This is a genomic window from Nostoc sp., from assembly GCF_041747015.1.
GTDB lineage: Bacteria > Cyanobacteriota > Cyanobacteriia > Cyanobacteriales > Nostocaceae > Nostoc.
In genome coordinates this window covers 1-47,794 of sequence record NZ_JBGTFY010000162.1, presented here as the reverse complement: position 1 = coordinate 47,794, position 47,794 = coordinate 1, and the positions used below count along the sequence as shown (strand labels likewise).

40 protein-coding genes and 2 pseudogenes are annotated in these 47,794 nt (G+C 42.7%); 17 read left to right on the top strand and 25 right to left on the bottom strand.

The window, feature by feature from the left end:
* The first annotated feature begins 132 nt into the window (after positions 1 to 132).
* Positions 133 to 597: a hypothetical protein gene (locus ACEW80_RS13065; protein WP_373526986.1), complete on the top strand. Its 465-nt coding sequence runs from the start codon at positions 133 to 135 to the stop codon at positions 595 to 597.
* A gap of 235 nt (positions 598 to 832) precedes the next feature.
* Here ACEW80_RS13065 and ACEW80_RS13060 read toward each other — a convergent pair whose 3' ends face one another.
* Positions 833 to 3,400, bottom strand: a complete 2,568-nt coding sequence (locus ACEW80_RS13060) for a DHH family phosphoesterase (protein WP_373526985.1) — start codon at positions 3,398 to 3,400, stop codon at positions 833 to 835.
* A gap of 109 nt (positions 3,401 to 3,509) precedes the next feature.
* Here ACEW80_RS13060 and ACEW80_RS13055 point away from each other — a divergent pair, with 109 nt between their 5' ends.
* Positions 3,510 to 3,983, top strand: coding sequence for a TspO/MBR family protein (locus ACEW80_RS13055; RefSeq protein WP_373526984.1), 474 nt, complete (start codon positions 3,510 to 3,512; stop codon positions 3,981 to 3,983).
* Positions 3,984 to 4,252: 269 nt separating this feature from the next.
* Positions 4,253 to 4,555 carry a hypothetical protein gene (locus tag ACEW80_RS13050; RefSeq protein WP_373526983.1) on the top strand — a complete coding sequence of 101 codons (303 nt, stop codon included), beginning with the start codon at positions 4,253 to 4,255 and terminating at the stop codon, positions 4,553 to 4,555.
* A 620-nt stretch (positions 4,556 to 5,175) separates the two neighbouring features.
* Here ACEW80_RS13050 and ACEW80_RS13045 read toward each other — a convergent pair.
* Together ACEW80_RS13045 and ACEW80_RS13040 are read right to left on the bottom strand one after the other, a co-directional pair.
* The gene (locus ACEW80_RS13045) at positions 5,176 to 6,486 is read right to left on the bottom strand and encodes a hypothetical protein (protein WP_373526982.1); all 1,311 of its coding nucleotides are present in this window, start codon (positions 6,484 to 6,486) and stop codon (positions 5,176 to 5,178) included.
* Positions 6,487 to 6,555: 69 nt separating this feature from the next.
* Positions 6,556 to 7,185, bottom strand: a complete 630-nt coding sequence (locus ACEW80_RS13040; RefSeq protein ID WP_373526981.1) for a hypothetical protein — start codon at positions 7,183 to 7,185, stop codon at positions 6,556 to 6,558.
* Between the two features lie 1,113 nt (positions 7,186 to 8,298).
* Here ACEW80_RS13040 and ACEW80_RS13035 point away from each other — a divergent pair.
* Positions 8,299 to 8,727 (top strand): hypothetical protein, encoded by a 429-nt coding sequence (locus ACEW80_RS13035; RefSeq protein WP_373526980.1) that lies wholly within the window; start codon positions 8,299 to 8,301, stop codon positions 8,725 to 8,727.
* Between the two features lie 357 nt (positions 8,728 to 9,084).
* Here the strand turns inward: ACEW80_RS13035 and ACEW80_RS13030 are convergent, their stop codons facing one another.
* Both ACEW80_RS13030 and ACEW80_RS13025 read right to left on the bottom strand, forming a co-directional pair.
* Positions 9,085 to 9,618, bottom strand: a complete 534-nt coding sequence (locus tag ACEW80_RS13030) for a calcium-binding protein (RefSeq protein WP_373526979.1) — start codon at positions 9,616 to 9,618, stop codon at positions 9,085 to 9,087.
* A 38-nt stretch (positions 9,619 to 9,656) separates the two neighbouring features.
* Entirely contained in the window at positions 9,657 to 9,824 is a 168-nt protein-coding gene (locus ACEW80_RS13025; RefSeq protein WP_373526978.1) for a hypothetical protein, read from the bottom strand.
* A 221-nt stretch (positions 9,825 to 10,045) separates the two neighbouring features.
* Between ACEW80_RS13025 and ACEW80_RS13020 the strand changes: the two genes are divergently transcribed.
* The 6 genes from ACEW80_RS13020 to ACEW80_RS12995 all read left to right on the top strand — a co-directional run bounded on the left by ACEW80_RS13020 (position 10,046) and on the right by ACEW80_RS12995 (position 15,842).
* A complete protein-coding gene (locus ACEW80_RS13020) occupies positions 10,046 to 11,404 on the top strand; it encodes an APC family permease (RefSeq protein ID WP_373526977.1) in 1,359 nt (452 codons plus the stop codon).
* Positions 11,405 to 11,471: 67 nt separating this feature from the next.
* Positions 11,472 to 12,128, top strand: coding sequence for a class I SAM-dependent methyltransferase (locus ACEW80_RS13015; RefSeq protein ID WP_373526976.1), 657 nt, complete (start codon positions 11,472 to 11,474; stop codon positions 12,126 to 12,128).
* 242 nt (positions 12,129 to 12,370) lie between these two features.
* Positions 12,371 to 13,180 (top strand): SDR family oxidoreductase, encoded by an 810-nt coding sequence (locus ACEW80_RS13010; protein WP_373526975.1) that lies wholly within the window; start codon positions 12,371 to 12,373, stop codon positions 13,178 to 13,180.
* A gap of 62 nt (positions 13,181 to 13,242) precedes the next feature.
* Entirely contained in the window at positions 13,243 to 14,643 is a 1,401-nt protein-coding gene (locus ACEW80_RS13005; protein WP_373526974.1) for a glycoside hydrolase 100 family protein, read from the top strand.
* Between the two features lie 323 nt (positions 14,644 to 14,966).
* Positions 14,967 to 15,269 (top strand): hypothetical protein, encoded by a 303-nt coding sequence (locus ACEW80_RS13000; protein WP_373526973.1) that lies wholly within the window; start codon positions 14,967 to 14,969, stop codon positions 15,267 to 15,269.
* Between the two features lie 105 nt (positions 15,270 to 15,374).
* Positions 15,375 to 15,842 carry a hypothetical protein gene (locus tag ACEW80_RS12995; protein WP_373526972.1) on the top strand — a complete coding sequence of 156 codons (468 nt, stop codon included), beginning with the start codon at positions 15,375 to 15,377 and terminating at the stop codon, positions 15,840 to 15,842.
* Between the two features lie 57 nt (positions 15,843 to 15,899).
* Here ACEW80_RS12995 and ACEW80_RS12990 read toward each other — a convergent pair whose 3' ends face one another.
* Both ACEW80_RS12990 and ACEW80_RS12985 read right to left on the bottom strand, forming a co-directional pair.
* Positions 15,900 to 16,082: a hypothetical protein gene (locus tag ACEW80_RS12990; protein WP_373526971.1), complete on the bottom strand. Its 183-nt coding sequence runs from the start codon at positions 16,080 to 16,082 to the stop codon at positions 15,900 to 15,902.
* A 172-nt stretch (positions 16,083 to 16,254) separates the two neighbouring features.
* Positions 16,255 to 19,290, bottom strand: coding sequence for a UPF0182 family protein (locus tag ACEW80_RS12985; RefSeq protein ID WP_373526970.1), 3,036 nt, complete (start codon positions 19,288 to 19,290; stop codon positions 16,255 to 16,257).
* A gap of 214 nt (positions 19,291 to 19,504) precedes the next feature.
* On the opposite strand from ACEW80_RS12985, the gene ACEW80_RS12980 reads away from it, so the two are divergent.
* Positions 19,505 to 19,948, top strand: coding sequence for a cyclic nucleotide-binding domain-containing protein (locus ACEW80_RS12980; protein ID WP_373526969.1), 444 nt, complete (start codon positions 19,505 to 19,507; stop codon positions 19,946 to 19,948).
* A gap of 264 nt (positions 19,949 to 20,212) precedes the next feature.
* Positions 20,213 to 20,731, top strand: coding sequence for a GNAT family N-acetyltransferase (locus tag ACEW80_RS12975; RefSeq protein WP_373526968.1), 519 nt, complete (start codon positions 20,213 to 20,215; stop codon positions 20,729 to 20,731).
* Between the two features lie 38 nt (positions 20,732 to 20,769).
* On the opposite strand, the gene ACEW80_RS12970 is transcribed toward ACEW80_RS12975, so the two are convergent.
* Positions 20,770 to 22,182, bottom strand: a complete 1,413-nt coding sequence (locus tag ACEW80_RS12970) for a cobyrinate a,c-diamide synthase (protein WP_373526967.1) — start codon at positions 22,180 to 22,182, stop codon at positions 20,770 to 20,772.
* Positions 22,183 to 22,289: 107 nt separating this feature from the next.
* On the opposite strand from ACEW80_RS12970, the gene ACEW80_RS12965 reads away from it, so the two are divergent.
* Entirely contained in the window at positions 22,290 to 22,925 is a 636-nt protein-coding gene (locus ACEW80_RS12965) for a glutathione S-transferase family protein (protein ID WP_373526966.1), read from the top strand.
* A gap of 642 nt (positions 22,926 to 23,567) precedes the next feature.
* Here ACEW80_RS12965 and opcA read toward each other — a convergent pair.
* From opcA to fbp, 4 genes and pseudogenes are all read right to left on the bottom strand, one after another.
* Positions 23,568 to 24,944 carry a glucose-6-phosphate dehydrogenase assembly protein OpcA gene (opcA, locus tag ACEW80_RS12960; protein WP_373526965.1) on the bottom strand — a complete coding sequence of 459 codons (1,377 nt, stop codon included), beginning with the start codon at positions 24,942 to 24,944 and terminating at the stop codon, positions 23,568 to 23,570.
* 114 nt (positions 24,945 to 25,058) lie between these two features.
* Positions 25,059 to 26,588 (bottom strand): glucose-6-phosphate dehydrogenase, encoded by a 1,530-nt coding sequence (gene zwf, locus ACEW80_RS12955; protein ID WP_373526964.1) that lies wholly within the window; start codon positions 26,586 to 26,588, stop codon positions 25,059 to 25,061.
* 187 nt (positions 26,589 to 26,775) lie between these two features.
* Positions 26,776 to 27,076, bottom strand: a pseudogene (locus ACEW80_RS12950) (transaldolase family protein); the annotation flags it as partial.
* A 372-nt stretch (positions 27,077 to 27,448) separates the two neighbouring features.
* Entirely contained in the window at positions 27,449 to 28,504 is a 1,056-nt protein-coding gene (gene fbp, locus ACEW80_RS12945; protein WP_373526963.1) for a class 1 fructose-bisphosphatase, read from the bottom strand.
* Between the two features lie 284 nt (positions 28,505 to 28,788).
* Here fbp and ACEW80_RS12940 point away from each other — a divergent pair.
* A pseudogene (locus tag ACEW80_RS12940) lies at positions 28,789 to 28,941 on the top strand (Uma2 family endonuclease); the annotation flags it as partial.
* Positions 28,942 to 29,531: 590 nt separating this feature from the next.
* Here the strand turns inward: ACEW80_RS12940 and ACEW80_RS12935 are convergent.
* The 4 genes from ACEW80_RS12935 to ACEW80_RS12920 all read right to left on the bottom strand — a co-directional run bounded on the left by ACEW80_RS12935 (position 29,532) and on the right by ACEW80_RS12920 (position 34,203).
* Positions 29,532 to 31,022, bottom strand: coding sequence for a nickel/cobalt transporter (locus ACEW80_RS12935; protein ID WP_373526962.1), 1,491 nt, complete (start codon positions 31,020 to 31,022; stop codon positions 29,532 to 29,534).
* A complete protein-coding gene (locus ACEW80_RS12930) occupies positions 31,019 to 32,431 on the bottom strand; it encodes a tetratricopeptide repeat protein (RefSeq protein ID WP_373526961.1) in 1,413 nt (470 codons plus the stop codon). The genes ACEW80_RS12935 and ACEW80_RS12930 overlap by 4 nt, the downstream gene beginning before the upstream one ends.
* Before the next feature lie 5 nt (positions 32,432 to 32,436).
* Positions 32,437 to 33,630: a DUF4331 domain-containing protein gene (locus ACEW80_RS12925; RefSeq protein ID WP_373526960.1), complete on the bottom strand. Its 1,194-nt coding sequence runs from the start codon at positions 33,628 to 33,630 to the stop codon at positions 32,437 to 32,439.
* 255 nt (positions 33,631 to 33,885) lie between these two features.
* The gene (locus ACEW80_RS12920; RefSeq protein ID WP_373526959.1) at positions 33,886 to 34,203 is read right to left on the bottom strand and encodes a DUF4126 domain-containing protein; all 318 of its coding nucleotides are present in this window, start codon (positions 34,201 to 34,203) and stop codon (positions 33,886 to 33,888) included.
* Between the two features lie 375 nt (positions 34,204 to 34,578).
* Between ACEW80_RS12920 and ACEW80_RS12915 the strand changes: the two genes are divergently transcribed.
* Entirely contained in the window at positions 34,579 to 35,691 is a 1,113-nt protein-coding gene (locus ACEW80_RS12915; RefSeq protein ID WP_373526958.1) for a hypothetical protein, read from the top strand.
* A 126-nt stretch (positions 35,692 to 35,817) separates the two neighbouring features.
* Here the strand turns inward: ACEW80_RS12915 and ACEW80_RS12910 are convergent, their stop codons facing one another.
* The 8 genes from ACEW80_RS12910 to ACEW80_RS12875 all read right to left on the bottom strand — a co-directional run bounded on the left by ACEW80_RS12910 (position 35,818) and on the right by ACEW80_RS12875 (position 43,842).
* Positions 35,818 to 36,900: a site-specific DNA-methyltransferase gene (locus tag ACEW80_RS12910; protein WP_373526957.1), complete on the bottom strand. Its 1,083-nt coding sequence runs from the start codon at positions 36,898 to 36,900 to the stop codon at positions 35,818 to 35,820.
* Between the two features lie 151 nt (positions 36,901 to 37,051).
* The gene (locus ACEW80_RS12905) at positions 37,052 to 37,270 is read right to left on the bottom strand and encodes a type II toxin-antitoxin system HicB family antitoxin (protein ID WP_373526988.1); all 219 of its coding nucleotides are present in this window, start codon (positions 37,268 to 37,270) and stop codon (positions 37,052 to 37,054) included.
* Between the two features lie 212 nt (positions 37,271 to 37,482).
* A complete protein-coding gene (locus ACEW80_RS12900) occupies positions 37,483 to 39,336 on the bottom strand; it encodes a tetratricopeptide repeat protein (RefSeq protein ID WP_373526956.1) in 1,854 nt (617 codons plus the stop codon).
* Positions 39,337 to 39,411: 75 nt separating this feature from the next.
* Positions 39,412 to 39,843, bottom strand: a complete 432-nt coding sequence (locus ACEW80_RS12895; RefSeq protein ID WP_373526955.1) for a hypothetical protein — start codon at positions 39,841 to 39,843, stop codon at positions 39,412 to 39,414.
* Between the two features lie 764 nt (positions 39,844 to 40,607).
* Positions 40,608 to 40,805 carry a hypothetical protein gene (locus ACEW80_RS12890; protein ID WP_373526954.1) on the bottom strand — a complete coding sequence of 66 codons (198 nt, stop codon included), beginning with the start codon at positions 40,803 to 40,805 and terminating at the stop codon, positions 40,608 to 40,610.
* A 54-nt stretch (positions 40,806 to 40,859) separates the two neighbouring features.
* Positions 40,860 to 41,102 (bottom strand): hypothetical protein, encoded by a 243-nt coding sequence (locus ACEW80_RS12885; protein WP_373526953.1) that lies wholly within the window; start codon positions 41,100 to 41,102, stop codon positions 40,860 to 40,862.
* A gap of 15 nt (positions 41,103 to 41,117) precedes the next feature.
* Entirely contained in the window at positions 41,118 to 42,332 is a 1,215-nt protein-coding gene (locus tag ACEW80_RS12880; protein ID WP_373526952.1) for a DUF790 family protein, read from the bottom strand.
* Positions 42,262 to 43,842, bottom strand: a complete 1,581-nt coding sequence (locus ACEW80_RS12875; RefSeq protein WP_373526987.1) for a DEAD/DEAH box helicase family protein — start codon at positions 43,840 to 43,842, stop codon at positions 42,262 to 42,264. Before ACEW80_RS12875 ends, ACEW80_RS12880 begins: the two co-directional genes overlap by 71 nt.
* Before the next feature lie 145 nt (positions 43,843 to 43,987).
* On the opposite strand from ACEW80_RS12875, the gene ACEW80_RS12870 reads away from it, so the two are divergent.
* Positions 43,988 to 45,283, top strand: coding sequence for an adenylate/guanylate cyclase domain-containing protein (locus ACEW80_RS12870; RefSeq protein ID WP_373526951.1), 1,296 nt, complete (start codon positions 43,988 to 43,990; stop codon positions 45,281 to 45,283).
* Here ACEW80_RS12870 and ACEW80_RS12865 read toward each other — a convergent pair.
* Positions 45,276 to 45,683, bottom strand: coding sequence for a zeta toxin family protein (locus tag ACEW80_RS12865; RefSeq protein ID WP_373526950.1), 408 nt, complete (start codon positions 45,681 to 45,683; stop codon positions 45,276 to 45,278). The genes ACEW80_RS12870 and ACEW80_RS12865 overlap by 8 nt on opposite strands.
* A 129-nt stretch (positions 45,684 to 45,812) precedes the next feature.
* Here ACEW80_RS12865 and ACEW80_RS12860 point away from each other — a divergent pair, with 129 nt between their 5' ends.
* Positions 45,813 to 47,657, top strand: a complete 1,845-nt coding sequence (locus ACEW80_RS12860) for a tetratricopeptide repeat protein (RefSeq protein ID WP_373526949.1) — start codon at positions 45,813 to 45,815, stop codon at positions 47,655 to 47,657.
* Positions 47,658 to 47,794: the final 137 nt, after the last annotated feature.

Below are 47,794 nucleotides of genomic sequence, written 5' to 3'. Positions count from 1 at the left end.
TTACGCAGTTTTGCTCCAACTACAACAGAAATGGTTGATCAACTAATCTCAGTTGCACTCGAATTAATAAATCCTCAACATTTAAGAAACTGGTTTGCTAGTTGTTGCTACTGTACCTCATAATAGCCGGAAGTGCTGTATCTATCTGCTACTGGCTCTAACTTCTACGCCGAGAGCAGCATTCATATTCTGAATGGCGGTGCAGGTAACGATACCTTAAATGCTGGTGGTGAACGTGGTAAGAATACCCTCATCGGTGGCACAGGTGATGATGTCTTGATTGGTGGTCAAAATCAAGATACCTTTGTTTTCAATAGTTATAATGAAGGGCTTGATAGTATCTACGACTTCGACAATAATGAACTCATTCAAATATCTGCTACTGGTTTTGGTGGCGGGTTAACATTAGGTTCACTATCTGCTAGTCAGTTTACCCTGGGCATAGCTGCAACGACGAGTGATCAACGATTTATTTACAACAACACAGGAGCGCTTTATTTTGACCAAGATGGCAACGGTAGTGGATTTACTCAGGTACAATTTGCACAGCTATATGATGTATCTTCACTAAGTGTTACCAATTTTGTAGTGGTTTAATCATCGTATAAATTGCGAATTGGGCATAGGTAATACCATTTCACTTTAATAATGTTACAAATGCGTGGTTAGGGGTTTAGCAATGCTAAACCCCTACGAAAAATCTATATGTATCAAGATTTTCGTGAATTGGTATCACCTATATTAAAGAATTGATATGAGCGATCGCTCCTTTTGTGTTAAGCTGACTTGCTTATCCGTCTTTGAACTGGATGCATCCACCTTTGATACTCGTTTACCAGTTTTTTGGACTTGTAGCTTGGTTGTCGTAGTTTTGTTGGGTTTCACTACGTTCAACTGCCATGCTACTGACTTCTAACTTTTGACTTCTGACGATCGCCATAATTGTAGATAGAGGCACTTCGGCAAAGTATTGTCGCTGAAATTGTTCTTCTTGGATAGCAGCTAAAAATTGGGAAATAGCTGCATCGGCATGGTTTTCTGAGTTATTAGTTGCATCCCAACTAATTTGTAAATAACTGTCTTGTAGTTTAACTTTGAATCCCAAATATTTTAAAGCTTTGAGTCCCAAAAATAAGGTTTGGTCACGAATGCCGAGTTTTTCTAAAAGTTGGACGCGGGTAACTAGCTGATTTGTCCGACTGAGATATTTAGCTATTCCGACAAGAGTTAGCCAAATTTGATTAGGTGGTTGCTGGTTGGGCTTAGACCAAGCGATCGCTAGTTGTTGATTATTGTAAAGCGTAGACGCGGAGCGGCTTGTCGTTATACATCGTCTTAACCATACACGTAAATCATCCCAGTTTGTGGGACAATCTTCGAGAATCAGTGCTGAGTCATGACTCTTGAATTCTGAAGATTTCGGATTATTAAGATGACGCCAGTCTAGAATAAAATCTAGATTATTTGTGCTGGTAGACTCAGCAGTATTTGCATAGGGACGCAGTGCTAATAACCTTACCTCATAATGAGGTTTTATCCCTTTATTTGTATCTACATAAGAATTGTAATCAAGTTCCACAATCACATCACAACGGCTTTGCGGAAGTTCGTCCCGGTAGTGTCCCCACCAAATACCTGGAAAGCCGACTGTTGAAGAGTCATCCCGAATTTTGAACTCGGTTTTGATATATTTAACTTCTTTCCCTCTAGAATCTCGAATATTGCGATTCCAAGTATTTTCAAACCAGCAGTTTTGAATCAGCAATTTCGGCACAGGATTACCCATTCCACAAGGTTCTAACAATTTCAGTTCTAAAAATAATTCTTTCCCTAAGTCTGCGACTGTTACTGCTAAGTCTGCTTGCAGAGTTGGCGTTAGGGTTGTACCACCTAAAGATTGCCGTAATTGCTGATTAATTGCCGCTGTAAATAAAGGAATATTCTCAATCGGCAAACTCAAACCCGCTGCAAAGGGATGTCCGCCAAACCGATGCAACAAATGTGCTTGGTCTTTTACCAGTTGGTATAAATCGACAGAATTTACAGAACGGGCAGAACCACGAGCTAACAAGAGTGCTGAGTGCTGAGTGCTGAGTGCTGAGTGAGGAGTGCTGAGTGCTGAGTTAGGAGTGAGGAATTCTCCCCCTGCTCCCCTGCTCCCCTGCTCCCCTGCTTCCCCTGCTTCCCCTGCTACTTCTGTACTTAATAAAATCGTTGGGCGACCTGTTTCTTGTGCTATTTGTCCAGCGACTAAGCCCAACACGCCTGCTGACCATTGGGCATCTTCTAAGACAATGACGCTAGTAGTTGATAAGTCTAATTGAGCGAGTTTTTGTGTTACTTGCGCTTGCACATCTTTCTGTAAAGACTTGCGGCGAGTGTTGGCAAGTTCTGTAACTTCGGCTAATTCATTACAACGTTTGGCATCCCGACTAGTTAATAATTCGACGCAGAAACTAGCATCACCTTGGATGCGGCTGACGGCGTTAATTCTTGGGCCTAAACCAAAGGAAATATCTGTGGGGCGATCGCCACTTTTCTGACACAATTCTAATAATCGCCCGACTCCCGGACGCCGACGTGCTGCGGCTGGCTGTTTAAAATCTTCTTGCAGTCGTTGAATTCCCATCTGCGCCAAATAGCGACAATCTCCACTTAGCTGCACCAAGTCGGCAATTAATCCTACCGCCACTAAGTCTAATAAATCTTCTAAGGGATGTTTTGCAATATTAGGCAGGGTTTGATAAATTGCTTCCACTAACTTATAAGCTACCGCCACTCCAGAAAGATGAAACAGCTGATGTTCCTTGGGCAAATAGCGGGGGTTAATAATTGCTGCCACAGGTGGGCGTTCTGCGGGTAATGTGTGATGGTCTGTAACTATTACATCTATACCTAGTTGTTTTGCATAAACAATTTCATCAATGTTTGTACTACCCGTGTCACAAGTAACTATTAATTTACAACCTTGTTTTGCTAAATTATCAATTCCTTGATTATTAAGTCCGTGGGATTCTTTAAGACGATTAGGAATGTAGTAAATTAACTGGGTATTTTGGGTAAAAAATTCTCCTAAGCCATCCCAAAGTACAGAGGTGGCGGTAATACCATCGGCATCGAAATCTCCCCAAATAGCAATTTTTTCTTTAGTATTATATACCTGTTGCAACCGGGCGATCGCTAGGTGCATTTCTTGGCCAAACTCAAACGGACTCGCTGGTTGATAAGCTTTATAATTAATAAAAGCTGCTAATTGTTGATTATCTTTAATTCCTCGTTGCCATAACAATTGCGCTGCATACAGTCCATTTGATGCAGGTGTATACTGTTTCACCGCTTGGATGAACTGCTCAGGGGGTTGTTCAGTTGCTGCTATAGTCCACTGCTGTTGTTCTGGCATACAAAGAAAGTTAAGAGTTAGGAGTGAGATGAAAGTCCTAAAGATAGACGCGGCGATCGCAGCCCCGAACTAAACTACAAGTGTAATCCTACTATGGCAGGAAAACTTTGTGAGAGCTAGATGGATTATCACAGCAGTTTCGGCAGCACTGTTTTTTGGCGGTAGCCTGCTGACATCATTGCGCGACCCTTGGTTTCAGAACTTGCAGCGTCCTGACTGGTTGACCTTTGAATTTCTCATCCCATTTGTCTGGACGTTCATTTGGATCTGTCTGACAATCTCAGCAATTATCGTGTGGGAAAGAAGCTCAAAACAGTCTCGTCCTTGGCTGTTGCTGGGTATGTACGCAGCAACAGCCTTGCTGACCTCCGTTTATAGTCCCATTGTGGTAGAATTTCGCAGCTTGACAGGTGGAATGATTGTAGGTGGCTTGGCAACCCTTATCGTCTACATTCTGGCATTTTTGGTTAAACCAATTTCCCAAAAAGCCTCCTGGCTGTTTCTACCCTATGCTCTCTGGGGGCCTTTTGGTACTTATCTCACTTGGTTATTAATTCAACTAAATCAAGATATAGGCAGATAAACGTCAATCATAACGAGAATAGATAATATATGGCAAAGGTCAGACTCCCGACAGATGTCTTGGCGGATTTTGTGTGAATATGCCTCTGAATATAGTCATAGAGAAATATGCTTTACCGCTCTTACGTATGTAATTAGATGGTTGAAAAGAGATTTACCTAAATGGTTTAATTATATTAACTAATTTACAATTAAATGTCAGTCTATTTTCTATAGACCATCATTAATCTTTGTAAGTTAATAATTTCTAAATAAGTGAAAAGTTGAAATATGGAAAATACAGGAAATACATTTGTTGATAAAACTTTCCGTGACAGCGATGGCAATATTGTTTTAGCTCAGATGCCAAACCTACCGCTTATTGTTTGGATAGTAACCAGTTTACTTGCTCTAGTTTTTACAACTGGTAAAATCAATACAGTGTTAGATGTACTGGCAAATGGCTCCTTGTTTACTTGGGCGTGGCTGGAACTATTTCAAGGCGTTAATTATTTTCGCAGAGCGCTAGGTCTTGCCGTGTTTATTGGTATTATCGCATCAAAAATTATTAGTTATAACGGACTGAGTAGTTAACCAAATAGACCGCGATTTTATCCGATGATCAACTTACCTCGTAAATTGGCGATCGCGTAGCGTGTCCTTTAGGACAAAGTATTGATAAAACAAAGCCGCTAAAGCAATACTCTGTCCATACAACAAATGTAATTTAAATCAATGAAAACTGCTGCAATAATTACGAATTACGGCGTTGCTAAATCAAGGGATGAAATCTCATGTATTGAAATCTAAAACTCCTTATACTCTCTGCGTCTGTGCGCGACGCCAGGTGCTTCAAGTCGGGGAACCCGCCCAACGCACTGGCTCCTCTGCGTGAGATAAATCATCCCGCAAATATGCAACGCCCGAATTACGTTAGCGAGTCTTCTCCTAAGGGGATGTTTGAAACGTATTTAGCTGTTATTTTAGGCACTTATCGATCCCCCCTAACCCACGCCAGTCACTCATGGGGGAAACCCCCTTGGCGCTAGCCTCTCCCTTTGAGAGAAGACCGCGCTGGCTCCCCTTAAAAAAGGGGGGAACCAGAATCAAAGTCCCCCAATTTATCGGGGGATTTAGGGGGATCTAGAACGTTTTGCTACCTACAATAGGACTTTTCAAACAACCTCTAAGGGGAGACGTTTCACGAACGAGCGTCATGACGAATTACGAATTTTTAAAGACCGCTGTTTATAACGGACTAGGCATAGTAAAACAATTAGCAATAGAAGCGCTTTAATGATTGATGGCTCCACCACCTTCTTCATTTCCATAGTGGTTTTAGGAGTAACAGTAACGTTACACGGAATCTCGATAATCTGGCTGTGATCAGAACCGTTACCACGAGGAGTCAGATCGCATTCGCCTTGACTGTTGAGAGACAAAGGTGTGTCAGGTGTATCCCCCGAAGAAACAGATGGCTCCCCTGAAGAACTATCGCCATCCAGTAATAGAAGCAGCATTAAACCAAGAACCCCAACTCCGATTATTGGCCAGAGTGGAAAGGAATCAGTATTGTCTTGTACTAAGACATCTCCTACAGAGCCAGGGAAAGTATCGAAGCCGATTGCTTCTCCCTCCAACCCTACTGGATTGTCACTCAGCAAAATATCTCCTGCGATATCTTCTCCTAAGATCTGATTCAATTCCTGTGGAATCCCATTATTAGGGCGTCCGAGTTCTCCACCATCTTCAGAGTATGGAAAGGATAGTACTTCAAAAATCCTCTTTTGGAGTTGGTTGTGATCTCCAGAACTCAACGCATCCAAGCCTTTAGAGATATTACCTAAATAAAAATTTGTCATCTCTGGCGGCAAACCTAGAGACTTAATCTGTTGCTCAATGTTGGAAATTTTTGAAGCTTCTTCAAAGAGCAGTCGTCCGTATGACAATTTCAAATCTAGTAATCCATTACGGAGACTGAGAGAGTTATTGGCTTCTGAGTGTGGTGCCCAATGGAACTGCTTGGTTACAAGTCCGAGTCCTTCTACTGGGTTACGACCAAAATGTTGTCCAAGAAGGTATTGAGAACTATCCATGATTGTGGGGGATTCGTTTCTCCAAAAGGAGGCGAAAGGCACCGCAGAGAGATTGGGATTATTCCCGTAAAAGCTAGCGAAATTCTGGAAGTTTTTTTCTCCACCAGCTGCTCGTATCAGCAGGTTTTGATAGTTAGTCCCACCGTTTAACTCGATTAATCGCTGGATTACCGTTCCAGTTTTATTGCAGCTCAGACCAAATCCGACATTACATCCAGGAATGACTCGCATCTGACTGAGATTCTGGTTATTGATTTGGTACTGAAGATACTCATACTCCAGTCCTTGTTGGACACCATAGCGTCCAATATTGAGCTGTGCAGAAGCAGATTGAAATGTAGTAAGTACTACTGCAACAGATGAGAAGGCGATGGTCGCAAAGCGAACCACCTTTGGCATCACAATTCTTTGAACAGTTGATTTAGGCAAGATGCATCTCCAGTAAACGACAGCAATTTAATTGGGCATTGGTTGTTTCCCTTGTCCCCACTCCCCAATTCAACTCTTAGATAAATAAATGTTGACCGTGATTCCTGTACCTTTAAGCTCTCCTGATGAGAGTTTGTGATATAAGACCAATGCCCGGTTTGGTTGATCAAAAAGAAACCCACGACGTGTGGGTTTGATTTTGCCTTGCTTTACTAAGGAAACGAAGGCTTCTAAATACTTACGTATACCTTGACGGTTCTCTTGATTAGTATTCATATGACGCTCAACCAGCATCATAAAGAAGTCCAAGCTACGGGTTTCCTGCCCCTCAATCAGACTGCCCTCATCTAAGAAAGAACTTGCTATAAGCCTGCCATCAATTTGTTTAACCTTAAATAGAGTAAAATAACGCCCTTCTTTCTTAGGATCGTTCGCATAACAGACCCAGGAACCTTCCTGATTCTGTGTAAAACCCTGTTCGGCAAGGTAAGAAAACAAAGAATTACTTGGCTTGCTTGGTGGTGGAGGTAATAAATCTTCAATGGGATCTAAGGAGCAAATCCTCTGCGTTGCTCTCAGTTGAGGAATAGCAGAAGTTTCCTGGAAGGGCTTGTCATCAGACATTGCAATACTAGACATCGCAGCCAACGCAGATACTTGGAAAGCGATCGCTCCAAACAAACGAACAATGATATTCATGTTTTTCCTGTTACTCTTACTTAAGTTGTTAATAATCGAGTCATTACTAAATCAGGATTGATCTAGCAGTCCTAAATCATTTGTTAAATTTAAGTGTTTGCCTTATTTGGTCAAGGGTAGGCTAACTTTTCACCAATCAAATAGGACTCTTATATAGGTAAATAACTACAAAGAGAAATCAATATCTAAATAAAACACACAATACTCATGTCTGATTGACAACATAAATCTGGCTTTTTGATATTTTTATATATACAAAAAACAATTGACATCGCGTCAAATTTTTCTATTTACTCTTGTCTAATTTTTTGCCATTTTAAGAGGGTTTCATGCTTTCTTATCTGGCTGTTATGATTCCTAAAAAAGAGCTTTTTTAGCTATTTAGTAGCTTATATAATCAGACTTTCAAAAGCTCTGTGCTTTACACGTTGCCGCTTTTGTTCATTTCCTTGGGGAGTTGAAGAAGTTTTTGTTTTTTGGAGGTAGCACACCTAACTAGCTGTTTCAGCATGGTTACAATTTGATGTATAAAATAGTATTTCCATAACAGTAAAATAATATTACCATGAGCTTGAGACATACAACAGTCTTATGGACAGTTGTCAAAGTTGTACACGGTGAATTGTAGCCATCTATTCATTAAATTTCATGGAAAGTAGCTGAGATTCCAATACGGTTCGGTTAAGGTGCATAGTTTTTCAAGATCCCCCTTAGTCCACGCCACTTGCTCCATTTGGGGAGACCCCAAGACCGCAGTGGCTCCCCTTAAAAAGGGGGAAATAGAACCGTTTTTAGCCCCCCTTTTTAAGGGGGGTTGGGGGGATCAAGTCTTAACCGAACTGTATTGGCTGAGATTCAACTCTTCTGCTGCAAAAAACCTACGCAAACATTGTCTGAGGCTTAGATGCTTAAAGCTCAGATTTCCGACTTCTCTAATAAGTCGGGAATCTTCTTGTTCACGAATGATTTAGGATTGTTATAAGTATGTCCTAAAATTTACTCTGTAGATAGAAGAATATCCTGAGTAAAGTTGGTAAGTATAGAAGTTAGATTAATAAGCATTTTTTACTACAATTAAGATACTAACTTGGCAGTTGTAAAAGCCTTGATACGATGAATGTGGAATTTTTTAACAGTATTCCTTTGAAGCCTTTAGTATTACTCTGGCTGGCTTACACTCTGCTAGGATGGTATCTTGCTGCTAATCATATTATTTGGTTGGTTGGAGCTTTTATAGCTGCTATAGTTATAGCTGTAGTGCGGAAGAGTATTTCTTGGTTAGAGTGTTTAGTTGAATTTGGTTCTAAAACCTTAGTTGTCATGTTATTTTTAAGTATATCAATTGCTTTCGTAGCAACTTGGTCAATATTATTCCAGCTATTTCTTATCCCCTTAGCAACTACGCTCTTAGCTGATTTGGAAATGCGCTTTTCTGGTTACAACAAAGTAGATTCATTTTGGGTTTTAACAGTCGTAGCGATATTGGGTTTGATAGTGGGTGAAGTAATAGATATTCTACTTTTTCGGAGTAGTAGATACTAATAGTGATTACCTGTGAGGTTGTATAGAACAAGGGGCTTAGAGGATGTTTGAAAAGCCCTCTTATCGGTAGCAAAAGTACATTATGACGTTCGGCGAAGCTTGGTCGAGCAGTATTTCTACGTGACAGGGCAACTTTGAAGTTGCGATCGCAATGGGATTTTTGGATTTGGCAATCTCAAAGAGAAAGAGGGAGCGGTAAACATTAGTTTGCATCTCCCTCGGCTGTTGAATGATCCTTAATGAAAAGATCATGTTAAATTTTAGTTTCTGTTAGAAAATTAAGCCTCAAACCTGGATTAAATCAAAGTCTCTGAATTTGGCTTCGATTATTGTTTTACGAGAATGAAAAAACAGGGATTATACGAACACAAACTGAGTTGCGTTATTTAGATTTAATTGCCCAAAAACACTGCCTGTAGTAACTCCTTGGACAAGACCAATCAGATCGTCATCAAACGCAGCGATGGTTGAGTTTCTGTCAAAAATACCCACTCCTACAAATCCTCCTGCAACAACACCATTTGCTAACCGATAGTCAGCTGCTGCCCCTCTAAGTTGGATTCGATCTACCTGATTTGCTGGTTCCCCTACAAAATCAATGAGGTCAAAATCAGTAATTCGAGCGAAATCAGCATTGCCTACAGAGTCATAGAGAATCGAGCCAAATATACCTCCCGTGCCCAGTACAAAAGTATCTTGATCGAACAAACTACCGCTCGTTAACACATCAATTTGACCGTCTCCACCGCCGATGAGCAAGTCGTTGCCCGTGCCGCCGATGAGCAAGTCGTTGCCAGCACCGCCGTTGAGGATATCGTTGCCTGCGCCGCCATTGAGCAAGTCGTTGCCAGCACCGCCGTTGATCACGTTGGCTGAGGCGTTCCCCGTCACGTTCTTATTTAATTTTTATAGATACTGAAGCGATCGCTTTATACCAAGTATGGATTTGTATTAATTTGTAGCGAATTGATACTAAGACAAGCTAAAAATGCAAATACTTCTAAATTTTGTCTAGCGAGAGAATTTGGGGCGATCGCTGTAGTAAAGTTAACGAGATGAATATTACGGTTTGAAGATATACCACTGGTGACTGTCACTTTCCTGTCACATTTATTTTTAACTATAGAGATATAGGTAAAACAGTGATTCAAATTGGCCTTTCAGAAAGGCCACCTAATTGGGCTGATGATCCCCAAATCCAAAAGGTCGTGTTGACTCCTGAGTTCCAAAATCCTGAGTAAATACAAGATTCCTCTGTTGAAGCAAAGACTATGAAACAAAGTGAACAGTCCCCACTCAACACTAATAAGGAACTAAAGTGAGTAGACCTAAAGATTACCGTTTATTTGAGCAGACAGCATCAACTGAAGTAGCAGCACCCAAAGCATCGCTGACATTACCAGACGCAGTGGCTTTGATTGTCGGTATTGTCATCGGCGCAGGGATTTTTCAAACCCCGGCTCTAGTGGCAGCTCAAGCCGGTAGTGATATTGCTGTATTGCTTTTTTGGTTAGTTGGTGGTGTAGTATCTCTGGTAGGAGCGCTGTGCTATGCAGAGTTGGCGACTGTCTATCCCGATGTTGGTGGTGTCTACTATTATTTGAAACGTGCATTCGGGCGGGGAGTCGCCTTTTTATTTGCCTGGGCGCGGATGACAGTAATTCAAACTGGTTCTATTGCTATTTTGGCATTTGTCTTTGGCGATTATGTTTCTCAGATATGGCGGTTAGGAACGTTTTCGTCTTCTGTCTACGCAGCCGTAGCGATCGCACTTTTAACCGCTTTGAACATCATCGGTTTGCAACAGGGTAAGTGGACGCAAAACTTGCTGAGTGCTGCGAAAGTTCTGGGTTTGTTGCTGGTAGTAATTATTGGGCTTACTGCCATTCCTAATTCTGCCGCGCCTGTAGAATCTGCATCATCAGGAACATGGGGACTGGCGATGGTGTTTGTGCTGCTGTCTTACGGCGGTTGGAATGAAGCGGCTTATATCTCCGCAGAAATTCAAGATGGCCGACGTAATATTGTCCGATCGCTAATTTGGAGTATTGGCATCATCACCGCCATTTATCTGCTGATCAATTTGGCTTATCTACGGGGACTGGGATTAGCAAACATGGCACAATCGGAAGCGGTAGCCGCAGATTTAATGCGCTCTCTTTGGGGCGCACCAGGAGCCTTGTTTATTAGTGTACTGATTGCGATCGCTACCTTGGGAGCAACCAACGCCACAATCTTTACCGGAGCGCGGACTAATTACGCTCTAGGACAAGATTTTTCGCTATTTGGTTTTATGGGACGCTGGCAGCAACGTCCTGGTAGTCCTACCCATGCTTTATTATTGCAAGCAGCGATCGCCTTAGCACTGGTTTTTTTAGGCACGTTCACCCGCAAAGGCTTTCAAACAATGGTGGATTACACTGCCCCTGTTTTTTGGTTCTTCTTTTTGCTTTCAGGCATATCACTGCTGGTATTGCGAATCCGCGAACCCAACATAGTGCGCCCATTCCGAGTGCCATTTTATCCTTTCACACCATTACTTTTTTGTGCCGTCTGCGGTTACTTGCTCTACTCCAGCTTGGTTTATACAGGTGTGGGAGCAGTTGCAGGTGTCTTAGTTGTGGCAGCAGGTATCCCCCTGTTGTTCTGGAATAACTACCGCCAACGTAGGACGTGAGACGAGGGAGACAAGGGGAAATAACCAATGCCCAATGCCTAATAACTATTGACAAAGGAGAAAATTCATGCAATTCAAAAAAACTCTGTTTTTACTGGTTACAGGAATTAGTATTACCAGCTTGGGAATTGCTGGGTGTACGGCGCAACAGCAAGACTTGGAAGCCGGGACACAACCTTCTACTCTGACGGCTCAGACTGAAACCGCAACTCCTACAACTACACCTACAACTCAACCCCAAGAACGTCCTGGCGATGTTCCTTATGTGCCAACACCACAGCCAGTGGTGGATGCAATGTTAAAAGTGGCAAAAGTGGGTAAGAATGATGTGCTTTACGACCTTGGCAGCGGTGACGGGAGAATTGTGAATACTGCGGCACAAAAGTTTGGTACGCGCGGTGTCGGTATAGATATTAACCCCGAACGCATAGAAGAAGCTAATGAGAATGCCAAGAAGGCAGGAGTAACTGATCGCGTGCGGTTTGTGCAGCAAGATTTGTTCAAGACTGATTTTAGTGAAGCAACAGTAGTTACACTTTACCTTCTACCCGAAATCAACCTCCAACTCCGTCCCAAGTTATTGAAAGAACTCAAGCCTGGTACTCGCATTGTCTCCCACGCATTCGATATGGGCGATTGGAAACCACAGCAAACGTTAACCGTAGAGGGCAAAACTATTTACTACTGGGTGGTTCCTGAACAAGTGCCAGCGAATTTACGCTAGGACTAATACCAATTCGTAATTCGGAATTAAGAGGCATCAGATTCAAGTTGAGTTTCCATCTCTTGGATCTGTAGCCTGATTTTTGAGAATTAGTTTAAGAACTTCAAAATAATCAAATACCTATTTTTGAATTCCCTCCATTGGGGGTTGACAATGCTAATTTTAGACTTTGAATTTAAGGAATAATCTCAAATTGTTTGAAAGAAGTATAAATTAAAGCAAAGGCAGCTTAGAGAGGAAATATGATAGGCTTAAAAGGTAAGAACGCCTTAATTACAGGTGCAACGTCAGGTATTGGTCAGGCGATCGCCATTAGACTTGCTCAAGAAGGGTGCAACATCGCCATCAATTACCGCAAAGACCCGGAAGCTGGGGCAGAGACGGAAGAGATGGCATTGCAAAAAGCCTGCGGAAATATCGAAAATTGTGGTGTGAAGTCGCTGCTCGTTCAAGGAGATGTTTCCCAAGAATCAGACATTGTTGAGATGGTCAACACCGTGGTTAAGGAATTTGGCAGTGTAGATATTCTAGTCAACAATGCCGGCATTCAAATAGATAGTCCATCCCACGAAGTTACCACAGCAGACTTTGACCAGGTGATTGCCGTGAATCTCCGGGGTGCGTATCTCTGCGCCCGTGAAACTATTAAACACCTCCTGTCTCTGAATCGTCCCGGAGTGATAATTAATATTTCCAGCGTTCACGAAATTATTCCTCGACCGATGTATATCAGCTATTCCATTAGTAAAGGCGGTATGGAAAACCTGACTAAAACCTTAGCATTGGAATATGCCAGCCGAGGCATTCGTGTAAACGCTATTGGACCCGGAGCAACGATCACACCAATAAATCAAGACTGGATAGATGACCCTGAAAAAAAGGCGATGGTGGAAAGTCATATCCCAATGGGGCGTGCTGGCTCCTCTGAGGAGATGGCAGCCGCAGTTGCTTTTTTAGCTTCGGATGAAGCCGCCTACATCACCGGACAAACACTGTTTATAGATGGTGGATTGACTCTGTATGCTGACTTCCGGGAAACCTGGTCAGCTTGAGGTAAGGCTGGCGTACTTTCCACAATTGAGCCGATACATACCATTAGTGGAATTAAACGCCCATGACTAGCGCGATCGATAATGAGAGTCTGCTGGAAGCAGAAGCCTGGCAACTGTTGGAAAAGTCCATAATTTATTACCAGGGAAAACCCATTGGTACTGTCGCTGCCCACGATCCGGAGTCAGATGCGCTCAATTATGACCAGTGCTTCCTCCGCGATTTTGTCGCTTCTGCCTTAGTGTTTCTCATGCACGGCAAAGCAGAAATTGTCCGCAATTTTTTAATAGAAACGCTTAAATTACAAAGTCACGACAAGCAGATGGACTGCTTTGAACCGGGAGCGGGATTAATGCCTGCAAGTTTCAAAGTACATTTTAATGGGAATGAAGAATTTTTGGTTGCTGATTTTGGTGAGCAAGCGATCGCTCGCGTTCCCCCAGTTGATTCTTGTATGTGGTGGATTATCCTGCTACGGGCTTATGAAAAAGCTACAGGCGATTTGTCCCTAGCACGTCAGCCAGATTTTCAAGCCGGAATTAAGCTAATTTTGGATCTTTGCCTAGTACATCGGTTTTCCCTGTACCCAACAATGTTAGTTCCTGATGGCGCGTTTATGATTGACCGTCGCATGGGAGTCTACGAACATCCTCTAGAAATTCAAGTATTATTCTATGCGTCCCTCAGGGCTGCTAGTGAATTGCTTTTACCAGATGGAGATGATAGCTACTTTGGCAAAGTCAATAGGCGATTGGGATCTTTAAAATATCATATCAGTAACTATTACTGGCTAGACCTGAAGCGAGTTGGGGATATCTATCGTTACAAGGGTAACGAATTTGGTAAAGAAATTGCGAATAAATTCAATATCCAATCAGAATCAATCCCTAATTGGTTGACCGAGTGGTTGCCCGAATCTGGAGGATATTTAGCAGGAAATCTGGGGCCGGGACGGATGGATTTTCGCTTTTTTACTCTGGGAAATCTCATGTCAATCTTAGCTTCCTTAGCAAGTGAAGCCGAATCTCAAAGAATTATGAATCTGTTTGCCCAACGCTGGCAAGACTTAATTGGCTCTATGCCTGTTAAAATCTGCTTTCCAGCTTTGGAAGGTTTAGAGTGGAAAATTGTTACAGGATGTGACTCTAAGAACAGCCCTTGGTCTTACCACAACGGCGGTAACTGGCCTGTTTTACTGTGGTTCTTTACTGCTGCGGCGCTAAAAACAGATCGAACAGAACTTGCCCAAGCAGCTATAGCCATTGCCGAAAGGCGTTTATTTAAAGATAAATTCCCAGAATACTACGATGGTCACAATGGTCGTTTGATTGGCAAAGAAGCCAGAATTTATCAAACTTGGAGCATTGCCGGATTGCTAGCAGCTAAACAATTGCTGGCAAATCCAGAGTACTTGGAATTAATCAGCTTTCCAGAGGGTCTTGAAGGCCCAGGTTGTAGCCTGTAGGTGCTGATTGCACCCCAGGGCTTCTACCTCGAATCTGATTTAGTGGTGTAATTATCAGGGTGTCTTTGCTAACTAGCTACACTGACGCAGTATCAGAAGCGATCGCTTAAAGTAGAAATTAAGAAATACCAGAGGTGTGCTATGTAAAATCCTCCTCAATAAAAATTAGCTCTCTTCTATTAACCTAAGAAGTGAAAAATAACCTCAAATTCTTAAATAGCCAATAACTGATACACTATATTGTAAGGGTATCCGAAGTGTAATACTTAGTTATATCACAAGATAGTCTTTGCATAAGTAGCACGTTTTAACGTGTATAAACCATGAAAATTACTTCAAATTTAATTCCAGAATTTGAAAAACTATTCAGACAAAAATTACAGTTAAATAATTGTCGGCTCAGAAAGAAGAGACAAGAGAATAATTATGAAATAATTACTCCAGCTAAAGACATTTTTCTGATGTATTGGTCTGAATTCCCAGAAATTAGCCTGATCTATCAGCCTATAGGAGTACGCACTTACCAAACTGAAGTTTATGAGCGAGCTATCCGCTCCCACATTAGTTTTTGTATAACTAGTCTTCAGGAAAATCCTACCTCTGAATCACCATTATTGGTGACATAACTAATACTTAGATAACTTACAGAATATTTACTAAGCTCTCGCCAGTTTTTATCATATAACTGACGAGAGTTAATTACTGAAAATCTGTTGATCATAGAGATAAAAATGGAATCCGAAAAAATTCAAGATCAGCTAGATTATAAAACCTTGTTAGCCAATGCAAAACAAGCTTTAAAAGCTGAATATCAAAAATCAACCGCTTTAGCGTCCCAATTGCAAGTCATAAAAACTCAATTAGAGCAAGTTCAGGTTGAAAATAAAATCTTGAGGGAGAGTGCTTATGAAGATGTAATTAAGCACTTTGAGGCGCGTACCCAAGCAGCAGAAGCACTAGCGCTAAAAACAGAAGTTCGCCAAAGATTTCTTGAAGCTAATGGTTGTAATGATGATGAAAGCTTCGATACTTTATGGGATAGCATTAAAAATAAGATTAAAATCCAAGACGGGGAATTAAGAATCGTTGCTCAAAATGGCACTCCCAAATTCACCTTTAAGGGTAACATGATGACTTTGAGAGATTTTATTCAATCCCTCAAAGAAGACCCAATCTCTAGAAAGTTTTTCTCTAACTAAATAACCAAATTAATCAAAGCCTCTCGCTAGAAGCGGACTAGGGATTATCTAACAAAACTATTCATCTTCGTCCCCTGGCGGTCGTTCGCTATTACTTTGTTGGGCGTTCCACTCCAAAACAATGCGCTCTAACATCTCAGGTTGCGTACAGTTATTAATATCCGCGTAGATTTTAATCAACTGCCTCACTTTAGGACTAACGTGGCGGATCTCCAGTTGGTTATCTTGTACCATATCCATTAACTTTTGGTGTCTACTAATAGTACAGCTTTGCGTAAAATCGTGGCGAATTGAGGGGTGAAATTTAAACGCAAAGGAGGGCAGCGCGTTGGGCAGGTTTCCCGACTTGAAGCGACTGCCGGGGCACAGAGAAGCGCAGAGGCACGCGGAGAATTAATGGGAGATGTTGTATTTAACTAGGCGGGGCTGCTTCTTCTACTGGACGGATAATTGCTGGGGCTGGTGCGACTTCTGGTTTAAAGATTGCCTGTAATGCTTGTTGCAAGGTTTGTGCCATGACGATCCGGTTTTCGTAAGCCACAACTACCCGCACCAAAGTTGGTAGGCTATTCTGTGTGGCTTCTAGATAAATTGGCTCGACGTACAGCAGCGATTGCTCAATGGGAATTACTAGTAGATTGCCTTGAATGGCTCTCGAACCCTGACGATTCCATAGGGAAATTTGCTGGGAAATTACTGGGTCTTGGTTAATCCGCGCCTCGATTTGCTCTGTGCCGTAGATTAGTCTTTCTTTGGGAAAGGTATATAACAACAACTTACCGTAGTTTTCGCCATCCGATCGCGCCGCTAACCAAGCGATTAAATTAGTCCGCTGTCGGGGAGTGTAGGGTAGAAGCAGAATAAATTCCTCTCTACGTTCGCGCAGCGTGTCGAAGACAGAGGCTGCGCCAACAAAATCTACAGTGGGTAGACTAGTAATCAAATAATACGGCTCTACCGGACGGGTTTCATTGCCATAGATTTCGTTAGGAATCTGCCACTGGTCTTCCCGGTTATAAAATACCTGGGGATCGGTCATGTGGTAAGTCATCAACCGCTCAGATTGGATTTTGAAGAAGTCCACCGGATAGCGGATATGACTGCGGAGACTAACTGGCATGGCACTTAGTGGTTTGAAGGTGTTGGGAAATATCCTTGACCAAGTGGCAATGATTGGATCGCTCTTATCTGCAATATAAAAATTCACGCTGCCATTGTAGGCATCAATGACTACCTTAATCGAGTTGCGAATATAGTTGATACCATCGCTACCAGTGTCTGAATAAGGATAGCGATCGCTTGTTGTGTAAGCATCAACAATCCAGTAAAGATAACTAGGATTTTTGGGGAAATCTTCATTAGCCGCAGCAGCTACTAAATAAGGGTCGCTGTCAAATTTGAGGAAAGGTGCGATCGCTCGAATTCTTTGCTTGACATTTCGCCGGAATAGTACCCTTGTATCTGGCAAAAAGTCCCGCGTTAGAACCATCTGCCAATCTTTCAAATACATCGCAAATAACCAGCGTCGCCATGCTGAACCAATTTCAACGCCACCCAGACCATCGTAAGAGTTGTAAACATTGTCACTACCACTGGGGTAGTCTAACTCTCGAACTCTTGTGCCAGTCATTACGTAGCTATTAGCGATTTCACCGTAATAAATTCGGGGCTGCCCAATGGGAATACTGTCACGAATCGCTTCACTAGAAGTTGTGAGGGCGCTACTATCACCGCTAATATCTTTGACAAAATATTCTGGTAGCCCACCCGGCCCAACTGTATTAACTGGACTAACAGTAAACCCAAAACCGTGGGTATAAATAAGGCGGCGGTTAACCCATGTTTGAGCTTCCTGTGGTACGCCAGTGTAGTCTAATTCTCGTGCAGCAATCAATACCTGTCGCCGTTCTGTTGAGTCAATTCCTTCCTGCTCAGGTTCTGGTGGGTTTTGAGGGGCTGATGGTCGGCGGTAAGTTACATCTGTTTTCAGAGTATATCGATCAATATCGGCATCGGGGAACCGATAATATGGCCGAATTTGTTGCAGTTGACGGTTAGTTTGTAACAGTGGTCGCTGATCCCAAAGGCGAATATTCCGAATTGTCAAGTCATTCTCTTGAATATCAGCTTCAGTCAATGTTCCTTGAGGGTTGAAGCCTTTGGAATCGATCGCTTCTAAATCAAATGCTTGGCGAGTCGAGGCAATAGTACGCTGAATATAGGGCTGCTCTCGTTGCAACTCATTAGGTTGGACAATTAAATATTGCACCACAGCAGGTAGAACAATGTTAACTGCTACAACTAATGCTAGATAAACTCCTAACCCGTAAGATACCAAGCGGTGATGCTGAGATTTGGATTTCCAGAAAAACGTTCGCCAAAGTAGGTAAAAGGCGATCGCTGCTGCCACAATGCACAAAACGGTATAAGCTGGCAACTGGGCGATCACATCCGTGTAGCTGGCGCCATAACTAACACCACGGGTAGAATACACGAGTTCATAGCGACTTTGCCAGTAACTCAGAGCCACTACCAGCATCAACAAGCCACCCATACCGGATAAATGGCGCTGCTGCTGGGGCGAAAAACCAGGGAAAATCCCCTGACTTAAACTGTCTGCTGACAGGAGATAAGTTAGGGTAACGGCGACGAAGCCATACAAACATAATCCCATCAGCCAGAGTTCTAGCAGTTCCCAAAAGGGTAAGGAAAATATGTAAAAGCTGATATCTTTACCAAATAAAGGCTCAGTGCTGTTGAAAAGGGTGGGGTGGAAATATTGCAGCACCTTTGGCCAGTGTTGGAATAAGATAAACGCAAAAATGGGACTTAACAAAACTGCGATCGCAGTTAGTAAAAATTGAGGATAAATTAAGATTGCGATCGCTACTCCCCCAATTAAACCGAGATACCAGATTTGAGAGACAATCTGCCTTAAGAGTTGCCAGATTGTCTCTGGTCGAAATAAGGCGGGAATCGGTAAACTAGCATTATTAACTGGAGAATGCCAGTAAAAAAGAGCAATTTGACTATAGTGAGCCAGCATCAGCCCAATCAACAAGCTCACTACCAGAGTTAGGGGTAATAACCAGCGCAATTTTAATGTTTGAAAGCGTTGCGGTGCAAGTATTCGGGTTTCATTGCGTCTTGGATAATCAGGACTGAGAAAATTTGTTAATTCACTGTTGAGTTCTGCTGACTCAATCTTCAAAGACTGGGGATATTTTAGCCGTTGTGCTAGAGCCAGATTTAGCAGTAGATAGGTAGCAGTTATCCCAGCTACCACTATCCACAAAACACCACGAGTTAACACCCTCAACAGAAATACTTGGAGGTAGCCGATTTCCTGAAACCAAAAAATCTCTGCTCCCAGGCGAGAACCCAGATCCAACAGTAGCCACAGCCCCAAGAATACGATGAATAGTCTAAAGCTCCATTTCCAGAACATTCCTCACCCTAACAGTCAAATGTTTTTCGGTTCTACGATAACTGTAAGCGATCGCTCTTAGTGAAGATGATCTTTGTTAGATGCTAAGTGGATTTCTGCTCAGAAAAGGGGCAATATTCTTGGCAACTAGCGATAAACATCGTTTAATATGACTAATCGCGCTCCTACTTCAGCTTTCAGATATTCAGTAATGTTTGATTTTTAAATTGTAATTATGCTAACCAGTGTTGACCGTTTATTATTTGTCCGGCGAGTCCCAATTTTTAAGGAATTGCGGGATGATTTTATTGTGCGGCTCACTTCAGTGATGAACGAACTGTCATTTCCAGCTAATTACACCATTTTTCGCCAGGGAGAAGAAGGGCGATCGCTCTACATTGTTGTGTCAGGCCGAGTTAAAGTCCATATTGGAAATAAACTACTTGCAGAGGTAGAACAGGGAAAATACTTTGGCGAAATGGCCGTATTTGATACTCAACCTCGTTCCGCCACTGCAACGACTTTGGAACATTGTGAATTTTTAGAACTGACGCAAGAGCAATTGTATGATGCGATCGAAGAAACTCCCGAAATTGCGGTGAATATCATTCGTGAGTTATCCCGTCTGATTCGCAGATTAAATGACGATATGAATATGACTGCATCAGACTCTCATTAGTTATAGCGATTTTTATCAACCTAAAGCATAGATTTATCTGTTGTTATTTAATTCTTATATCTATTACACTCACTTGTCTAATCTAAGTTTCAGCAATTAAGATTAAATTAAATGTAGTCAAGGGCAACTAAGCTTTTTGCTTTATTAAAGCAATTTTAGTAACGGGGTTTATTGTAAACAAAAGTTTAATTTAATACATTATTATATCACATCCAAAAGAGCAGGTAAATCGCTTATTATTGGTAATTACCTTAAAGAATAATTATGATAGAAGACGCGGCAATCTTGTGTTTAGAAAAGGTTACTGAACACCACGCCCAACTTTTGTACTCCCATATAAGTGAGCCACGTCTGTACGCATATCTTGAGGATGAAATTCCTCAACTCTCCGAGGTTAAGCAAAAGTTTAGCTTTGCCGAGCTAGAAAAATCACCCGACAACGACACTATGATTTGGTTGAAATGGGTCGCCATAAACCCTCAAAATCAATACATAGGTATTGTAGAAATAGGTATTTTTGATGAGCAATATGCGGAAATTGGTTTTATGACCTTCATTGGTTTCCAAAAGCAGGGATATGCCCCCATCTACTGCTCACTAGCGATCGCCGAAACTCAAAAACGCTTCAGCCTTAACGCCCTATATGCATCGGTGAACGAATACAATCTTGCCTCTCGTAAGGTAGTTGAGAAACTTGGGTTCGAGTTGCAAAAAGTCAATCAGAATGTAGAGTTTATCAAAGGCAAAATTTCCGATGAATTAATTTACCGCCTGATTTTCTGAGAGGATGTTTTAATATTCTGGCAGAGTGGTAATATTTATTAATATTTTACTTTCAGACAATCTTTAAGAAACTGCTGGGGAATCTCTACACTTTCTCCCCAGTGCTGATGAACATAAGAAGCATGAACATTTGCAGGTAAACCCCATCCCTCGCATCCCATATTTTCCTCACAATCGTAGCGAGAAGTTTCAAATAGAGGCTGACTGGGAGTTGAGGTTAAAGAAGAACGATGAAACTCATGTCCGTAGACAGTTGTGCCTGCCTTCATTAACAGATTATCTTGCAAAGCTACTGCACGACGATACCCCAAAGTTAAACGCCCACCCATCACCGCAGATGTCGGTAAAACTCCCGCCATCGACCAAGATTTACCCTCAAAATCGATAATTTGCTCACACAAATACATTAAACCCCCGCATTCAGCGATCGCAGGCATTCCCGTCATAATTGCTGTTTTCACTGCATCACGGGCGCTAGTGTTTTCTGCTAATTGCTGGGCAAAAACTTCTGGGAAACCACCGCCAAAATACATTCCCTGGACGTTTTGTGGTAATCTGGCATCTTCTAATGGACTCCAGAAAACCAGTTCTGCACCCAACTGTTGCAGCAAATCGAGATTGTCTTGATAGTAAAAATTAAAAGCGCGATCGCGGGCAATGGCAATTCTAACCGGGGATCGGAGATAAGCGGGATGTAGCTTTAGCTTCCCGCAGGGTGGGGGATGAGGGAGTGGTTCTGATTTTAATAGAGGTAACAAATGTTGCCAGTCAAAGCAGGCATCTCCCAAATCGGCAAAGCGATCAATTAAAGCGTTGAGTTCGGGAAGTTCGGCTGTTGGTACTAAACCCAAATGGCGATCGGGAATTGTAATATTATCTTGACGCCGTAGTACGCCGAGAATAGGTAATTGTAGGGGTTCTAGGGAATCTTTCAGTAGAGAGAGATGGCGATCGCTTCCAACTCGATTTAGTACCACCCCAGCAATTTTAATTCGGGGATCAAAAGAGCAGTAGCCGTGAGCGATCGCCGCTACAGAACCAGAAAGGCGACTACAATCAATCACCAACACCACAGGTAAATCTAAAAGCCGCGCAATGTGTGCCGTACTCGCAAAGTCTGTTGATTTTTGCTTTTCTTGCCCATGCCCTATGTCCCATGCCCTATGCCCAATTCCGTCAAATAACCCCATCACCCCTTCCACTAGAGCATATTCACTTAGTTGGCTATGATGGGCAAAACATTGCTGAACGTAGGCTTCGGAAGTTAGTACTGGGTCTAAATTCCGACAAGCACGACCAGTAACGTGCTGATGAAACATTGGGTCAATGTAGTCTGGGCCTACCTTGAAAGATTGTACGAGGCGATCGCGACGACGTAAAGATGCTAAAAGGGTGAGCGTGACTGTTGTCTTGCCCACCCCACTACGTTCCCCAGCAATGATTAAAGCCATAAATGAAACAAATAAGATTTTGATGCAGCAGCTATTTAAGTATTAATTAAATTTTGACTGGTAATATTATTCTGTGTTTGATAACATCTGCAAAAGAGGAACGTTTTATGATCATTGTTCATCATCTTAACAACTCGCGATCGCAGCGTGTACTGTGGCTGCTTGAAGAATTAGGTATCGAATACGAGATCAAATTCTATCAACGTGATCCAAAGACGATGCTGGCACCAGAGTCGCTGCGCCAAGTCCATCCGCTCGGCAAGTCACCAGTGATCACAGATGCAGATTTTGCGATCGCTGAGTCGGGTGCTATCATCCAATACCTAGTTGATCGCTACGGCAGTGGTCACTTAGTCCCAACATCTGGTACACCAGAGCATCTGCGCTATACGTATTGGCTGCATTACGCCGAAGGCTCTGCAATGCCACTGCTGGTGATGCAGTTAGTCTTGAATAATTTCGGGGCAGGAGACAGCAGCGCAATTAGCGGATTCGTCGCACCTCAGATCAAACTTCACTTTGACTACATAGAAAGCGAACTCGGTAAAAGTACATGGTTTGCGGGCGAAGAATTTACTGCCGCTGATATCCAAATGAGCTTTCCCCTCGAACTAATTGCCATGCACCCCAAAGAAGTCGAGAGCCGGCCAAAGCTCAAAGAATTTATTGATCATATTCATGAGCGACCTGCTTACAAACGTGCGCTTGAGCGTGGAAGCAAATACGACGTATCCTTTCAATAATTAGACCCTCAAGAAGCGATCGCCCTCAACAACGCAACTTTACTAATACTATAGGCGTTCCCTCTGCGTCTTGACAACTTACCAGACTCTTCTTCAGGAGTGAGCGCCTAAGCTTTTTTCTTCTGCAACAGTTCTTCAAACTGAGACTGTAGCTCATCGATCAAAACCCATGCGTTAATTGCAGTCATTACTGGATTGTATTGCGCTATAAAATACCGCCAACTTAGACGATTTAATTGAATTGCTGCAATCTGAAATTTCAAAAAAATATTACAATTCAGGATGATTCTATCTAGTTCCACGAAGATTTTAAAGCCTATGTAGAAAATTACATAATTAGAACTTACGCATTGACAAAAAACACCAGATATGAATATGGTCAAAAGCCACATCTTTCGTAAGGCTTTAGCATTGCTAAACCCCTACAGCGTGGTCTATTTACGTAGTTTACCGCCGTAGGCATCATAAGGATAATTAATAAAAGCCTGAAACAGCCTATTTTCCTTAATCCACATCACGGTTAATTTGTATAGTGCGTAAGTCCTAATAATGTCCTCATATAGGAGTTACTCAGAAGCCCACACTCAACCCGTTAGGGTTGAGTGTGGGCTTCTGAGTGACTTTTATTCTTTTCAGGCAAAGCTAACTATTTGTTTCCATTTGGAAAATCTTCGCTGTGACGCCCAAGCTTTCTTCAAATAGTGACTCACGGCCCCAGCGTTGCACCTGCTGACTCAGCAATGCTTCCGCTTTTTGCTCAGAAAGTGAAGTCACCTGTTGAAACAAACCTGCGGACTGGGCCCCACCGTGTGTTTCCATCCGCATACAACCGCCAGTTTCTGAACAAATCACCGTACCACAGTCTGCCTGTGCATTTGTCGAACTGAGGCGTAAAGCAATCAAGTCGCCCATAATTTCACCCACATCAGCAACCGGGACACCCGCTAATTCGGCTTCCACTTCCCGTTGGTCTTGGGCAACAAAGCGAATACGAGTAATTTCGTAATCTCCGCTTTCCTTTTCATAGGAAACTGGCTGCCATTCCAACCGACTTGCCAGCCAACCCAAAAACAGTAAACCTTGGGCTGGGTTGCCTTTTTCGTAATCAATCGTTACTCGGTCAACTTCTTTTAGGGCAGCGCGACGCTGAGGTGAATCGTAAGCTTCGGCTGTCAACTCCTGCCATGATGCCAGGCGACGCCAGTTCAAGTCAGCTAGAGGCACGCCAGTTTCTACCAACTCTTGGAGGTTAAGTAAATCACTTTCTGGCTCGTTAAAGTCGCAAGAATCAACAATGACATTATTGCAGACTGCTGCCAATCGCTTGAATAGAGCGTTGTTGGGATCTGGTGTTGCTTTCCACCAAAGAAACTTAGGTAAGCCACCAATCAACAATGCTGGAATCATCCCCCCGATGCGTTCCAAGGCAGCAGCAGTTCCGCTAAGAGTTATGTATTCGCAGCAGATGAGTGTACTTGACGATTGCTTTTGGATGGGGCAGTAGGCAGAAACTTGAGCCTTGACTCCTTCATCTTCTCCAGCAATTGGAAACAGCGCAATAATGCGGCAGGGATTGCGGAGGGCAATTTCATCAGCAATCCTGGGGCTTGCGGCATTTAAGCTATAAGTACCACTAGAACCATTGTCTCCTGTAGCTCCGTTTCCCTGACGTTTGGTAAATTCTTCTCGCAGTCTAGCCAAGGTTTCAGGTGTTGCTGTCCCGGTTTCTGGTAGTGTATATTTTTTCTGCACTTGACGCAGCGCGGTTTCCATCTGAGGGCCTACAATCCCGTCAATTGGCCCGTTGTAAAATCCCAAAGTGGCTAAAAGATACTGGGTTTCTTCGGGTTCGTAAACCACTAAAGTGAATGTCGTGGCGCGAGTGGCAGCCGGAAGACCACCGTCTTCACCAGTAATGCCGTAACTTTGCCAAATTTGATTAAGTTCCGCATCTATTTCGTTGAGCGAAATATCTTTCGGTGCTTGAAGTGAAAAAATGGTAGGAGCTTGGGGAGCCATAGTAATAGTATTGAGTTATCAGCTTTGTTTTTTGAATAAGTTAAAAGTTATGAGTTAAAAGTTAGGAGTTAGTAATTATTAACTCATCACTCATCACTCATCACTCCTAACTTTCTACAGTCTGCGCCAACGACGGCCATCCTGGTTAATTAAGAATTCTGCTTCTGCTGGTTCCCAAGTACCAGCTTCGTACCGGGGAATGGTGGTGGGATCTGCGGGTGCATCCCAAACAGAAAGGGCTGGATTTACTACTTGCCAAGCGGCTTCTACTTCGTCCGCCCGTGTGAACAATGTTTGATCGCCCATCATACAATCAAGGAATAGGCGATCGTAAGCATCGGAAGTTGCTTGGATGCCAAAGGAACCATAACTAAAGTCCATGTCAACAGAACGGGTGCGGAATTCTGCCCCTGGCATTTTCACATCAAACCGTAGGGAAATTCCTTCATTCGGCTGAATCCGCATTGCCAAAATATTGGCATTTCTCTGTTGCGCGGCGGATTGAAACATCCGAGAAGGAACATCGCGGAAGTGGATAGAAATCTCACTGACTTTTTTCGGCATCCGCTTACCAGTACGCAGGTAGAAGGGAACACCTTGCCAGCGCCAGTTGTCAACTAGAAACTTCATTGCCACGTAGGTGGGTGTTGTAGAGCTGGGATTAACGCCTGGTTCTTCCAGATACCCTGGCGCTGGTTGTCCCTTCATCCAGCCAGCACTATATTGACCGCGCACTGCTGAACGTGACAGATTGTGTACATCAGCTAAACGGGTAGCTTGGAGTACCTTCACTTTTTCCGTGCGGATGCTGTCGGCATCCATTGCGTTGGGGGCTTCCATCGCTGTTAGGCAGTAAAGTTGCATCAGGTGGTTTTGCAACATATCCCGCAATGCACCGGCGCTTTCATAGTAACCAGCCCGGTCTTCCACACCTACGGTTTCTGCCACGGTAATTTGCACATGGTCAACAAATTGACGATTCCACAAGGGTTCAAAAATCGCATTGGCAAAGCGAAATACCAGTAAATTCTGGACTGTTTCTTTACCTAAGTAGTGATCAATGCGGTAAACTTGGTTTTCTTTGCAATATTTCTGGACAACTTGGTTAAGACTCTGGGCAGAAGCCAAGTCCCGACCAAAGGGTTTTTCAACTACTAGACGATGTTTGTAGGGATCTTCTAGCATCCCCGCGCTTCCTAGCTGCTTAATTGCTTCAGGGAAGAATGACGGGGCAACTGAGAGGTAGAACATCCGATTCCCTCGCGTACCCCGTTTTTCATCTAATTCACTCAATAAGCTTTTCAGTTTTTGATAACCTTCAGGATTGTCTATGTCTCCAGGACAATAAAACAGACCTTGAGAGAAGTCTTGCCAAAGTTCTCCCAAATCGACACTAGCATGAGCCTCTTCCATGCCCTTTTGCATTTGTTCGCGGAAGTAGTCGTGGCTCCACTCTCGTCGTGCTACGCCGACAATGGTAGTTTCTGGGGGAATGCGCCGTTCTCGCCGCAATTTGTAAAGTGCTGGTACTAGTTTGCGCCAGGTGAGATCACCAGAAGCGCCAAAGATGACTATAATTTGGGGTTCGGGCATCCCTTGTTGTTGCAGACCAACGCGCAGGGGATTTTCTAGTAGACTAACCATAGTAATTTTGGATTTTAGATTTTGGACTTCGGCTTTTCTCCGAGATGCTACGCGTAGCTTGCTTCCCCGTAGGGGTACGCTCAGTCGAACGATTTTGGATTTTGGGGTTAGGGGAGAGGTGACAGGTGACAGGGAATAATTTGTACCCTGTAACCTGTACCCTATTCCCTTCTTCAGTCCCTAGTCCCTACACTGGCGACAATACCTTGATCTTTTCTTCTAAAGAGTTCATCAAGGACTGGAAGGGCTGGATAGACTTATCAATACCTTCAACTAACAGTTCATCCATTACGGTATCGAGATCGATTGTTAATGTCGGGGTTTTTGAGGTTTTCGATTAACGCGTAAGCTTCTTCTACCCCCGTTTTTAAACGATCGCCTGCGTTACAATGATCCGCACAAGCTTTAATCGTCGCTAGTGGTAAGGTGTTAAAGGTATTGCGGACAATCAACTCATTGACATACATCACCTCGCTACAGGTGGGCTCTAGGGCATATTGGTTCATTTCTTGGAGATGATTGGTTGTCATCGCTCTAGCTTGTTTCACTCCTGTTAATGATGTTTCCTAGTGGAGTTAGCAAAACCCATCAATATTTGATGGTGACTTTTGAATTGTGGCGTTGCCAATCACTTATCGCATCGGCCAGCTGAAATAATCTTTAATACATCTTCAAGAATTGCTATTCTGTATTCCCAATCCTAAATGACCATGATTAACTTTTAATTAATCCCATAAGCTAGACACATCCTTGATACTTTTGTCAGCCTTGTCTAATGCAGCATGACAGAAACAGCGATCTAGTTAAAAAAGGTTAAAAAGCCGCTGAAACAAGCAATATTCCTTCTGTCTCCTGCCTCCTTAATGACCATTTTGAATAAAAGACTCCACCTTGGCTACATCCTCTTTGCTACCAATAATTAAAGGTGTGCGCTGATGTAGTTTTTTTGGCACTACGTCCAAGATATCCATCAGTCCTGTAGTGGCACGACCGCCTGCTTGCTCAATCAAAAAGGCTAGGGGAGCGGTTTCATAAAGCAAGCGCAATTTACCTTCTGGGTTTTGAATTGTGCCTGGGTAGAGAAACACGCCGCCTTGAACCAAAATTCTATGGATGTCGCTCACCATTGCGCCGCTATAACGAGCGCTATAGCCTTCTGTACGATGAACATAGCGGATGTATTCTCGAATTGATTCTTCCCACTGCCAAAAGTTACCTTCGTTTACGCTGTAAACGGAACCGTGTTTAGGAATTTGGATATTTTCTTCGGTGAGAATAAACTCTCCTAAGCTGGGATCAAGAACGAAGGAATGAACGCCTTTACCTATACTATAAACCAGCATCGTGCAAGGCCCATACAGGATGTATCCGGCAGCGATTTGCTTACGTCCGTTGGTGAGGAGGTCAGTTGCCTTACCATCGCTATCAGTTCCTTCTTGTTGGCGAATGGCGAAAATGGAACCTAAGCTGAGATTGTTATCTGTGTTGGATGAGCCATCAATTGGGTCATACAGCAAGGTATAGCGCCCAATGGGGCAATTTTCAGGGATATAGTAGGGTTTTTCCATTTCCTCAGAAGCTAGGCGACAGACTAAGCCGCTTTGCTTAAATACTGAGATAAACACATCATTGGCATAGACATCCATCTTTTTGACGGATTCCCCTTGCACATTGACTTCCCCAGTAAATCCGAGAACGCCTTCCATTAAACCGGCACGACTCATGCGGCGAGCAACTAATTTGCCGGCAAGGGCGATGCGATTCATTAGCGCACTTAAATCCTGTGCATCTGCTGAAAAACTCTGAAGTTGCTGTAATACGTGACGGGATAAGGTTGTACAATCACGATCTAGGGCTTTGTCTGTAGCATTGTTGATAGATAAAGATAAGTCTAAAGATTCTGGCGCTTGAGTCATTTTTGTGTTATTGGCAGCCACTAGCTGTTAGTTGGGTTTTAGTCGGGTATGGCAACTTATAGTTGCTGCCTCTATCTTAGAAAGGTAATTTGATAACTTAGATGCGACTTTAGATAAACTAAAGAAATGAATTTTTAGTGAGTCCTGCACTCAGAGTCTAGATACGTAGTAAATAGTCTAAATTTTGATTGTTAATGCAAGTCCTAATGCTATTCTGTAAAGTCCTTTATAATTTTTATATAAGACACTAAGGTTTTCACTGATTAAGCTTGATACAGGCTGTGAAGCTATGGATACCGGAAATTGGTTTAGGTATTGGACGTGAAGGGGGAACTTACCAAAGAATCACGCGAGAATGGTTGTATTGGTATGACGAAAATTGTAATAGATACTCAACACCAGAAGAAGTAACAATTGAGCAACAGCAACAACTATAGGACTCATCTTTGATTTTTGAAATACACGTAGGGGAGCCAGTGCGTTGCGGAGGTTCCCTACGTTGTAGCAACTGGCGTTGCGTTACGCCAAAGGCTAACGCACCATTTCAGATTTTAGGTGCTGTATAGCGGTTCCCATTCAGATGCAGTACAACGTTATATCCCAAGGTGTAGGGGTACGGCATGCCGTGCCCCTACGGGTGTACCTCACGTAAACGAGAACTGCTATATTTGTAAGCAAACATCAACGTTCCAGCTTGCAAACAAGGCGTTTTCTGGCTGAAATTAAGTGTAGTCTTACATAGAATTCGTATCAAAGACTCAGATTGAGCCAAAAAAGTTTTTCAGCTGATGACAAGCTAATTTCAAAGTAGCCTAGTATACACAAAGCAGTTATTAGAAAGATAAAGATAAATCGTTTCATATTTCCCTCAAAATAAGATTTTCAGACAAACTCATTACATACAATTAGTAAGACAATTTGCAAATATCCTTGACGATCGCCAGTTTTGCTAGTTCATATCCAGCCTTTAACGAGCGATCGCCTGTTAAGTTAAGTAAGTAGGCAAGAAAAAATTAAACACTTTCATCTAGTTCCAGGGATGAGCGAGTAAAGCCTGTGAAGTAATGCCTAAGCCAATTAGGGTAATACACAAGGCACTTGCCACGGGTAACATTGTGATCTTGGGTATCTGGAATGGTAAATGCTCAAACCGATCCTTGGCATAGACCAGCATTAACCCGATTCCAGTTAATACTGCTGCTAGACCTAAGCTAAAGGCAGACACCAGCGCTAGTCCAAAGCCAATTCGTCCCATTGCGATCGCACTCAGCAACACTACTAAGGCTGAAGGACAAGGTAATAAGCCGCCCGATATTCCCAACGCTAGTAGGCTAGACCACTTCATAGAATTTACATCACCATCAGGCGGTAAATGCGAATGCTCATGGTGTACATGGTTATGGTGATGATGCGAGTCATGGCTGTGTTGATGACTATGTACATGGTCATGTGAATGAGAAACCTGAGTCCCTTGCAATCGACTGATAAACAAATTCAGACCAATTACAGTTACTAATACACCAGAGAGTACGCTTAACCAAGGGTACAATTGCTCTGTCAAGATGAACTGGGATGTGCCAAGAGTGAGCAGCCCTAGAGCAAATATGCCAGCAGTATGGGTAATCGTCACAATTAGCCCCAGAAATAGGGCGTGTTGGGCATTACTACGGGAACCGACCAAATAAGCACCAACTATCGTTTTCCCATGACCAGGGGAAAGGGCGTGTAAACCACCCCACAAAAAGGCGAGGGCTAGAGCTATGAGAATAGTCAGGAAATTATGATTTTCTTGGGTAATCAGGCTAGTAAAAACATCGTTGCTTCTGCCGATAAAAGCATTATCTAAGCGGCTGGATGATTTAACAGACGGTGGAGGCGGTTGTTCACTCGATGTCAGAGACGGATTGAGTTTAAAGTCAATCCGACGCTGGTCGAGAGGACTGCTGAGTAACTCAGTAGGGTAATCTCTCAAACGGTTGGTGATACTCAAAGAGGTGAAATCACCTTGAATCGGAACGCCATTTGCAGCCACAGTAATCTCACGCCAGCCCAAGCGCTGTGGATAAAACTGATCTTCAAACTCGATTAACTGATTCGCGCCGACTAACTCCATTGTCCCCTGAAAGTTACAACTCAGTCGTAGTGTAGATAATCCTCCGACACCTGGAGGAAATTCGACTGTTGATTTGATTAAAGATAGTGCTAAAGGCTGTTTATTGATCAACAATTCCAGATGTGAATTGATTTCCTGGCATTTTTGCTTAGGGTATTCAACCGTCTCTATAGGTTCAGCTTTGCGATCGCGGTTAATATCTAAGTGATTAATCTCCTGAAAAGCCGGAATCTCTGCCATGTCTAAAACATAATCAATCCCCACACCATCTGTCGCTACCTGCACTCCTGCGTAGTGATTGATGGTGAAATTGCCTAAAGGATGGGCATCCGCCCTCGGCATCCAAAAGAAAGATATTGTAATGATTGCAGTACTCCAAGCCAAGCAATGTAGCAGCTTTTTCATAAAGAACTCTCTACAGTTTTAAAAGAGACAGAGGGGACTAACTCAGCCAAGACTTGATGAGCTTGATCAGCATACTTGTAATGAAATTGAGGATTGAGGCTAACAGCTTGAGTTAGTCGCTTGATTGCTTCCTCACGGTTATTTAAGTGAAGTGCAATCATGCCAGCATGAAATTGCAGCAAAGCATCCTCTGTCCCGAAGCGAGTTGCCCGTTGTGCTGCCCTTTGCGCTTCTTGCCATTGCCCATTAGCCGCAGCTGCCCAAGCCAACGTATCTTCTGCATATACATCGTCTCGCACTGCTACTTCACTACGGGCAATCTGTAATGCCTCTGGTAAGTGGATTGCGTGTTCGGTGTAGTAGACTGCCAAAGCGCGATCGTAGATTCCTTTAACCTTGCTTAGATAAGCGACTACCCCGATCAAATCTTCAGTTTCAGCTGCGCCTTTTTGGTTTCCTAAAGCTAGTTGAGCATCTGCTTTGTACCCCAGCGTTTCTACCTGTGGCATCAGTTCTATACCCTGGTTTGCGATATTTAGAACATCCTGCCATCGATGCTGTGCTGCATAGAGGCGGGCTAGTCCTGTAAACGCAGCTATATGCCGTGGAAAGAGGTCAAGTGCTTCCCGATATCGCTGCTCAGACAGGGCAAAATCCCCGGCTGCAAAAGCTAGATCCCCAGTCCGCACATGAAACCAAGCCCGGGTTTCTGCGCTCGTCGTGTAGAAAGAGTCCATCTCCTGCATAGCTTCATTTAGCAGTTGTCGCGCTGAGGCTAGATTGCCAGTTAACTCTAAGTAACGGGCGGTAACTGCGTTATGACCAGAGTTCGATTCTTCCTTAGTCAGGTTCTGCAATAATTGATCAGTTGCTTCATAGTCACCCAACTCCATCTGAATCGATGCTCTCAGCGAGACAATATTGGGACTATCAAGAGATGGATTTTGAGTGTTATTTAATACTTCTAAAGCTGATCGAAACTGATGTTGAGATAGTAAAGCTGATGCTAAGAGCATGGAAGAAACCTCATTATGGCGCGGCTGTAGTGCCAGGGATCTACGTGCCGCTTGTTCTGCTCGTAACACATCGTCCACATCTGCCACTTCTCGAAAGCGCTTCAAATATTGATCGGCTAACAGATGTAAAAATATTGAGGAATTGGGAGATTGGGCTACTTTTTCCTCATAGACGCTGATAATATGCGATCGCTGTAAATAATCGGGGAAGACTAAATCTGACTGCTGAACTGGTAATATCTGCCTAGAATTAACAGTCAGCAGTTGCACAGCAGAGGAATATATGCCGAACTTACCATTGGTGTAGCCTAAACTTAGCGCTTGTGTATCAGAGGGTCTTAGTAAAACCAGTAGGCTAGTTAGCGCTAACACCCATAGTATTCGTAGATGCATAAACCTTACAAAGGATCACCTAAATAAGGGAAGCCTGGAAGGAAGTTATCATTATTAGGCCCAACATTATCGCTAGTCAGCCCCAGAATTTGACCTGTAGTAATATTTGTAACTGCACTACCAAAAACAACAGATGCTGTGATATCAATTACGTCATCTTTTGGTCTTCTACCACCAAAATTGCTGCTTAACTGAGTACCAAAATAACTACCGCTAGGTTTGGAAAGGTCAGCTTGGATCACATCAGGAATTGCCACTGAAATCACTGCATCGGCTATGCCTTGAGGTCTACCAATCGCATTGATAAAAGCTTTAATGAATTGGGATTGATTGCTAGCGTCTTGGGTTGGTGTCTGAAGATTACTATTATTATGAGCCTTAAAGTCCATAAAAAGTTCATTCAGGGCTGGAACTGCTAACCGCTCAATCTGAGCAAAATTACCATTTCTGAGTCTAGGAGTTTTAACACTAGTTGTGATCCAAGCACCAATCTTGCTATTACCAAGTAGCATTCTGGGTAACTCAACAATAATTGAGTGGACATTGAATGGAGCTAGGGTATCTTGTGCCTCACCTTGAGGTCTGAAAGAAAGGACAGTAAAGGGAGGACTGGGATTAGGCTGAACGAGATAGTTGCGATCCGGGATGATTTTGAAGAACTGTTCCAAATCGAAAAAGAACGGGTCTTTGCGTGTACCAACAAAGAACTTTATGCCGTTAGATGTGGTTAATGTTTGGCCGAGTTGCCCTGTCGAATTTACTGTAAGCAAAGCTGACTCTGTTCCTACTTTCGTTGGACTACCTGGACCGTAGAGTGTGACAGTTTGCGAGCCTGTACCATTAACTTTGAATTGGAGTACGACATCTTCAATATTGTCGCCAGTGTTATCAATCTTGAATTGATAAAGAACGTTTGGATCGAATGGTCTCGCTATACCAGAAGCGATCAGAGGGTCGAAATCCATTACAAGGACAGCATTGTTGGGGTCTGCGGGACTTTCAAACACAAACAAATCTGTGAGATCCGCAGCAGTGAGCTTATTGGCAAGAAAAGTTGTGTCTTGGTGATCTGAAGCCAAAGCTTTAGGGGTGGCATAGGTTAGGACTATGAGCAAAATAGCGAAAATTGCCACTATATTACGAAAAAAACGAGTAGCTCCAGTCCACAATAGCGATCGCTTGATCGGAAAAAATTCCATATTTTTGATTAGAAGTGCTTTGTCACTACTGTTGTATCTGCTGTATGTGGAAATGGCAAGTTGATTCGGATTAAAAAAAGACTGCGGTTATTACCAAGGTTCCTCACAGCTTATTGGCTCCTAGTACTCACTTTCCAGACCAAAACTTGCTCATTTATTGCTCACTTTTCTTATTTTCAGATTTAGTAACTTAATATATTGCATAGATAATCAATCCGATTTTGGGTATTTCAGCTTATGTTGCTCTACCCGCCCCTATTTAGTAGAGGTAGTACTGAGCAAAGTTAACGGTATAGCTCTTAAAAACCTTTTTTTAGAGAAAAACTTCCAAATTATTTGAATAGCTGTTATTAAAATACCAATTAAAAGGATTGCTGCTAGCACCAGGAAAGCGATCGCCAGCACAGATAGTCCAATTGCAATCACCAACTCAATAGTTGACACAACTGGATTAGTTAATCCGCCTGAAACTCCGGTAGATGTTAACCGCAGAATATTCATTAATCCCCTAGTTAACCCGGCGCTTCCACCACCTGCGACTAAAGCTAACGTCCATTGCACCAATGGATTCATGTCAGGTTTGCTAAGACATTTCATCCTACTACGTGTAGAATCAGGGAACCTCCATCTAGGACTAGAGATAGAGCAAGTAAAACTATTAAGTAATCGCACAGAATCAATTACACAATGTCATTGCGATCGCAGTGTAATATTAGCAATGACGAAAATATGTTACTTTTGCGTAAGTTCTGCACTACTGAGAATTCAGGAGCAAAGCCAGAGAAGTTTTCGTTAGCTCCGGTCAGAATCCAGAAGTAAAGCAGGCTTTGAGACTTAGACTGTCTATTTACTAACTTAAAATCCACTGTATATACACAATTTCATTACCCATTCTTAAATATCTGCCTTTATCCTGAGTTATGTTGCTAATTTTAGGGTGATAAAAAAATGGGATTAAGAAGAGTTTTTCTTGTTGCTATCGGAGTAATCCTAGCAATAGTAGTTGGCAGTTTGACACAGCTAAAAGGAATTGCCCAATCTCCCACGGATTTAGATTTAGCTGCAAATCACGCTCCAATTCATTATCAAGACACAGACAGCACTAAGTACAGTGGAGACTATATCACGCGATTTGATTACGATGGCGATTGGCAAGCAACAAATAACTGGGACAACCTTCAGCGATTTGCTTTGAATGCTCATGCTTACTATTCCGTGGTCGAGACTTGTACTCATTGGTTCATCACCTATTCCTTTTTCCATCCTCAAGACTGGACTGATATTCCCTTCGATCAAGAACACGAGAATGATTTAGAAGGCTTGCTGGCGATCGTTCGCAAGGATGGTTCAACTTTTGGCAAGCCTGAAGGCATGGTGACTGCATTTCACAGAGACTTCTATTCTTACACGCCAGTTGGTAGCCCCTTGCGAAGTGGTACAGAAAGTATTGATGGCACAGTCACCACGAGCAGTTATAACGGTTCACAGCATCCGTTGACGACTCAGGAAGCTAAAGGTCATGGCTTAAAAGCTTGGCCTAACGCGGGGAATTTTAGGGGAGCCAGCAATGAGGATGGGATTATTTACTACCCTTCTAAAACTACTACCGAACTTCCTGCTTCTGGAAACGATCGTAACGTGCAATATTTGTTGCTTGATGTATTTGCTCCTAGTGGAGTGTGGCAGCATCAATTAAATGAAGCCTCTTTATCAAGTTCTTCGGCGTTGACTTTTGCTAGTTGGGGGACATTCAAAGGAGACTCTAGTGGTGGATGTGGCGCTGGTGCACCAACTTGCAGTACAAATTCTGCTAATACACCTTGGGGCTGGGATGATTCTAATGATGGTGCAGTATATAAAGGTGAAATGGCTTTAGATCCCGCTCACTTAGCTGATGTTTACTTTGATGGTCTTGGTAACTTTGATACAACCTATATCCGTAACCAATTTATCAAAGATTTAAGCGATCGGGGATATAATACTGCAAATCTCCCTCAAGGTTGGCCGACTCAAATCAATCTTAATGTTCTTAGTGGCAAGCTCAAAAACCAATGCTCGTAATACCGATTACCTGTGAGGTTGTATAGAATAAGGGGCTTAAAGCCCCTTGTCTCACCAAGCTTGCTTTTGTACAGTTTCACAAAAAGCCTAAATCTGCGTAGTTTACCGCCGTAGGCATCGCCTTTTTTAGAATAATCCTAACTGTATTGACTGGTTTTTATCAGCATTTTCTGTTGCTATTGGTGGTAAATCTGTTGGAGGTTCAACAACCAAGGGAGCATTTTCTTCAAATCTTAGTTTTGAGCTTTTGATATAGTCTTCATCAATCTCAAAAGCTAACCAACGTCTTTGTAAAGTTTCTGCAACTCGACCTGTCATATTAGAACCAGCGAAAGGTTCTAAAACAATATCGCCTGCTTCTGTACAAAGGTTAATCACAAACTCTGGTAAAGCCTGAGGAAATCTTGCCGGGTGTGGCTTAAAACCTTCTTCTTTACAACGCTTTTGGTAATAATCGTTAGAAGCAGTATTCGAGGCAGAAATCACATTTACAGGCTGGACTAAATCTTCAAAGAAAGTTTCTTCCACAATAATCTGTTGACCTATTTCTTCTTCGTCTACACTGCAACTTCCATCAATAATGTTCGGGGGTATAGCTCCTCCTCTATCGTTACTAAATTTATTTGAAATATCATGACCTGATGGCCTGATTTTGGGTTTATACCCATTCTTGAGAAGGCTTTTCATCGCATTACTATAAGGCTTTAAAACTCTTCTATTATTAGCTTTAGGATGGGGTTCTTTTGACAGCCACCAAATGGTATTGACCGAATCTTTAACTCTTTCTCTGCGAATTGTTACCCATTCAGCCGGGGTGGGTAGTTTAGCTGGATTATACCAATACAATTCTTGTGCCAAGTAAAACCCAAGTCCACCTTTTTCTTTTGCTTTGCATAGAGTAACAACCAGTTCAAAATGATAAAGAGAACGAACTGGCATTCCTTTAACCCAACTGCCACCAATATCAATAACCAGTGAGCCTGTCGGTTTAAGAACACGATAAAATTGTGCCGCATAAGCTTTAAACCATTCAACATATTGGTCTGCATCAACGTTTCCGTATTCTTTTTTACGAATTAGTGCAAATGGTGGAGATGTGCAAATTAAGTCAATACTTGCATCGGGAATATTTGCGATTAAATCGAGGCTGTTTCCCAGATAAGCAGCACCAAATCTTGTTTCATAATAAGGATTACAATTAAATTTCATCTAAACTTTTTTAGTAATATTGTACGATGCCGTTTTATAGGAAGAGTTTTTAGATCATTAGTATAAATAGAATGATTTGCTCCTTCTATTCATAAATAAAAGCCATTTTATTCTAGGTGTTTAATTAGCTCTTTTCGTTTGACTGACACACTCAAACCTCTATAGGAATTTGTTCGAGCAAAGAACCACCCGTGGGAATTTCTTTATTTTGTTGGGGATAGGCAAGAATCATTTCTTTCGTTGCGTCTTGTAACATAGCTCTGCATTGTTCTATGGTTTCTCCTTCTGTAATGACTTCTTGCCATTCAATGAGTTGTCCCATATATCCGCTATTAGTTTTTGTATATTTTGCAGTGTATGTAATTAACATTTCTGTGTTTGTGAAGATAATTATATGATTGATCGTAGCTGATTTTTTGTTGTAGGGGCGATCGCTCTCCATCATTCACAACCACATAAGGCCGCAGCTACGCCCGTCGTAGACATCGCTTATAAATTTACACTTCTTTTCTAGAGCGATGTCAATACGGTTCGGTTAAGGTGCATAGTCCTTAAAGATCCCCCTTAGTCCACGCCAGTCGCTCATGGGGGAAGGCGATGCCTACGGCGGGCTGCGCCTACGCGAAGATTAGCCAGATTTTCACGACACTTGATAGTGCTGGAATGACTGACCCCTAATCCTTGCTCCAAAATCTCCAAAGCTTGCAAATACAACGGTTCAGCTTTAGTGTAACGTCCTTGTAAGTAGTAGAGTTTTGCCAGATTGTTGAGAGTAATGGCAAAATCTGGATGTTCCTCTCCCAGCAGTTTGCGCCTGAGTGCCAAAGCTTGGATGCAAAGGGGTTCGGCATCGTTGTATCTACCTTGGGAGTAGTAGAGTACCGCTAGGTTGCTGAGGCTAAGGGCGACAGATGGATGTTCATCTCCCAGCAGCTTGCGCCAGAGTGCTAAAGCTTGGATGTAAAGTGGTTCGGCTTCGCTGTATCTGCCTTGGGATTCGTAGAAACACCCTAGGTTGTTGAGGTTAAGTGCAACATTAGGATGTTCATCTCCGAGCAGTTGACGCCTGAGTGCCAAAGCTTGGATGTAAAGGGGTTCGGCTTCGCTGTATCTGCCTTGGGAGTCGTAGAGTAACGCTAGGTTGTTGAGGCTAGCGGCTACAGATGGATGTTCTTCTGCAAAGCGTTTTTTAGTGACTTCTAGACATTGTTTCAACCAGGGTAAAGCTTGGTTATATAAACCTTGAGCATTATAAAATGTAGCGTTGCCCTCAAAAGGCCAAAGTAAATCATCATCGCTGACGCATTGAATGAGATGATTCGCTACTTCAGCTATATGAGGAATAGCAGGGGAAACAGCAGTAATTTTCTTAAGGGTGGCGTCTTCAGGAATCTCCTTAGCAACTGCTACCATTACCCGACAAAGCGATCGCTTTAATTCCTCTGCCTGTTCTAAACCTATACACTTATATTGGAAAAACTCTCTTAGCAGTGGATGTAATTGGTAGATTCCCTCACCTTTACGCTGGAGCAAATGCAGTTTCAGCAGTTTATTATTTCTGATTTCCTCTAAATCTTCCTCGTCTTCCTCTGGTAGACACAGTTCTACCAACTTCCAGGGTATAGGTGCGGCGGCAAATAAACTCAGCAAACAACCCATTTGCTTATCTGCGTCTTTTAATTCATGCCAACTCAACTCAAAAGCTGCTTGCACACCCCATTGTGCTGTCATGTCGTCTTCTCGCTCAACAAGGGCGGTTTGTTCTAGTCGCTTTTTCTCCAACCGTTGCAACATTTTTGCTAGGGAGAGGTCTTGTTGCCCTTCTTGACAGAGATACCGCCCCACTAATTCCAACCCTAAAGGCAAATATCCCAGCCATTTACACAGAGAATTGGCAACATCAAGCTCTTTTTGCAACCGTTCTGCACCAATGAGTGACTGCAATAACTCTAGGGCTGCTTCTGGTTGCAATACATCCAGAGATAATTGCTTAATAGATGTTCCTAAGCGCTGGCGCGTAGTCATCAGCACTTTAAACCGGGAAGATGACGGCGGTAAATAAGGCTTGACTTCTTTGTATTGTGCGACATCATCCAACACTACCAGCACATCACCCTCACGCCAATGCCGCCAGCAGTATTGCACTTGCGCGAGTAATTTGTTTTGAGAATCTTCTGTTAAATCCTCTGGTAGGTTTAAGTCAAGCTGCGTTCTGGCAAACTGCACAACTTGAATCCCCACATCTCCAGTCTTTGCCAGCAACCAGCAAATTCCACCCTTGTAAGTTTCACGGTGAGCCATTGCATATTGTAAGGCTAATTCTGTTTTACCTAGTCCACCCATGCCAGCGATCGCAGCAATGGCTACCTGATTATTTTCCTGCAACATCTGGTGGAGGGTTTGCAGTTCGGCTTCACGTCCAACAAACTTCACCACCCCACTCAGGGGTAAATTTTGCGGTGTTTCAGTCGAGAGATTTGACTTTACCTGTTTCTCTTCAGGCGAGTACAGTCAGAAGTTACCACCAATGATGGTATTTCCCTGAAAGACGTTTTTAATAGAGTCAGCTAACTTTGTAGAATTAATGACGCCTGGTGGTTGCGAGTTTAGCTCATTTGCTAACGCCTGGACTTTCGGCGCTACTTGGGGGTCAGCGTTTGCTGCTGCTTCCACTTCCCGCACTGATTGAGCAATTTCGGTATCTGCGTCTGCTGCTGCTTTCAATTCCAGCACTGCTTTGCCATAATCTAACGGCTGCTGTGGATTTTGCTGTGTCGCATTCGCTAGCAAGGGTAACTTATTTTTATTATGTAGCTGTTCGATTAACTCACGACTTTTGTCTAATGCAGCTTCCCCAAGCTTTCCGCCAGTTTTTTCTAGAGCTTTAGTTAAAACTATAGTAGCGATCGCTGTTGCAACTGCTGTTAATGTTACAGGTTCCATAATTTAGTAATGAAATACGACATCGCACTAGGAAATACAAATGCAGTTTTGTCTATTTCGGAAATATATCACACACATTTAGCAATTATCCCTACATCTCTCAGTCTTCTTTAGAAGACTTTAGCTATTAGCCATAGGTTTCTAACTTATGGCGGGTAATGCAACAGACGCAATATCTCCCAATACGGTTCGGATAAAATCCCCCCGCCTGTGGCGACCCCCTTAAAAAGTGGGTAAGTAGGATAAAAAGCCCCCCTTTTTAAGGGGGGTTGGGGGGATCTTTGAGAGTGAAACATATTAACCAAACCGTATTGCAATATCTCCGACTTACGAACTTGAGTTTAATAGATTTTAAGTAAGTAATGTATCCCACAGGCTACGCCTACACCTTCACAACACCATCATTTCACCTCAGAACTCGGAACTCCGACCTTTGAACTCGGAACTCCGACCTTTGAACACGAAACTCCGACCTCTGAACACGAAACTCCGACCTTTGAACACGAAACTCCGACCTTTGAACACGAAACTCCGACTTCAGAACACGAAACTCCGACTTCAGAACACGAAACTTGGAGATAAAAGCTTGAACGTTGAGGCTGAGAACTGGAATTTTACTGCTTTGAGGTAGGGCGATGGTTAGGTTAAGCTGTGCCTACGCCAAAAGCTGCTCAATTTTTACAAACATAAACTGTAGGGTGAGCATTATAATACCCACCCTACGAAATTTTTCACTAAATTTTCGCTGAACTACAACAAGTAGTCTAATTTTGTAATGACAACACAGTAATTAACCCAGAAAATCTCGCAAAATCACCTGTATTGTGAGTGAGTAACTGAGGAATGCCATAGACTAGCATCGTGGCGACGATATTTGCATCATGAACTTGCTTACCGCCACTAAAAACTTCTTCCATAAGTGTCAGTAGCCTTTCTGTAACCTGAGAACTATCTTCAGCCACCCGAAAGCGGTTATAGAAATAGCGGAGATCCTGAATTACTATTGAAAAACAGGATCACCGTCCCCAATCGTCATACATATCCTCGCGTCTTAAAGAAAGATTTTCAGGCCAAAGTCCACAATTATGCACAGGAAAGTTTAGAGGAGGACGCTTTTCCTTACTCTCTGCTTCCTGTGCCAAAGGCTTTTCATCAATTACTATTACCACCTGATGTTCACCCTCTGGAATATCCAATGGTAATTGCGCTGTAATCTTGCCATCTTTGGTAACTGTGGCAATTGTTTCTATACTTTTCATTTCATTTATCCTTAATTAATCCATCACAGCTAACACAGCTTTCGGCAATAACTTATCTTTAAACCAAACAATTCTGGCGGGAACATCATTTAATTTTACTCCCGCCTTTTCTAAATTAAGTCGCTCAGAAATTGCCAAAATCAAATCGTCACGTCCAGCCCGCCGCACTTGAGAAAACTTCTTTTGTAAATATTCTGGACGCCAATAACCAACAATTTCTAATAAGAAAGTGCGTCCATCAGGATGCACTAAGCGAAAATCGGGAATCATCACACTACCGGGAATTGGTATCAAATCAACTTCTCGCTCTAATGCCCAACCACTTTTCAACGCATCCCACTTATCAGCAAAGGATGCTTCTAACATACTATCGTAAGGCTTTCCTGGTGGATAATGGGACACCAAACCACATTCGGAATTGAGAGTGAAACGTCCAGTTTTCCAAGTATCTGTATAAGCGTCGCGGGTTTTGAGAATAGAAGAAAGACTCCATCTAGTAACGTGAAGTAAAGCCGGAATAAGTTTAGCGATCGCTAACCCATACCGCGTACTAGAATTAAACAAACTCGTCGGACCATCAATAGTAATTGTAAACCCGTGGTCAGCATCACCTTCAATATAAGCCATCAATTGAAACAACTTCAGATAGCGAAACAACAGCTTATATTCTCCCGGAACATTCCGATGAGCATTTAATACAAGTTGACTGGCTTTATAAAATACACCCTGCACCTGAGATAAGTTATAGCGATTTAACAAATCTGGTGCTATTGGTGCATCAAAAACAGTCAAAATCTTATTCTCAGATAAATCAGCATATAATCCATTCCGAACTTGTTCTAATAAAACTTCGCGTTCAAGTTCTTGAGTTAACTCATCAGCAACTTTACTTAAAGTAACTTGTGTTGATTCACGACTAGAAACAGACTTTGCAGCTAGAGAAAACACCCGTTCTCTTAACATCTGTGGTTCCAGAGGACTAACCACCTCAAAAGTGCAAAAACTGCTTTTGAGAATATAAGCTAATCCTCGCTTCACCCGATAATCTGTAGAATCTCCTTCAAAATCAGTCAGTTGTCGCTCAAGCACACCTTGAGTCTTTCCTACTGCTGATTGAAAATAATTAATTAACTCAATCGCCAACTCCGAAGTTTTCTGATCAATCTTCAGTCTCTTCGGAATAATCTCCTCCCCGTTTTGGCGATGCATCAGTAAGTCTGTCGGTAACATCGGCTGATTTTTGGATTTTAGATTTTGAACTTCCGGTTGAATAATTAATTTCTAACTGTTCCGCAGCCTTCAAACTCCTTTCTTTCCCAGTCCCATAGACAACCTGTAAATTCCCTTTCTTCTCACTTTCTCCTCCTGTCTTCCTCTCTCCTCTCCGCCGCGCCGAAGTCCCCTCCTCACTCGTATCCTCCGCCACTACCTCATACAAAATCGCCCGCTTATTCTCAATATTCCCCTTCCGTAAAATCCTCCCTAACCGCTGAGTATATTCCCTAGCCGAACCCGTTCCCGATAAAATGATCGCCACAGTTGCCGCCGGCACATCAACACCTTCATTCAACACATGAGAAGCAACCAAAGTATTATATTCACCTGCTCGAAACTTTGTTAATATCTCATGCCGTTCCTTCACAGGAGTTTGATGAGTAATTGCCGGAATTAATAACTCTTGAGAAATGCGATAAACTGTGGCATTATCCGCCGTAAAAATCAAAATTCTTGCTGGATAATGTTCTGCCAATAAATTAACCAAAATTCGCAACTTCCCATCAGTACCCAAAGCGATATCTTTCGCTTCCCGGTGCGCTAACATCGCTCTCCGTCCAGATTGCGATCGCGCACTCATTTGCACGAACATTTGCCAACCTTGCAGACTCCCCAAAGAAATCTTAGATTGCTTTAAAAAGTCATTGCGAGTTTGAATTAAATGGTTGTATCTTTCCCGTTCAAGTTGCGATAACTTTACCTTAATTTGGACAATTTCATGTTCTGCTAACGCCTTTCCCGCCAAATCTTCAGCGCGTTTGCGATATACTTCTTCACCAATCAGGATATTTAAGTCAGCGTGTTTACCATCGCTGCGTTCTGGTGTCGCCGAGAGTCCTAGCCGATAAGGTGCGATCGCATATTCAGCAATCACCCGATTAAAATCTGTCGGTAAATGATGACATTCATCAAAAACAATCAACGCATATTGATTTCCCAATGTCTCAGCGTGAATTGCTGCACTGTCATAAGTTGCAACTAAAATAGCCGTTCTATCCCGCGAACCACCCCCCAATAATCCCACCTCCGCATCAGGGAAAGCCGCTATCAAGTGTGCATACCACTGATGCATCAAATCCAAAGTTGGCACCACAATCAGCGTCGTGCGCGGCGTTGATTGCATCGCCATTTGCGCTAAGTAAGTCTTTCCCGCCGCCGTAGGAAGCACAACTACCCCTTGTCTACCCGCCAGTTTCCAAGCCGCTAGCGCCTCAGTCTGGTGGGGATAGGGTTCCATTTCCAGACTGGGAACCAAATCTACAGGATAAAATTGCTTCGCCTCATCGATAAAATAAACATCTTCTGCTTGTAATGCTTCCACTAGCGATCGGTATCTAATTGCGGGAATGCGGAATTTTTCAACTCGATCATCCCACGTAGCGTAGTCCATCCAACCTTTGCCGCGTGGTGGTGGATGCAAAATTAATGTGCCACGATCAAAATTTAATGTAGGGGTACGAGCCATTTTGGGAATTGGGCATTGGGAATTGAGAATTGGGCATTGAGAATTGGGCATGGGTGAAGAGTAGTATTTATAACTTCTAACTCCTAACTCCCACTTCCCATGCCCCATTCCCTAATCTATTAATTACTAATAACGCAAAAAGTGCATGATTCATCCAAATAACTCAGACAAAACCCAGTTAGATGCGCTCATTAGCCACGGAATACCCCATCGTCAAATTAACAATAATCTTGCCGAATCCTACAAAGAACAGCGACAGAGCTTTTTGCTGAAACGGCTGCAATTGCAGGCGCAGATTATGCTGGTAGCTGGCTTGACTTTAATCGCTTTTTTTATTTGGCAGAATTCACAATTAGAAGGCAAGATATACGCCTTTAAAATCGGTCTTGTAGTAGAACTATTCACTCTCATTTGTTGGCGTTTGTGTAAAACTTATATCGGTCGGCGTTACCCTCATTTAATTTTTTTGAGTTTATGCTGGTCTGTAACTTGTGCTGTCCAAATTGATGTGGCTTTGCTGTTTAATAATTTGGAACCTAGAATCAATATTTGGACTTTGATGTTTCTCACTCAGGCGACAATTGTTCCAGTGGAATGGGGAATACATTTAATAGCACAAGTTGGGACAATTGGTTGCTATTTAATTTTGTATTTATTGTATAATCCGCAATTAACAAATCCACCAGCTTTTTATGTTGAGCAGGGTTTATATTTCTCTTGGACTTGCATAATTTGCGTTTTCTCTGTTTATTTATACGAACGCTTGCGAAAACAAGAATTTTACGCCCGTAAGGCAATGGAACTAGCGCAGCAAAAATCAGAAATGCTGCTCCTAAATATCCTGCCAGAGATGATTGTAGAACAATTAAAACAACAGCATACAACTATTGCCGATAGCTTTCTCGAAGTTACGGTGCTATTTGCCGATATTGTTGGGTTTACAGAGCTTTCAACTCGGACACCTCCGACAGAATTAGTGGAGTTATTAAATACAATATTCTGTTTGTTTGATCAATTGGCAGAACGTCATGGGGTAGAGAAAATCAAGACAATTGGCGATGCATATATGGCTGTTGCGGGATTGCCAAAAAAGTCTGATAATCCGGCTCCAGCAATAGCGAACATGGCGTTAGATATGCAAAATGCTGTAGCTACGTTCAATGAAGAAAATAACCAATCTTTTCGCATCCGTATTGGCATTAGTACAGGGCCTGTTGTGGCAGGGGTAATAGGACTAAAAAAGTTTGCCTACGACCTCTGGGGAGATACCGTCAATATTGCTAGTAGAATGGAATCACACGGTATAGCAGGTAGTATCCAGGTTTGCGAAGTAAGTTATCAACTTTTGAAGGATAAATACTTATTAGAAAAACGAGGTTTAATCCAGGTTAAAGGTAAAGGAGAAATGATGACTTATATACTGAAAGAAATAATTATTTAAAAGGGATGTTGTGACCACCACTTTCTACACGTCTGCGTACTCGTGCGATGCCTACGGCGAGCGCAGCTATCGCTAATTCGGGACTTTGTAACCAAAAGTAAATTAAGTTGATAATATAAACTTTGTTTTTACATTCTCTCAAGAATCGGGCAAAGTTACGAGCCGCTAATGTAGTTTCAAATGCAAAATCAGCTTCAGCATTCACTAGAGTTTCTAGTCTTTCTAACATTAATCGTCCGGCTTGAATGGCTACGGATTCCGGGTTAAAAGGAGAAAGTCCGGCTGCTATTTCATCGGCGTTGACATATTCAAATACTTCTAGGAAGTAGGGAAGGATTTGCAAGGCGGCGGTAGTTTTACCAGAACCGTTTGCACCGCCCATAATGTACAGGTTGGGCATTATTCTAATAGTAATGCTAATTGTGCAGATGATTGGGGCTGAGATTTGGTCTTTTTCTTGTTTTTGGTCTTCACTCCCCACCTGCGAGGACTAGAATTAGAATTGACGTGACGTTCTCTAATAGCCAAAGTGTCAGAATCTCTGCCATTGCGCGATCGCTATCTTGCTTTAATCGATGAAATTGTCGAAACCACCCTCAAGGGCAAAATTAGCTCTGTTGATATGGTGTATCAAATGCTGCTTAAAGGAATCACTTCCGGTACAGGGGAAGTGTTTGAGCTAGTTTTGAGCGATCGCTTGAATGCCCTCCAAAGCCAAGTAGATAGCGAAAAAGACGAATTCAAAACAGCCAAAGCGACTCGAAGTTTGAGAGCCATTAAGACTATCCAAAGTCAATGGCAACGTTGGCAAGAGCAAAACAAAGCTACAGAAGCGATCGCCGGAGCAGTTATAGAAATTACCACAGCCTCGGCAGATGAGCGTCTGGCGGCATTTTTACGGGTTACTGACCCTAATCAAAAGTATCCGCTAAATTCGCAACAGTTACAGCAATTGTCAAAAGCATTACAGCAATTTGCTCAGGTAGATTCTGATTTACAACAATTTTCCGAAGGTATTACCCGTGGTTTAGCTTCTTGGCAGCGATTGCAAGACAATTTGCTCAGTTGGATGTACGAGCAAAAAGAATCTTTGGGATTTGGCGGCGTACCGGGAGAACGTGGCCCTTGGGCAAGTTGGGCGAAGCAACTGAATAGTGAGTTACCTAAAGCATTGCTTCGCACTTTGGCTATGGAAGACTCGGCAATTGAATTTGCCGAACGACAACGGGGTATCACCCTGAGAGACTGGGTAGAAATGTCATTGATTCTACAATATTTGCAACGGGGGCTAATTAACTGGTTTGACCAGCAAGCTTACGATGTTAAGGCGGGGCCAAAGTTGTCCATTTCCACATTCTTGACCTTTGCAGTGATTTGGAGTCAGTTAGCAAGTGGTTTCCAAAGCATTGGAGTCAGGTACAGCGATGCTTGTTCTCAAATTATGCTTCAGATTTTGCGAACCTTTGCCCAACGTCCGTATTTTCCCTTTTACGGCGGGATTTTTGCCTCTTTTACTGGCACTTATTTACGAGATGCCTTAGATTATCTGGATGAACCACTGCGACGAGGCGAAGGAACCCAGGAAAAGGCGCGAATTTTGACACTATTGGGCTATTCTCAACGGGCTTTGGGACAATATCAGCGATCGCTTGATTTTCATCTGCAAGCGCTGGAGATAGCTAGGAGTGCAGGCGATCGCCCCTGTGAAATTGCCAATCTCAACCACCTCAGCCGCACTTATGTCCAACAGCAAAATTATCCTGAGGCGATTAACTACAGTCAACGGGCATTAATATTCAGTCGGCAAGCAGGCGATCAGACAGGAGAGGCAAACGCGCTGGTAAATTTAGGTTACAGCGAAGTTATGCAAGCTCAGAATCTAGAACAAATAGAACCAGAAACCTATGAAGCTGCAATTAACTATTTAGAACAAGGTTTAAAATTATCAGAAAAATTAGGCGATATTCAAAGTAAAGCCTTATGTGTCAGCAGCTTAGGAATTGCCTATTTAGTAATTGGACAACACCAAACGGCAATTAAGTATCTCGAAGATGGTTTTAAAACAGCGCAAGTTTCCGGTGATTTGTATCTCCAAGGGCGAAACTTAGCTTATTTGGCAGAAGCTTATTATTATCTGCAAAATTCTGAGAAGACTATTTACACAGGCTGCTTGGGAATGTATCTTTTAGAGCAAATTGCTTCTCGTGAGTGGCGACAACCAGCAGGCTTACTGACAATTTTACAGGCACAAATCGGGGCAGAAGCTTTTCAGAACTTATTACAGCAACATCGCCCTAAAATGATTGCAATTATCGGTATGGATGGGTATGATCACATTCCGCAATTGTTAGAAGAATACAAGCGAGATATGTAGGGCTTGCTGAATAAGTCTCCAGAGCGAATCTAGAAGCCACACAGCTTACAAAATAGTAGTTTCGTCGCTTAGTTTCCCAATTTGCCCGGCGCTCGCCGACGAAAGTGCAAGGTTTTTGAACCTCTGGATGCTATAGT

Coding starts and splice junctions, on each gene's coding strand:
- ACEW80_RS13060 (WP_373526985.1), bottom strand. CDS start 3,400: ATGCCAGAACAACAGCAGTGGACTATAGCAGCAACTGAACAACCCCCT.
- ACEW80_RS13050 (WP_373526983.1), top strand. CDS start 4,253: ATGGAAAATACAGGAAATACATTTGTTGATAAAACTTTCCGTGACAGC.
- ACEW80_RS13040 (WP_373526981.1), bottom strand. CDS start 7,185: ATGAATATCATTGTTCGTTTGTTTGGAGCGATCGCTTTCCAAGTATCT.
- ACEW80_RS13035 (WP_373526980.1), top strand. CDS start 8,299: ATGAATGTGGAATTTTTTAACAGTATTCCTTTGAAGCCTTTAGTATTA.
- ACEW80_RS13015 (WP_373526976.1), top strand. CDS start 11,472: ATGCAATTCAAAAAAACTCTGTTTTTACTGGTTACAGGAATTAGTATT.
- ACEW80_RS13010 (WP_373526975.1), top strand. CDS start 12,371: ATGATAGGCTTAAAAGGTAAGAACGCCTTAATTACAGGTGCAACGTCA.
- ACEW80_RS13005 (WP_373526974.1), top strand. CDS start 13,243: ATGACTAGCGCGATCGATAATGAGAGTCTGCTGGAAGCAGAAGCCTGG.
- ACEW80_RS13000 (WP_373526973.1), top strand. CDS start 14,967: ATGAAAATTACTTCAAATTTAATTCCAGAATTTGAAAAACTATTCAGA.
- ACEW80_RS12995 (WP_373526972.1), top strand. CDS start 15,375: ATGGAATCCGAAAAAATTCAAGATCAGCTAGATTATAAAACCTTGTTA.
- ACEW80_RS12990 (WP_373526971.1), bottom strand. CDS start 16,082: ATGGATATGGTACAAGATAACCAACTGGAGATCCGCCACGTTAGTCCT.
- ACEW80_RS12985 (WP_373526970.1), bottom strand. CDS start 19,290: ATGTTCTGGAAATGGAGCTTTAGACTATTCATCGTATTCTTGGGGCTG.
- ACEW80_RS12980 (WP_373526969.1), top strand. CDS start 19,505: ATGCTAACCAGTGTTGACCGTTTATTATTTGTCCGGCGAGTCCCAATT.
- ACEW80_RS12975 (WP_373526968.1), top strand. CDS start 20,213: ATGATAGAAGACGCGGCAATCTTGTGTTTAGAAAAGGTTACTGAACAC.
- ACEW80_RS12970 (WP_373526967.1), bottom strand. CDS start 22,182: ATGGCTTTAATCATTGCTGGGGAACGTAGTGGGGTGGGCAAGACAACA.
- ACEW80_RS12965 (WP_373526966.1), top strand. CDS start 22,290: ATGATCATTGTTCATCATCTTAACAACTCGCGATCGCAGCGTGTACTG.
- opcA (WP_373526965.1), bottom strand. CDS start 24,944: ATGGCTCCCCAAGCTCCTACCATTTTTTCACTTCAAGCACCGAAAGAT.
- zwf (WP_373526964.1), bottom strand. CDS start 26,588: ATGGTTAGTCTACTAGAAAATCCCCTGCGCGTTGGTCTGCAACAACAA.
- fbp (WP_373526963.1), bottom strand. CDS start 28,504: ATGACTCAAGCGCCAGAATCTTTAGACTTATCTTTATCTATCAACAAT.
- ACEW80_RS12935 (WP_373526962.1), bottom strand. CDS start 31,022: ATGAAAAAGCTGCTACATTGCTTGGCTTGGAGTACTGCAATCATTACA.
- ACEW80_RS12930 (WP_373526961.1), bottom strand. CDS start 32,431: ATGCATCTACGAATACTATGGGTGTTAGCGCTAACTAGCCTACTGGTT.
- ACEW80_RS12925 (WP_373526960.1), bottom strand. CDS start 33,630: ATGGAATTTTTTCCGATCAAGCGATCGCTATTGTGGACTGGAGCTACT.
- ACEW80_RS12920 (WP_373526959.1), bottom strand. CDS start 34,203: ATGAATCCATTGGTGCAATGGACGTTAGCTTTAGTCGCAGGTGGTGGA.
- ACEW80_RS12915 (WP_373526958.1), top strand. CDS start 34,579: ATGGGATTAAGAAGAGTTTTTCTTGTTGCTATCGGAGTAATCCTAGCA.
- ACEW80_RS12910 (WP_373526957.1), bottom strand. CDS start 36,900: ATGAAATTTAATTGTAATCCTTATTATGAAACAAGATTTGGTGCTGCT.
- ACEW80_RS12905 (WP_373526988.1), bottom strand. CDS start 37,270: ATGTTAATTACATACACTGCAAAATATACAAAAACTAATAGCGGATAT.
- ACEW80_RS12895 (WP_373526955.1), bottom strand. CDS start 39,843: ATGGAACCTGTAACATTAACAGCAGTTGCAACAGCGATCGCTACTATA.
- ACEW80_RS12885 (WP_373526953.1), bottom strand. CDS start 41,102: ATGAAAAGTATAGAAACAATTGCCACAGTTACCAAAGATGGCAAGATT.
- ACEW80_RS12880 (WP_373526952.1), bottom strand. CDS start 42,332: ATGTTACCGACAGACTTACTGATGCATCGCCAAAACGGGGAGGAGATT.
- ACEW80_RS12875 (WP_373526987.1), bottom strand. CDS start 43,842: ATGGCTCGTACCCCTACATTAAATTTTGATCGTGGCACATTAATTTTG.
- ACEW80_RS12870 (WP_373526951.1), top strand. CDS start 43,988: ATGATTCATCCAAATAACTCAGACAAAACCCAGTTAGATGCGCTCATT.
- ACEW80_RS12865 (WP_373526950.1), bottom strand. CDS start 45,683: ATGCCCAACCTGTACATTATGGGCGGTGCAAACGGTTCTGGTAAAACT.